The following is a 57,433-nucleotide window of genomic DNA, read 5'->3' as shown; positions in this document are numbered from 1 at the left end:
CTGCTCTTCCCACTTGGCGTGGTTCGGCTCGGCGTGCTGTGCGAGAAACTTGCGGTACGACTCCCGGAACAGTTCGTGCTCCGGTTCGAACAGGGTGCGCTCCACGCCGACTCCTCGTATCAACTGTCTGTTACGTCTCGTTCGAGATACGTCTCGTTCGACGGTAGAGGCGGGGAACTACGGGGTGAATGACCCAGGTGATCGGGATTCGTGACCCGTCCGGTCACGGTGTCAGGGCTTGCGGAACCCCGCGAGCCGGCGCATCACCGGGTAGGCGACGAGGATGCCCACCGAACCCCACGCGATGCCACCGAGTTCCACCGATCCGATCGTCAGAGTCAGGTCGCCGATGCCGGCGACGAGCGCCGCGGCGACCACGGTGAGGTTCACGGGGTCGGTGAAGTCGACCCCGGCGTCCATCCAGATCCGCACACCGAGGACGCCGATCAGTCCGTACAGCACGAGGGTGGCGCCGCCGATGACACCGTTCGGCACCGTGAACACGAGGGCGCCGAACTTCGGTGAGAACGCGAGAACCACGGCCGTGGCGGCCGCGACCCAGTAAGCAGCGGTGGAGTACACCCGCGTCGCGGCCATGACGCCGATGTTCTCGGCGTAGGTGGTGGTTCCGGAACCGCCGCCGAACCCGGCGAGGGTGGTGGCCAGCCCGTCCGCGACCAGGGCGTCGCCCGCGACGTCGTCGAGGGAACGACCCGTCATCGCCGACACCGCCTTGACGTGGCCGACGTTCTCGGCGATCAGGACGATCACCACCGGCAGGGTCAGAGCGATCACGGACCATTCGAACGTCGGTCCGCGCAGTTCGGGCACACCGAACCAGGCCGCGTCCCGCAACGCCGTCACCCGCTCCTCCGCGAGACCGCCGATCACGGCGGCGAGCACCCAGCCGACGACGACGCCGACGAGGATGCCGAGGCGGCCCAGCAAACCTGGGCCGAGGACGGTCACGAGCAGGATCGCGAGCAGGGTGACCCCGGCGATCAGTGGTTGCGACTCGAACGAATCCACCGCGGTGGGTGCGAGATTGAGCCCGATCAGCGCTACCACGGCGCCGGTGACGACCGGCGGCATCACCGCGTCGATGACCTGCGACCCGGCCAGTTTCACGGCGATCCCGATGACGAGCAGCAGCAGACCCGCGGCCGCGACACCGCCGAGTTGCGCTGCGGGACCGGAACTCTGCGCTGCTGTCAGCGGCGCGATGAATGCAAACGACGACCCCAGGTAGCTGGGGATGCGACCGCGGGTGACGATCAGGAACAGGGCGGTCCCGATCCCCGAGAACAGCAGCGTCGTGGTGACCGGGAACCCGGTGATCGTCGGCACCAGGAGGGTGGCGCCGAACATCGCGATGACGTGCTGCATCCCGATTCCGACCGTGCGCGGCCAGGTGAGGCGCTCGCCGGGAGCGACCACCTCGCCCTCGCCGATCCGCCTGCCGTCGCCGTGCAGCGTCCACCCGAAGGCCCGTGTGGGAGCGGACGCACCCGCAGAGCCGACCGGACCGTCGGGGGTGTCGGATGCGCCGGTTTCTCGTTTCGTCACAGTTGGCCAATCGTATGCACGATCTGCGAATTGCGCGCCCTCGCGACCGAATCCCGTGGAAAACCGGTGCAGGAATCCGGGACTAGGCGCCGAGTACCCGCACCGCCGCGGCCCGCGCCTCCGCGGGATCGCTCGTGGCCAGCACGTCCTCGGCGGCCCGGCGGCAGTCGTCCAGGGTGACCGATCCCACCTTCGCCCCCACGCCGGACACGGCGGCACCCGCACAGGACAGCGACGTGACACCGAGTCCGATCAGGACGCAGGCGAGCAGTGGGTCGGCGGCGGCCTCGCCGCAGACGCCGACCGGTTTGCCTGCCGCGACGCCGGCCTCGGCCGTGCGCGCGACGAGCGCGAGAACGGCCGGCTGCCAGGGGTCGGTGAGCGAGGCCAGGTCGGACGACATCCGGTCGGCGGCCATCGTGTACTGCGCGAGGTCGTTCGTGCCGATGGACAGGAAGTCGACGTGACGCAGGAGACGGTCGGCCAGCAGCGCTGCGGCCGGCACCTCGACCATCACCCCGGGCACCAGGCCGCGGGCACGGACCTCGGCCGCGAAGGATTCGGCCTCGGCGGGAGTCGAAATCATCGGCGCCATCACCCACGGCTGCGACTGCGTCTGCTTCGCTGCGGCGGCGACGGCATCGAGTTGCCTGCTGAGGATCCCCGGGTTCTGTTCGGCGATGCGGATGCCACGGACCCCGAGCGCGGGGTTCGCCTCTTCGGCGTGGTTGGCGAAGCGCAGCGGCTTGTCCGATCCCGCGTCGAGGGTCCGGATCACCACTTTCCGGCCCGCGAACGCGTCGAGCACCTCACCGTAGATCTCGGCCTGCTCGTCGACGCCGGGCTCGGAATCGCGGTCCAGGAAGCACAACTCGGTGCGGAACAGTCCGACGCCCTCGGCGGCGGTCCCGGACGCCGACCGCGCTCCGGCCCCGTCCTGCACGTTGGCGAGGATCGAGACGGCGTGGCCGTCGCTCGTGCGGCCGGGCCCTTCCCACGACTGGATGCGGAGCCGCTCGGCGCGGCCGTGTTCGACCGCTGCGCGGGCCTCGACGGGGTCCGGTTCCATCACGAGTTCGCCCGCCGAGCCGTCGAGGAGGACCGGGGTCCCCGAGACCACGGATTCGAGATCCCGCACCGCGACGACGCACGGGATGCCCAGCTGCCGCGCGATGATCGCGGTGTGGCTCGTCGGGCCGCCGAGCACGGTCACGAGTCCGACGATCAGCTCGGGATCGAGACCGGCGGTGTCGGCGGGCGCGAGGTCCTGGGCGCAGAGAATCGACGGGGTCGTGGGCACGGGGATGCCGGGCTCGGGCAGACCGAGGAGTTCGGAAACGACCCGGTCGCGGATGTCGCGCAGGTCGGTCACGCGTTCGGCCATCAGCCCACCCATCTTGGTGAACAGGGTGGCGAACTGCTCGGTGGCCTCGGCTGCCGCCTCCCCGGCCGGGGTACCGCCGGCGATCAGCTTCTGCGCCGCGCCGAGCCAGCCGCGGTCGGCGGCCATCGCCGCGTTCGCCTGCAGCACCTCGGCCGCTGCGCCGGAGACGCTCGCCGCACGGTCGCGGAGTCGCTGCGACACGACGGCGGCCGCTTCCTCGAAGCGGACCTTCTCCGCATCGCGCGACGCCTCCTCGATCCGGGCCGATCCCGGTGCGACCTCCGGTCGCGGGGCCGGCCAGATCACCGGCGCGTAGGCAATGCCCGGTACCACCGGCGTACCTCGCACGATTTCACGGTCTTCGGTCATCGGGTCCTCCTGGCCGGCTCGTTCTGTCGTCACGCAGTCGGAAATGCGAATCGACTATGTGACGGAGATTACTCTCAACTCTTGACATGTCAACACACTCGGGCGTAAAACAACATGACACAACATTTCGTGTGATGCAGACCATAACGGATCGCGTCACCGGACACTTCATCGACGAGAACAGGAACGGGGTCACGGTGTATCCGGAAGAACGCCAGCAAGCGGTCACCACGCTGATCTCGCAGCGGGGGCGCATGTCGGTCGCCGACCTCTCCGACACATTCGGCGTCACCACCGAGACCGTGCGCCGCGACCTCGCGCTGCTCGAACGCCTCGGCCACGTCCGCCGCGTGCACGGCGGCGCCGTGCCCGCGGCCTCCCTCACCGTCACCGAGCCCGGCATGACGGAGCGCGATCACACCCGTGCCGAGCAGAAGGACCGGATCGCCAAGCGCGCCGCCGCGTACCTGCCGCCGTCCGGTGGCAGCGTGCTGTTCGACGCGGGTACCACCACCGGGCGCATCATCCCGGAACTCCCGTCCGATCTGGACCTCACCGTGATCACCAACTCGGTGCCGATCGCGGCCCGGCTCGCGGGACTCAACTCGGTCACCCTGCACCTGCTCGGCGGCCGGGTGCGCGGCATCACGCAGGCCGCCGTCGGCGAGGAGGCCCTGCGCATCCTCGACGTCCTTCGCGTCGACGTCGCGTTCATCGGCACCAACGCGCTCAGCGTCGGCCACGGACTGTCCACCCCGGACACCGAGGAGGCCGCGGTCAAGCGCGCGATGGTCCGGTGCGCCAACCACGTCGTCGTGGTCGCCGATTCGTCGAAGGTCGGCCGGGAGCACCTCGTCAGCTTCGCCCCCATCCACAGCGTCGACATCCTCGTCACCGACGCCGAGATCAGTTCCGCAGATCGAGCCCACTTCCACGACCAGGGAATCGAGGTGGTGATCGCATGATCGTCACGCTGACCGCCAATCCGAGCATCGACCGCACCGTCAACCTGCTCGGCCGCCTCGAGCGGGGAACCGTCCTGCGCGCAGCCGCGACCCACAGCGACCCCGGAGGCAAGGGCGTCAACGTCGCCCGCGCACTCACGTCCGCCGGAGTCGACGCTGTCGCCGTGCTGCCCGGCAACGCGGGCGACCCGCTGCTCGCCGCCCTGTCCGAGCACGGCATCGAGCACGTGACCGTGGCGACGCCCGGTGCGGCACGCACCAACATCACCATCACCGAACCCGACGGCACCACCACCAAGATCAACGAACCCGGTGTCACGATGACGGCCGGGTCCCTCGCCGATCTGCAGTCGGAGATCATCGAACGCGGGTCCCGGGCCGAATGGGTGGTGCTGTCCGGTTCCCTTCCCCCGGGCATTCCCACCGACTGGTACGCCACGCTCGTCGAGGCGCTGCGCTCGGCGCCGTGCCGGGTCGCCGTCGACACGTCGGACGCCCCGCTGCTCGCACTCGCGGACCGGTTCCCGGCAGCCTCCCCCGACCTCGTGAAACCGAACAGCGAGGAACTCGCGCAACTCACCGGCGCCGACGGGCACCTGCTCGAGGAGTCCGCGTTGCGGGGAGACCCGACGGCCACCGCCCACGCGGGCAGGCAACTCGTGGACCGTGGGGTTGAAGCCGTCCTCGCCACGCTGGGCGCCGCGGGCGCCGTTCTCGTGACGGAGGCCGGCGCCTGGTGGGCCACGCCACCACCGATCGTCGCCCGCAGCACCGTCGGCGCCGGCGACTCCTCGCTGGCCGGCTACCTGGCAGCGCACATGTCCGGCGCGTCGCCCGCGGACTGCCTCCGATCCGCCGTCGCCTACGGCAGCGCGGCGGCCGCCCTTCCGGGCACCACCCTGCCGACCCCCGAACACGTCGACATCGACGCCGTCACCGTCACCGCCCTCAGCTCCCCCGCCCCCGATCCGGCCTGAACCAGAAGGAAACACCATGTCTCACTCGACACCCGACCGCGATTCGGGGCCGCAGATCATCAGCGAAGATCTGATCTCCCTGGACACCGACCTCGGAGCCACCAAGGAGGACGTGATCACCGCGCTCTCCCAGCGCCTGGCGGACGCCGGTCGCGCCACCGAAGCGGACGCTCTCCGCGACGCCGCCCTGGCGCGTGAATCCCAATCGGCGACAGGACTTCCCGGCGGGATCGCCATCCCGCACTGCCGCTCGGAGGCCGTCGTGGCGGCATCTCTCGGATTCGCCCGGCTCGCCCCGAAGGTCGACTTCGGCGCCCCCGACGGACCCGCCGATCTGGTGTTCCTCATCGCCGCACCCGAGGGTGCCGGTGCGGAGCACATGAAGCTGCTCTCGTCGCTCGCCCGGGCGCTGGTGCGGCCGGCCTTCGTCGGCGCGCTGCGTGACGCGAAGACCCCCGGCGAGATCGTCACCCTGGTGAACGACGTCCTGGCACCCGCACCCGCACCCGCCGCCGCACCTGCTGCCGCGACGGCGGCTGCTGCTGCTGCACCCGCGGCGACTGCGGCGGCGGCTCCGGCAGCGAAACCCGAACCGGTCACCGTCGAGAAGGAACCCGAGCCCGAAGCGGGGCCGAAGCACATCGTCGCGGTCACGGCCTGCCCGACCGGCATCGCCCACACCTACATGGCCGCGGACTCCCTCGTCGCCGCCGGCGAACGCGCCGGCGTCGTCGTCCACGTGGAGACGCAGGGATCGAGTGGCAGCACACCGCTCGCGGCCGGCGTGATCGCGGGCGCATCCGCCGTCATCTTCGCCACCGACGTCGGGGTGAAGGGCAAGGAGCGTTTCGCAGGCAAGCCGGTGGTGGCATCAGGCGTCAAACGCGCGATCAACGAGCCCGACACCATGATCACCGAGGCGCTGCGTGCGGGCATGAACCCGTCCGCCGCGACCGTGGACGCGGGTAGCTCAGGCGGCGCCACGGACGAACCCGCCGGATCGGTCGGCTGGGGCACCCACCTGCGTCAGGTGCTGCTCACCGGCGTCAGCTACATGATCCCGTTCGTTGCCGCGGGTGGTCTGCTGATCGCCCTCGGATTCCTGCTCGGCGGGTACGAGATCTCCGGTCCCGCGGAGGACATCGTCCTCAACAACTCTCTCGGCCAACTCCCCGACGGCGGCCTGACGACGTACCTGGGCGCGGTGCTGTTCCAGCTGGGTTCGCTGGCGTTCAGCTTCCTCGTCCCTGCGCTGGCCGGTTACATCGCCTTCGCGATCGCCGACCGGCCCGGCCTGGCGCCGGGCTTCACCGCCGGTGCGGTGGCGGTCTTCGTCGGCGGCGGATTCATCGGAGGCCTCGTCGGCGGTCTGATCGCCGGTGTGGTCGCGCTGTGGATCAGCCGGATCCCGGTGCCCCAGTGGTTGCGCGGCCTGATGCCCGTGGTGATCATCCCGCTGTTCGCGACGCTGATCGTCGGCGCCCTCATGTTCCTGGTCCTCGGCCGTCCACTCGCCGCGATCACGACGGGCCTGACGGACTGGCTCAACGGATTGTCCGGCAGTTCCGTCATCTTCCTCGGCATCATCCTCGGCCTGATGATGTGCTTCGACCTCGGAGGCCCGGTCAACAAGGCGGCATACGCGTTCGCGGTGGCCGGCCTCAACGTCAACGACCCTGCCTCGCTGCGGATCATGGCGGCCGTGATGGCTGCGGGCATGGTCCCGCCGCTGGCCATGGCGCTGGCGTCGACGGTCCTGCGGCCCAGCCTGTTCAGCGAGGCGGAACGGGAGAACGGCAAGGCGGCGTGGCTGCTCGGCTCGGCGTTCATCTCCGAAGGCGCCATCCCGTTCGCGGCCGCCGACCCGCTGCGCGTCATCCCCTCGATGATGGCCGGCGGCGCCGTCACCGGCGCCCTGATCATGGCGTTCGACGTCACCCTCAGCGCACCGCACGGCGGAATCTTCGTCTTCTTCGCCATCGGCAACCTGCTGTGGTTCCTGGTAGCGCTCGCCGCCGGTGTCGTCGTCGCCGCACTCTGCGTCGTCGGCGCCAAGGAATTCATCAAGCCCGGCGCGTCCGACGCCGAACTCGACCCCGACGTTGCGACAGTCGCAGCGTAAGAAAAAACAGATCGACCCGCATCAACCCCACCGACAGAGGAGAGAGTCCATGCCCAGCACCACAGTCGCCGTCGGTTCGTCCATCGGCCTGCACGCCCGTCCCGCCGCCGTCATCGCCGAAGCGGTTGCCGCCGCCGGTGTGCCCGTCACCCTGGCGGTGGCGGACAGCGAACCGGTGGACGCCGGTTCAGCGCTGCTCATCATGACGCTCGGCGCCACCAAGGGCACCGACGTCACCGTCACCAGCGACGACGCCGACGCCGTCGAGAAGGTGGCCCAGCTGGTGGCGGCCGACCTCGACGCCTGACCGGCAACCGGCCGTCAGCTGGTGAGCCCGAGCCGACGGCCGGTCCAGTCCATCTCCCGTTCGAGTGCCGCACTCCAGGTCGCGCCCTCGTGGCCCCCGGGAAGCTCGTAGTACCGCACGTTCAGACCGGCCGCCCGCGCGGCAGCGAACATCCGCTGCTGTTGCGGGCGGTATTCGTCGTCCGCGGCCCCGGCGACGAACACCCCGGTCAACTCCGGGAATCGCCGGGTCTTCAGAACGTCGGCCGGATTGACCGCCGCGAATGCCCGCTCGTCGCCGCCGAACGTCGCCGCGACCGTCGCCGCGTGATCACCGAGCGAGGGCTCGTCCTGACCGAGGAAATCGAGAAAGGTCGGGAATATCCCCGGATAGTTCACCGCCAGCTGGATCGAACACGTCCCCCCGTAGGAGAATCCGCCGATCGCCCACTGCGCCGGATCGTGCGACACCTGCAGGGACGTCTCGATCCAGGCGGGAACGTCGTGAGCCACGTAGGTGGCGGCGTTGCCGAGCGCCGAATCGAGGCACAGCGGATTCGCGTCCTGCGACCCCAGCGCGTCGACCACCACGACGACCGGCGCGAGTCCGTCATGCCGTGCGGCGTACCCGTCCACCGTGGACGCCAGGCGCCCGCTGCTGAACCAATCCTGCGGCCGCCCCGGCTGTCCTGCGATCATCACCAGGACGGGGAGCACCGCCCGGGGCGACGTCAGGTACGCCGGCGGCAAATACAGCACGGCCGGCCGGGCCGCGAATCCGGATTCGGTGCCCGGGATCTCCACTTCGGTCACCACACCGGAGCCGGGTGTGCGCACCGGACGTGTCCACACCGAGTCCATCGGGATCCCCGACTGCACCGCGTCCTCGAACCCGGAGACGTCGCCGAACGACACCGGCCGGACACTGGCCTGTGGGCGGTGCCCCACCAGCGAGCCGACGGTCGGGAAGACGCCGACCTCCGCGTCGACCCGGCCCACCGCCGCGGCCGCGACCACGGCAGCCGCCACAGCGATCACCACGGACCGCCGGACTCCGGGTTTCCGGAGCACGAGCACCCCGGCGAGGACGAGCACGCCGACGGCGAGCCAGATCCAGGCGTACCCGGCGAGGGGTATCTGGGTGGGCAGCGGACGGTACGCCGCCCACACGGCGCCCCCGATGCCGGCGGTCACGGGCACCGCGACCGCCGCGGCGCCGACGACCGGGGGTCTGGCGCAGCGAGTCACCGCGAGCATCACGACGAGACCCGTCACCACGGCCGCCGTCGACGCGGCCCGGGCGCGACCGTGCACGAGCGACAGGTGGGCGATACGCGACAACAACTCGTGGACGTGCACAGCGCCCAGTATTCACACCCCGCCACGCACCGAAAGAATCAGGCTCGCAACATTTCTCGCAAATCAGACCTATCGGGCACGACGGCGGACGAAGTAGCCGGCGGCCACGACGAGCACGACCACGCCGCCGCCGATCCCCCACACCGTTCCCGGCGACTGCGCCGACGTCTCGTCCGCGACGGTCTGCGCGCGGGCCTGCTCCTGCACCCTCGACACCGCCCCGGGCAGCATCTGAATCGGCGGAACGGGTCCCTCCCGGGCCTCGGAGGCGATCAACAGGTCACCGTTCTCCGTGAACGCGACCGACTCCCCCTGGGGCTGCTCCGGCACGTGTGCACGCACGGCGGGTCCGGCCGCGAACGCCGCAGCCAGGTCGCCGTCCGGGGCGGAGAACAGGAACACGTCGGAGTAGCTGCGCACGGCGGCGACGGTCCCGTCGGCGGACACGGCCCCGCCGGTGAACATCGTCGAATGCACGGCCGGGGCCGTGGTGCCGCTGCCGGTCGTCGCATTCTCGGCGCCGTTCGTCTCCGACACGTCCAACGTTCCCACCTTCTCCAGCGGGGTCGGACCGGGACTCGCGAGGTCGCCCACGGCGACACCCCCGACGGGCCGGTACACGTTGCCCGCCCCGAACACTTCCTTCGTGACGATCAGCGGAATGCCGTCGCGCTGGACGAGGACGGTTTCGGCGTCGTGGGGGCCGTCCGGATACGTCAGCCGATGCAGTTCGCCCGCGCCCGTGTCCCGGTCCATCGCGATCAGCGCCACCGTCTCGCGCCTGCGTCCGTTGTCGCCGGTGTCGGCCAGCCACAGCCGGCCGTCGGGGCCGGATGCCATGTCCTCGACGTCGTACGGATCGACCGGCAGCGGAAGCCAGCGCTGCACGGCGCACGTCCCGTCCATCACCGCGACCGCGCGGTCGGACCCGCTGTCGCCGACCGCGTAGAGCAGTCCGCCCGCCGACACGAGTCCCGACAGTTCTTCGAGCGAGGCCTCCTCCGGGGTGCCGACGGAAGCGTCGGGAGTGCACAGCGGACCGAATTCCGACGCGTCGACGGCGGTCTGATCGCGGAAGAACGGCTCGGCCGAGCCCACCCCTGCCGCGGCGAGCGGTGCGCACGCCGCGAGCGCGGCGACCGCCACGCGGGCGGACCACCGCGAGCGGTCAGGCACTGCCGCTGTACTCGACCAGTGCCGACGCCAGTGCTTCGGGCACCCGAGCGTGGACGCGCGTGCCGTCCTCCTCGTGGGAGGAGTCGAGAATCTGACCGTCCGAATGGATTCTCGCCATCAGGTCTCCGCGGTTGTACGGGAGGAGCACACTGACCTCGATCTCCGGGCGGACCAGGACGTCACTCAGATGTGCCCGCAGCTCGGCGACGCCCTCCCCGGTCCGGGCGGAGACGAACGACGCACCGGGCAGCAGGCCACGCAGCTGGGTCAGCGTCACGGGGTCGGCGGCGTCGATCTTGTTCACCACGATGAGCTCGGGCGGTGCCGCGGCGTCGTTCTCCCGGATCACCTCGGTGATCACCTCGTGAACGGCCTTGATCTGATCGGTGGGCAGCGGATCGGAGCCGTCGACCACGTGCAGCAGCAGATCCGCGTCCGTGACTTCCTCGAGCGTCGAACGGAACGCCTCGATCAGCTGCGTCGGCAGATGCCGCACGAAGCCGACGGTGTCGGTGAGGACGTATTCGCGGCCGTCGTCGAGCGCTGCCCGCCGGGTGGTGGGATCGAGGGTGGCGAACAACGCGTTCTGCACCAGCACCCCGGACCCGGTCAGCGCGTTGAGCAGGCTCGACTTGCCGGCGTTCGTGTACCCGACGATCGCGATGGACGGGGTTTCGCTGCGCAGACGCCGGGTGCGTTTGGTATCGCGGGCGGCCTTCATGCCCTTGATCTCGCGACGCAGCTTCGCCATCCGCTCACGGATACGACGGCGGTCCGTCTCGATCTTGGTCTCACCGGGACCACGCAGACCCACGCCGCCGTTGCTGCCGGCGCGACCACCCGCCTGCCGGGACATCGATTCACCCCAGCCGCGCAGTCGGGGCAGCATGTATTCCATCTGGGCCAGCGCCACCTGCGCCTTGCCCTCCCGGGACGTGGCGTGCTGGGCGAAGATGTCGAGGATGAGGGCGGTCCGGTCGATGACCTTGACCTTGACGACCTTCTCCAGCGCGGTCAGCTGCGCCGGGGTGAGTTCACCGTCGCAGATGACGGTGTCGGCGCCGGTGGAGAGGACGACCTCGCGCAGTTCCTCGGCCTTGCCGGAACCGATGTAGGTGGCCGCGTCGGGTTTGTCCCGCCGCTGGACGAGGCCCTCGAGGACCTCGGATCCGGCGGTCTCGGCCAGCGCGGCGAGCTCGGCCATGCTGGATTCGGCCTGCGCCGCGGTTCCCTGGGTCCAGACACCGACGAGCACCACGCGTTCGAGGCGCAGCTGCCGGTATTCGACCTCGGTGACGTCGGTGAGCTCGGTGGAGAGCCCGGCAACCCGGCGCAGCGCGCTGCGGTCCTCGAGTTGCATCTCGCCGACCGAAGGGCGCCCGTCGTCGTAGGCGAACTCGGTGGAGTCGGAGATCGGCGATTCTTCTGTGCGATGTGTTTTCGTCATACACCCTCATGATCCCACGGAATGCCGAGGTCATGCACGCGCATTTCGCGCAGGGCGATCAGGAGAGGCCGTTCCACCAGCTGTCGTCGAGGTTCCCGGACGCCACCAGGACGGACGGCCCTCGCAACGTGGCCCGGCCGCCGGACAGTGCGACCGTGACCTGACCACCGGGAATACGGACCTTCACCTCACCGGAATCGGCGCCGTCGAAGCGGAGCGCGGCGGTGGCCGCGGCCACCGTGCCGGTGCCGCACGACCGGGTCTCGCCGACCCCGCGCTCGTGCACCCGCATGTCCACGGCGCCGGAATCGATGCGGGTGAGGATCTCCACGTTGACCCCGTGCGGGAAGAAACCGGGATCGAAGCCGGGTGCGGCCGTCAAGTCGAGGGCCGACAGCGACGCCGCCGTGAGGTGCGCATCGACACACGCCAGGTGCGGATTGCCGACGTCGATGCCGATACCGTTGAACACCTTGCCGTCGATGGTCGCGGCGCTCGTTCCCAGATCCCGCACCACACCCATGTCGACGGTGACCTCGCCGGCGGAGCCGTCGGCCGAGTGCACGATCACCGGTTTGCCGCCGGCCCGGCTGCCGACCACGAACTCGTCGCGCGTCTCGAGGCCGGTCGAGCGGAGGTAGTGGGCGAAGACGCGGACGCCGTTGCCGCACATTTCGGCGATCGACCCGTCGGCGTTGCGGTAGTCCATGAACCAGTCGTCCTCGGACGTGCCGTCCGGGAGTTCGGCGAGCACACCCGCAGCGGCCAGCGCACCGGCCTTGGCGACGCGCAGGATTCCGTCGGCACCGAGTCCGCGCCTGCGATCGCACAACGCCGCCACACGCGGGGCGGACAGATCGATGCGGACGTCGGGATCCGGGAGGACCACGAAGTCGTTCTCGGTGCCGTGTCCCTTGCTGAAATCCATGCGCACCACTCTAACCAACGGCCGAGAGGGTGCCGTTCATCTGCGCCACCGCGGTGCGGTTCATCTTCGCTGCCGGGCGATTTCGTAGAGGGCGACGGCGCCGGCGGAGGGGGCGCCGAGGGAACTGGCCGCGCCCCCGATCGGGATGTTGACGACCGTGTCGCAGGCGTTGCGCCACGCGGCGCTCATTCCGCGGGTCTCGTTGCCGATCACGAGTACGGTGCCGCCGCCGAAGTCGTGGGCGTCGATGGTGACGGACCCGGTCTCGTCCGTACCGACGATGTGCAGTTCGGTTCCGGACGCGCGCCGGGCGTCCCGGAAGGCGAGGATCTCGTCGACGGACGACACGGTGACGACCGGCATCGCGAAGAGCGATCCGGTGGACGCACGGACGCTCCGGGGGTCGAACGGGTCGGCGCCGTGGCCCACCACGACGACCGCGTCGGCGCCGAACGCGTTGGCGGAGCGGACGAGGGTGCCCAGGTTTCCGGGTGAGGCAGGCCGGTCGAACACGACGACCAGTGGGGCGGACTGCAGCCGCAGCTCCTTCAGCCGGGGTACGCGAGTCTTCGCTACCGCGATCAGTTCCGGCGCGGTGTCGGTTTTCTCACCCAGCTCGGCCATCAGTTCGGCGCTGACACCGATCTGCTCGACGGATCGGCTCGCGAGCAGTTCCCGCGCCCAGTCGGACAACGGCGGGCCGTCGATGCGGTGCAGCAGCGATTCGATCGGCCAGTCGTGGTCGAGGGCGAGGTTGAGGGGGCGCACACCCTGGATCAGGAAGCGGCCGGCCTTCGTCCGTTTGGCGCGGTTGGTGAGATAGGACTGCCATTGCTGGAAGCGGGCGTTGCGGGTGGTCACCAGCACGGACGAGGCCGGACGGTGCCGCCCGGACGGTGTTCGGCTCATCGTTCTCCCAGTGTTCGCGTCTCGTCGAGGGTGCGGATCGTGGAGTCCGCGAGGTCGGCGGTGTTTCCGTCGACCCAGTGGATGCGGGGGTCGCGGCGGAACCAGGACCGTTGCCTGCGCACGTAGCGCCGGGTGCCGATGAAGGTGCGTTCCTCGGCCTCGGCCAGGTCGTATTCGCCGTCGAGCCAGGCGAGGACCTGCGCGTAGCCGATGGCCCGGGGTGCGGTGACGCCGTCGCACAGTCCCACGTCGATCAGCCCGCGCACCTCGTCGACGAGTCCCTGTTCGAACATCAGCCGGGTGCGGAGCCGGATCCGGTCGTCGAGTTCGGCGGTGTCGCGGTCGACGCCGACGATGTGTGTGCCCCAGCGCGGTTCACCGATGCGCGGGGCGGACGCCGCGAACGGCCTGCCGGTGATCTCGACGACTTCGAGGGCCCGGACCAGACGCCTGCCGTCGGTGGGGAGGATCGACGCGGCGGCGTCGGGATCCACCCGGCTCAGCTCGGCGTGGACGGCCGCGACGCCCCTGTCGGCGAGGAAGGCTTCCCACCGCGCCCGCACCGACGCATCCGTGGCGGGGAAGCTCCACTCGTCGAGCAGCGACTGCACGTACATCATCGATCCGCCGACGATGACCGGCACGGCGCCGCGGGCGGCGATCGCCTCCACGTCGCGGACCGCGGCCTGCTGATAGTTCGCGACGGTGGCCGTCTGTGTCACGTCGAGCACGTCGAGCTGGTGATGCGGGATTCCACGGCGTTCGGCCGGGGCGAGTTTGGCGGTGCCGATGTCCATTCCCCGGTACAGCTGCATGGCGTCGATGTTGACGATCTCGCCGCCGAGGCGTTCGGCCAGATCCAGCGCGAGATCCGACTTTCCGGTGGCGGTCGGCCCGACGACGGCGATCGGCACGGGTGAGGTCACGGACGCCACTCCCCGACGTGGTAGCCCACTCCGTAGGGCGCGGCGCTGTACAGCGTCCGGCAGGAGGCGGGCGGAGCGTCGAACACGCCGGCGAGCACCTGCCAGGGGACGCGCCCGCCGATGCCGAGGACTGCGCACTCGGCGGGGTCGAGGGCGAGCAGCGCATCCCGGTCGCCGGTGTCGAGGGCCGCGTCGACTCGGGCCTGGACGCCTTCCGCACGGGGGTCGAACGCGCCCGGCGCCTTCGCCGTGAGGGTGTTCGCCCCGTCCGCGACGATCAGCAGTCCCCGCGGCTCGGGGTCCCGGTCGAGGAACGCGCGCAATTCCGCGCCGTACGCGGCGCACTGCCGCGGCGGCAGATCGGCGGCGAGGATCCGCGCGTCGACGACGGCGTCCGGCGCACACGTTCCCCGGATCCACCCGGCCGTCAGCGCCGCGAGCGGCAGGTCCGGATCCGGCTCGCCGGCGGGACCGGGCCGCAGCGTCACCCGGACGTCGACGCCGTAGCCGCGGTAGGTGCCCTGCGCGTCGTCCCGCACGTCCACCGCGGTGGGCGCCGCGCCGACCGCCACCCATTCGGTGGCGATCGCGGACAACGCCTTCGCGGCCGACTGGACCGCGTCCCGCAGCGGAGCCGTCTCCGCAGCGGCCGCCCCGGTCAGTTCGGGTACCAGCAACGGTGGGGACGGAACGAGGATGGCAGCGGTGAACACACAGTCACGCTAGTCGACCGCGGGCACGGACCCGACATCCGATTCGGGCACTGCCGTCAATCGGTACCAACACGGACCGTCCGACCTGATTCAATAGTCCACAGGGCCCGTACCGGGTTGAATGGAGCCAGCACCCGTCCCGGGTCGTATGGAGCCAGTATTGCGTTCAGGCAGCCGTGACGCGCGGCAGAGATGAGGAACCGATGACCGACAGCAGCGACGCGAAGCCCGCCGTGGAGCCTGCCGCTCAGCAGCACGACACACCGAAGCCCAGCGTCCCGAAGCCGGGTGCCGCCGCGAAACCGGGTGCACCCAAGCCCCACCCCACACCGACGCACGCCCTCTCCGCCCCCGCCGTCGCCGCCCCCGCCCACAGTGATCCGAGCGAGTTCGGCCGCGTCGACGACGACGGCACCGCCTGGGTGAAGACCGCGGACGGTGAACGGCAGATCGGGTCGTGGCAGGCCGGAGACGCGGCGGAGGGCTTGGCGCACTTCGGTCGGCGCTTCGACGATCTCGCCACCGAGGTGGCCCTCCTCGAGGCCCGGCTCAATTCCGGTGCGGGCGACGCGAAGAAGACGAAGGCGGCCGCGATCGCGCTCGCCGAATCCCTCCCGACCGCCGCGGTGATCGGTGACGTCGACTCGCTCTCGGCGCGACTCGACGTCATCATCGCCGGATCCGACGAGGCGGCCGCACACGCCAAGCACGAGAAGGAACTGTCGCGGCAGGCGCACACCGAACGCAAGGAAGAACTGGCCGCCGAGGCGGAACAGATCGGTGCCGAGTCCACGCAGTGGAAGGCCGCCGGCGACCGGTTACGCGAGATCCTGGACGAATGGAAGACGATCCGCGGGATCGACCGGAAGGTCGACGACGCCCTGTGGAAGCGGTATTCCAAGGCGCGGGAGGCGTTCAATCGGCGTCGCGGCGCGCATTTCGCCGAACTCGACCGTGAGCGCGCCGCCGCCAAGACCAAGAAGGAAGAACTCGTCGAGCGGGCGGAGGCACTGTCCGATTCCACCGACTGGGGTCCCACGGCCGGAGCCTTCCGCGATCTGCTCGCCGAGTGGAAGGCGGCCGGACGCGCACCCCGGGAGGCCGACGACAACCTGTGGAAGCGGTTCAAGGGCGCTCAGGACGTGTTCTTCGCCGCCCGCAACGCCGCGTCCTCCGAACGCGACGCCGAGTTCGAGGAGAACGCGGTCGCCAAGGAGGAGTTGCTGAAGAACGCCGGCCACATCGATCCGTCCAAGGACATCGATGCGGCGCGGGCCGCACTCCGCGACCTGCAGGAGAAGTGGGACGCCATCGGGAAGGTGCCCCGCGAGCGGATGCACGACCTCGAGGGCAAGCTGCGGGCCATCGAGAAGCGTGTCCGCGACGCCGCCGACGAGGAATGGCGCCGCACCGACCCGGAGGCGCTCGCGCGGGCCGCTCAGTTCCGTGAGCGGGTCACGCAGTTCGAGGAGCAGGCCGCCAAAGCCACCGCGGCGGGCAAGACGAAGGACGCCGAGAGCGCTCTCGCGCAGGCCAAGCAGTGGCGCGAATGGGCCGAGGCGGCCGAGGGCGCGGTCAGCGGCCAGTAGGCGCGATCAGCTAACGTTCCAGTCGCCGCGTCGCTCCGCTTCGGCGGCAGCGGCGCGGCGTTCCTCTTCCGCGGCCAGCTGCAGCGCGGTCCGGCTCCAGACCACCTTCAGCCAGTGGAACGTGAGCACGATGACGGTGAGCCAGCCGATGATCAGCCCGATGCCCGGTCCGGCCGCCTCGACGCCGGGCGCCGGGGTCTGCCGCGACCAGATGGCGAGCATCCCGAACACGATGGACACCGCGGTCCCGGCGAGGGCCACCCACGCGAGCGCCCAGCGGCGGGTGACGAGCGCCAGCATCGACACGACGACGCCGAACACCACCTCGAACCACACGAACAGCCGCGACGGCAGCGCAATCGTCTCCGCACGGGCGTCGTCCCCGTACACCAGCACCTCCCAGCCGTTCGCGATGCCGGAATGCGGCAACGACAGCGAGCCGAGGAGCACGACCACCGCGACGGCGACGACGAGCGCACGCGCCCCGGGGTCGATCTCACCGGCCACCTTCTTCTCGGCGGCGTCGAAATCCTTCAGGTAGCTCTCGATCGGCTCGTTCGCGTCACTCGGGTCGTCGTGGCGCTGGTCGTCGAACTGCGAGGTCATGCGTTGCATCCCATCTGAGCGGGTAGTGGTGCGGGGGCACCGATCTGCGGCAGTCCGAGTCCCACGCCGATCGGCGGGGTCTTCGGGGTGACGCCCTTCTCGAAGGAGTCACCTGCGCGGGTGCGGCGGTGTGTCAGGACGGGGGTGTCCGCGACGAGGTGGTGCGGGGCGGCAGCGCTGATCACGATGGTGACGACGTCGCCGGGCCGGACGTTGCCGTCGAGGTTTCCCTCCGGCCGGAAGTGGACGAGCCGGCCGTCGCGGGCGCGCCCGCTCATCCGCGCGGTCTCCGCGTTCTTGCGGCCCTCCCCGGTGGCGACGAGCAGTTCCACCTCGGCGCCGACGAGCTTCTGGTTCTCCTCGAGCGTGATCTGTTCCTGCAACGCGATGAGACGTTCGTACCGTTCCTGCACGACGGCCTTGGGCAGCTGATCGTCCATGTCCGCCGCCGGGGTGCCGGGCCGTTTGGAGTACTGGAAGGTGAACGCGCTCGTGAAGCGCGCCTGCCGGACGACGTCGAGCGTGTCCTGGAAGTCTTCCTCGGTCTCCCCGGGGAAGCCCACGATGATGTCGGTGGTGATCGCCGCGTGCGGCATCGCGGAGCGGACCTTCTCGATGATCCCCAGGAACCGCGACTTCCGGTAGGAGCGGCGCATCGCCTTGAGCACACGGTCCGAACCGGATTGCAGCGGCATGTGCAGCTGGGGGCACACGTTCGGGGTCTCGGCCATCGCCTCGATGACGTCGTCGGTGAACTCGGCCGGGTGCGGGGACGTGAAACGGACGCGTTCGAGCCCGTCGATCTCGCCGCACGCGCGCAGCAGCGCGGCGAACGCGCCGCGGTCGCGAGGCTGGTCGGGGTCGGCGAAGGAGACGCCGTACGCGTTGACGTTCTGCCCGAGCAGCGTGACCTCCACGACGCCCTCGTTCACCAGGGCCTGCACCTCGGCCAGGATGTCGCCGGGCCGCCGGTCGACCTCCTTGCCGCGCAGCGCGGGCACGATGCAGAACGTGCACGTGTTGTTGCATCCCACCGAGATGGACACCCAGCCGGCGTACGCCGACTCCCGCTTGGCGGGCAGCGTCGACGGAAACGCCTCGAGCGCGTCGAGGATCTCGACCTCGGCCCGCTGGTTGTGGCGGGCCCGGTCCAGCAGCGCCGGAAGCGAACCGATGTTGTGGGTGCCGAACACGACGTCGACCCACGGCGCCTTCTTCACGACGACGTCGCGGTCCTTCTGCGCCAGGCACCCGCCGACCGCGATCTGCATGTCGGGGTTCTGTTCCTTGGCCGGCGCCAGATGGCTGAGGTTTCCGTACAGCTTGTTGTCGGCGTTCTCCCGCACCGCGCAGGTGTTGAAGACGACGAGGTCGGGCGACTGGCCGGCGGCCGCCTTCGTGTAGCCGGCGTCTTCGAGGAGCCCCGACAACCGCTCGGAGTCGTGCACGTTCATCTGGCAGCCGTACGTGCGCACCTCGTAGCTGCGGTGAGGGGTCTGGTCGATCGTGTCCACGTATGCCAGGGTACGGCCCGCGCCAAATCGCCTCGTCGCGGCCGGTGTGCGCCAGGACACACGACCGAAGCCGGACAGTAAAGTTTCCGTGACATCCCGAGGATTCTCGGAGCAAATGACAGGTGCTCCCGCCCCCAGGACATAGGGTCATCGACTATGACGCAAGCCGACGACGCGACGCCGACGCCCTCCACGGGTGCGGCCCCGTCCATGATCTCGATGAAATCGGTGAACAAACACTTCGGCGCCCTCCACGTCCTCCAGGAGATCAACCTCGAAGTTCCTCGGGGACAGGTCGTGATCGTCCTGGGACCGTCCGGATCCGGGAAGTCGACGCTGTGCCGGACCATCAACCGCCTCGAGCCCATCGATTCCGGTGAGATCGCCGTGGACGGCAAGGTGCTGCCGGCCGAGGGCAAGGCCCTGGCCGCGCTGCGCGCCGACGTGGGAATGGTGTTCCAGTCGTTCAACCTGTTCGCCCACAAGACGATCCTCGAAAACGTGATGCTCGCACCGGTCAAGGTGCGGAAGAAGAGCAGCGCCGACGCGAAGACGAAGGCCTACGAACTGCTCGAGCGGGTCGGCATCGCCAACCAGGCGGACAAGTACCCGGCGCAGTTGTCGGGCGGTCAGCAGCAGCGCGTCGCGATTGCCCGCGCACTCGCCATGAACCCCAAGGTCATGCTGTTCGACGAGCCGACGTCCGCGCTCGACCCGGAAATGGTCAACGAAGTCCTCGACGTCATGACCTCGCTCGCCAAGGAAGGCATGACCATGCTCGTGGTGACCCACGAGATGGGCTTCGCCCGCAAGGCCGGCGACCGTGTCCTTTTCATGGCCGACGGCCAGATCGTCGAGGACGACGACCCCGCCACGTTCTTCACCGCTCCCAAGTCCGAGCGTGCGAAGGACTTTCTCGGCAAAATTCTCAGCCACTGACCGGAGAGGGCGCCGCGGCGGTGCCCTCGCGGTCGATCATGCTCCACCGGCAACACCCGTCATTTCAATTGGAGGAACTCGATGAGGATCAATCGCTCGATTCGTGTGGGAATCGGCGTCATGGCGCTCGCCGTCGTCGCATCGGCCTGTGGCGGAGGTGAAGAGAAGAGCGCATCCCAGAGCGCGTCGGAGGGCAAGCTCACCGTCGGAATCAAGTACGACCAGCCCGGCCTCGGGCTGCGCAACCCCGATGGTTCCTTCAGCGGTTTCGACGTCGAGGTGGCCGAGTACATCGCGGGCAAGCTGGGGGTCGCGCCCGAGAACATCGAGTTCAAGGAGTCCCCGTCGGCTCAGCGCGAGACGCTGATCCAGAACGGTGAGGTCGACTACATCGTCGCCACCTACTCGATCACCGACGCCCGCAAGGAGAAGGTCGACTTCGCCGGGCCGTACTTCATCGCCGGGCAGTCGCTCCTGGTGAAGTCCGACAACACCGACATCACCGGCCCCGAGTCGCTCAACGGCGGCAAGAAGCTGTGCTCCGTCACCGGGTCCACCCCGGCGCAGAAGGTCAAGGACCAGTACGCGCAGGACGTGCAACTGCAGGAGTTCGACACCTACTCCGCCTGCGTCGAGGCGCTGCGGAACGGGGCGGTCGACGCCGTCACCACCGACGACATCATCCTCGCCGGTTACGCGGCGCAGTACCCGGGCGAGCTGAAGGTGGTCGGCGCGCCGTTCACCCAGGAGCGCTACGGCGTCGGCCTGGCCAAGGGTGACGACGAGACCCGGGCCAAGATCAACGATGCCATCGAGGCGATGATCGCGGACGGCTCGTGGGCGCGCGCGTTCAACGAGACCGTCGGCGCGTCGGGCTACCCGATCCCCGCACCGCCGACCGTCGATCGGTACTGAGCAACTCACTCACCCGGGTCGGGCGAGTCTCCTTTCGTGGAGTCTCGTCCGGCCCGGTTCGACACCAACCACCGGTGACCTGGGGAGACGGTAAGTGGACCTACTGAGCAAATACAGCGATCAGCTGATCGACGCGTTCTGGACGACGGTGCAGCTGACCGCGTTCTCGGCTGTCGGTGCTCTGATACTCGGCACCATCCTCGCGGCGATGCGGGTGTCACCGATCCCGGTCGCGCGCGGTGTCGGCGCGGCGTACGTGACGATCTTCCGCAACACTCCCCTGACGCTCATCATCATCTTCTGCTCGTTCGGGCTGTTCCAGACGATGGGCGTCAAGCTCGCCCCCGAGCAGTCACCGACGTTCTTCGAGGAGAACAACTTCCGGCTCGCCGTGCTCGGCCTCAGCATCTACACCGCGGCCTTCGTCTGCGAGTCGCTGCGGTCCGGGATCAACACCGTGCACGTCGGCCAGGCGGAGGCGGGCCGGTCGCTCGGCCTCACGTTCTCCCAGAATCTACGGCTCATCGTGCTGCCGCAGGCATTCCGCGCGGTCACCGCACCCCTCGGCAGCGTGCTGATCGCCCTGACGAAGAACACGACGATCGCCTCGGTGATCGGCGTGGCGGAGGCTTCGCTCCTGATGAAGGAAATGATCGAGAACGAGGCCGCCATCTTCGTCGTCGGTGGCATCTTCGCCCTCGGATTCGTGATCCTGACCCTGCCGATGGGGCTTCTCTTCGGATACCTGAGCAAGCGATTCGAGGTTGCACGATGAGCAATTCCGCCACCGTCCTCTACGACGCGCCGGGCCCGAAGGCGAAGAACGTCTACCGCCTGATCTCGGTCGCCGTCGCCCTCGCGCTGCTGGGAATCGGCTACCTCGTCTACGCCGCACTCGACGACAAAGGCCAGCTGACCGCGGCGAAGTGGGAGCCGTTCACCGAATCGACCTCGTGGACCACGTATCTCATCCCCGGCATCCGCGGCACCCTCGTCGCGGCCGCCGTATCGATCGTGTTCGCGTTGATCCTCGGCGCGATCCTCGGCATCGGACGCTTGTCGGACCACCGCCCGGTGCGATGGGTGGCGGGCGGCATCGTCGAACTGTTCCGCGCCATCCCGGTGCTGATCCTGATGATCTTCTCGTACCAGCTGTTCGCCGAGTACGAGGTGTTCAAATCGAAATACCTGGCACTTGCCGCGGTCATCGTGGGCCTCACGCTGTACAACGGCTCGGTGATCGCCGAGATCGTCAGGGCCGGCATCAACTCGCTCCCCAAGGGCCAGAGCGAGGCCGCCATGGCGTTGGGCATGCGCAAGAGTCAGGTCATGCGCACGATCCTGCTGCCGCAGGCCGTCACGGCGATGCTTCCCGCGATCATCTCGCAGATGGTGGTCGCCCTGAAGGACTCCGCGCTCGGTTACCTCATCGGCTATGTCGAAGTGGTGCGGTCCGGTCAGCAGCTCGGTGCGTTCTACGGCAACTACCTGCCCGCCCTGATCGTGGTGGCGATCATCATGATCATCCTCAACTACACGCTCACCGTGGTGGCGACCAGGGTGGAGAAGCGGCTGCGGGCCGCCCGGAAGGGCGCAGGTCCCGGTGGGGCCGTTCCCGAGCTTCCCGCGGTGTCGGTTCCGGGGATGGACATCACCGACAAGCGGTTGTGACCCGGCCCTGTATCTGAGGCGGTACTGCTGCTCAGGCGGCAACTGCCCCTGAGACGACAACTGCGGTCGGATGGAAACTCGGTTTCCGTCCGACCGCAGTGTTGTTCGTCGTGGCAGTGTTGTTCGTCGTGTCTGAGTCAGGTCTCGTCGAACAGGCCGTCCGTTTCCGCACCGGCACGATCGAGTTGTTCCTTGACCACCTCGAACGCCATGCCCTGGGGGAACCCGCGGCGTGCCAGCATGGACACCAGCCGGCGGACCGCCCGGTCACGGTCGTCCGCCGACACGGTGCGCAGTTTCTTCGCGACCAGTTCGGTGGCTCGCGCTCGTTCGTCGTCGCTGTCGATCTGAGCGAGCGCCTCGGTGGCGTCTTCCTGCCCGATGCCCTTGCGGCGCAGTTCCATTGCGAGCGCACGTTTCCCCTTGCCGGAGTGCGTGTGCCGCGAATGCACCCATTGCTGGGCGAAGTCGGCGTCGTTGACGAGCCCCACCTCGGTGAGCCGATCGAGTACGCGCTCGGCGATGTCGGCCGAGTATCCCTTCTTCGCCAGACGGTCGGCCAACTCCGCTCGACTCCGGGCACGGTCGGTCAGGAGACGCAGACACAAATCCTTGGCCTGCGTCTCCGTTCCACCTTCACCCGTGGGACGCACGGCGGCGCCTAGAATTCGACCGGGGCGGCGTCGTCCGTAGCAGCAGCAGTGACGTCGGCGCCGATTCCGAGCTTTTCCTTGATCTTCTTCTCGATCTCGTCCCGGATGTCGGTGTTCTCCAACAGGAACTTGCGGGCGTTCTCCTTGCCCTGCCCCAGCTGGTCGCCTTCGTAGGTGTACCAGGAACCCGACTTGCGGATGAACCCGTGCTCGACACCCATGTCGATCAGCGAGCCTTCCTTGCTGATTCCCTGGCCGTAGAGAATGTCGAACTCGGCCTGCTTGAACGGCGGCGCCACCTTGTTCTTGACCACCTTGACGCGGGTACGGTTGCCGACCGCGTCGGTGCCGTCCTTCAGGGTCTCGATCCGCCGCACGTCGAGGCGCACGGACGAGTAGAACTTCAACGCCTTACCACCGGTGGTGGTCTCGGGGGAACCGAACATCACGCCGATCTTCTCGCGGAGCTGGTTGATGAAGATCGCGGTGGTGCCGGAATTGCTGAGCGCGCCGGTCATCTTACGGAGTGCCTGGCTCATCAGACGAGCCTGCAGACCCACGTGGCTGTCGCCCATCTCACCCTCGATCTCGGCGCGCGGGACCAGAGCAGCCACGGAGTCGACCACGAGGATGTCGAGGGCGCCGGAGCGGATCAGCATGTCCGCGATCTCGAGCGCCTGCTCACCGGTGTCGGGCTGCGACACCAGCAGTGCGTCGGTGTCGACGCCGAGCTTCTGAGCGTAGTCGGGGTCGAGCGCGTGCTCGGCGTCGATGAATGCCGCGATTCCGCCTGCCGCCTGAGCATTGGCGACCGCGTGCAGAGCCACGGTGGTCTTACCCGAGGACTCCGGACCGTAGATCTCGACGACACGGCCGCGGGGCAGCCCGCCGATGCCGAGGGCGACGTCCAGCGAGATGGAGCCGGTCGGGATGACGGCGATGGGCTGACGGACACCTTCGCCCAGACGCATCACCGAGCCCTTGCCGAAGTTCTTGTCGATCTGCGCCAGCGCGAGGTCGAGCGCCTTGTCTCGATCGTGTGCCTGTGGTGCCATCGTCGTCCCCATTCTCGAGTCTCATCAGTGATCTGCGGTCAGGTTAGATCCAGGTACCGACAAGAACCGTGACCACCGAACATCCCCAGCATAGGGGAACGTGTGTTCGATTGGTGCGACCGGCCCGTTCGACACGCCGTATTTCTACCGGCGCTGCGGTGGGACGTCGAACTCGGCGCAGAGTTCACGCCACACCTCGCGGGGCTCCCGGCCGTCCTCGATGGCCTCGGCGGCGGTCTTACCCCCGAGACTGAGCAGCACGTGGTCGACGAGTAGTGCGTCGCCGCGCATCTGCCCGAACTCTTCGCGGACGAGTTCGTGAAATTCAGTCAGTCGCACGCTTCCACGCTAGCCGAACCCTGGGCGGGACTCTCACCGTAGCGCGTCGCGGCACACCTCCACCGGATCCACCACATCCGCGATGCTCCGCGCGGCCCGCTGCGCGGCGTCCGCGTGGGCGCCGTTCGAGAGCACCTGTTCCACCGCCGCGCGGAGCGCCTCGGCGCTCGGGGGACGCACCACGACGGCACTCCCCTGTCGCGCGGCGCGATTCGCCAGTTCCCACTGATCACCGCCGCCGGGGACCACCACCGCCGGGACACCTGCGAGCAGAGCCTTCGCCAGCATTCCGTGCCCGCCACCGCAGACGACGGCGGAGGCCTCGCGGAGCATCGCGTCCTGACGGCCGAGACCCGCGCGGACCCAGGACGGAACCGCGGCCGGCGATCCGTCGAGTATCGACGCGATCACTCGGACGCCGGCCCCGTCGAGCCCGGCGAGCGTCGTCTCGAGCATGCCCTCGGCGCCGGTGAACGCGGTCGACGGAGCCACCATCACCAGCGGATCGGTGCCGCGCGGTGGCTCGAGCACCTCGGTCGTCGGTTCCCACAGCAGTGGCCCGACCAGGTGCGCCTCGGCGGGCCAGTCCGGTCTCGGCACCTCGAGCGCGGGGAGCGTCGCGATCAGCCGGCGCGCCGGTCCCGGGTCGTCCGCCGGAAGCCCGACACCGACCCGGGCCTCGGAACGCTGCCGCTCGCCCTGCCGGATCGACCGCGCCGTCGCCGCCCGCATGAGTGTGTCGCGGACCCGGCCCCGGATTCCCACGCCCGGAGCCAACCCGCTGCCGATGGGCGGCAACCCGCGGGACGCCACGTACAGCGGGTGCGGGGACAACTCGGCCCACGGGATCCCCAGACGCTCCGCTGCCATGCCGCCGCCTGCAGTGAGGATGTCCGAGACCACGAGGTCGGGTCCCATCGCGCGCAGATCGGGGAGCAACTCGGTGGAGATGTGCGCGGCGCGGGAATGAATACGCGCGCCCGCATCGAGGTCGTCATCCGTCGGGCGGGGCGCGAGCCCCTTCAGCAACTCGGCAGGCACGCCGGCCGACCGCGCGGGCTCGACCCACCGGGCGCCGGTGAACAGGACCGGCTCGTCCCCGGCCTCGATGAGGGCGAGGCACAACGCAAGGGCGGGAAAGGCATGTCCGGGATCAGGCCCGGCGACCACGGCGACTCGCACGAAGCACAGAGTGTCACACGGTCGGCGTCACCGTTTCTCGAACACGGCTTCGGCGGCGGCGAGGGACCGCGCACGGTCGGCGGGGACGAGGCCGATCCGGGTGCGCCGGTCGAGGAGGTCGTCGACGTCGAGTGCACCCTCGTGGGTCACCGCGAACTCCAACTCGGCGCGGCTCACATCCACCCCCTCGGCGATCGGCGCCAGCAGTGCGGGGTCGGCCGCGGCGATCAGCGCCGCCTCCGTTCCGTAGCGGGCGAGCAGCGCCTGCGGGGCCGAAACGTTCCGCAGCGCTTCGGGAGTCGCGGCGCCGACGAGCGGGAGGGCACGCGTCCGGCACGGGCGCGCGTCCAGTCCCGCCGCCGCCACCGCGGCGTCGACGGCGTCCTCCGCCATCTTCCGGTAGGTGGTCAGCTTGCCGCCCACCACACTGACCGGACCGGTGTCCGAGCGCAGGACGGCGTGGTTGCGGGAGAGGTCGGCGGTCGACCCGTCACCGGTGTCGAGCAGCGGTCGCAGTCCGGCGAACGTGCCGAGCACGTCCGAACGCCGCAATGGGACCTCGAGTGCGGTGTTGACCGTGTCGAGCAGGAAGTCGATCTCCTGCTCCGACGCTTCCGGGACGTCGGGGACGGGTCCCGGCGCCGCCTCGTCGGTCAGGCCGAGGTACACGCGGCCGAGCTGTGCGGGCAGCGCGAAGACGAAGCGATTGGTCTCACCCGGGATCGGGACGGTGAGCGCCGCGGCCGGGTTCCCGAGCCGTTCGGCCGGCAGGACCAGGTGGGTGCCGCGACTGGGACGCAGCGTGATCGACGGATCGATCTCACCCGCCCACACACCTGCCGCGTTGACCACGGCGCGCGCCCGGATCGACAGTTCCGACCCGGTCAGCTCGTCGCGCAGGGTCGCGGATGTCGCGGTCACGTCGTAGGCGCCCGTCCGGGTGAGCACCTTCGCGCCGTGGAGCGCGGCCGTGCGCGCGAGGGACACGACGAGCCTGGCGTCGTCGACGAGCTGGCCGTCGAAGGCCATCAGTCCGCCCCGAAGACCGTCCCGGCGCACCGCGGGGGCCAGTTCGACCACCCGGTCCGCCCGGACCGTCCGCGAGCGCGGCAGGACCGCCGACGGAGTGCGAGCACTCGCACGCAGCAGGTCACCGGCCAGGAATCCCGTGCGGACGAGGGACTTACCGAGCAGGGTCGTGGAATCGAGGACGGGAACGAGCTGTGGCAGTGCCCGGACGAGGTGGGGCGCGGTGCGGGTCATGAGGATTCCGCGTTCGACCGCACTCTCGCGGGCGATGCCGACGTTGCCCGACGCCAGGTACCGCAATCCGCCGTGGGCGAGTTTCGAACTCCACCGGCTGGTTCCGAACGCGAGGTCCCGCTTCTCCACGAGCACGACGTCGAGACCGCGGGACGCTGCGTCGAGCGCGACACCGACGCCGGTCACGCCGCCGCCGATCACCAGGACGTCGACGCGTGCGCCATCCGACAGCTGGTCGAGCTCACGTGTCCGTCGTGCGGAGTTCAGCGCCGACGAGCGGCTCACGGACGGCGTGCTGGGGTGGGTCACCGGTCTCCTCGATCTGTCGGGTGGGGGTCGCCGTCCGGTGCCAGATAGGCGCCGACGGCGAGCCGGAGTTGTTCGGTCAGGGCGTCGCCGGGAAGTTCCTCGGCGACCATGACGGCCGACTGGACAGCGGACTGTGCGATCAGCAGCACCATGGTGGCGATCCGGCGGCTGTCCCCCGCCCGGATCGAGCCCTGGTCCTGCCCCGCCGACACCGCGACCGCGACCTGGTCGATGATCACCCGCTGGCTGGTACCCAGCCGCTCGAGGATGTAGGTGGTGAACAGTTCCTGATCCGAGCGCAGGATCTTCACGAACAGCGGGTGGTCGCGCACCTCGGTGGACACGTGGACCACGGCGTCGACCAGTTGGCGGTGAACCGATTCCCCGGTGGAGAATTCGGGCATCACAGCAGCGATCTCGCGGGTCATGAGGTCGGCGACCACCGCCCTGGTGTCGGACCAGCGCCGGTAGACGGTCGGCCTGCTGACGCCGGCCCTTCGCGCGACCTCCGCCAGGGTGGTGCGGCGCAGTCCGAAATCGAGGATGCACGAGCGCGCGGCGTCGAGAATGGCGTCTTCGACGCTCGCTGAGGTGTCGTCGCGCGAGGGTGGATTACGAATAGACATTGTATGTAACACCGTAACGCATGAATCCCCCGCCGGCACCTCGCCGGCATTCGAATCCCCGTGTGCGCACATCTGACAACGGACAACCCACGCCACGAATCGTGATCGCTTCGCGAACTCAGCCGAAATAGTAGAGCTCGAACCCCACCGCTCGTTCGGCGTCGAATCCCGGTTTCGGCCCGGTCACCATCTCGACCTGAGCCCGTGCCTGCTGCCCCACCGGCACGTCGCTGAGCGCTGCCAGATAGTGGACGTGCTCGGCCAGGGAGAGCACCGCCCGATCCACCGTGTGGGTGACATCCACGGCGTGGGTGGGGGTCATCGTGTTGACCGCCACCCAGCGGACTCCGCGCCACGGCGGCAACCCCGACTCCCCCAGTTCGGGAAAGATCCATTCGTTCGCGGCGTCTGCGGTGGCGTCGAGGACGGCTCGCCCGAGAGCGCGGTGGTCCGCGCTGTTCAGCTGGCCCGGTCCCCAGGTGTCCGCGAAGTTCGCCGTCACCACGAGATCCGGGCGATGACGACGGATCGCCGTGGCGAGGTCGCGGCGGAGTGCGAGACTCTCGACGAGAGTGCCGTCGGGATAACCGAGGAATTCGACGTCAGTCACCCCCACCACGGCCGCGGAGCGCCGTTCCTCCGCCTCCCGCAGCGGGCCCGACTCCGCCGGGTTCAGGCCCGCGATCCCGGCCTCTCCGCTGGTGGCCAGCACGTAGCGGATGTCCTTGCCCTGCTCGGTCCAGCGCGCCACGGCCGCCGCTGCGCCGTATTCGATGTCGTCGGGGTGCGCGACCACGACGAGCCCACGATGCCAGTCCTCCGGTACCGGTTCCATGGGTAGAGCATGCCTGTCAGCTACGCGTGATGTCCGATTTCTCGCCCGATCCCGACATCGCCTTGATCAACAGGTACACGCCGAAGACGACGGCGCTGACGACGAGAATCCAGAACAGGCCCTTGACGAGGGCGCCGACCACTGCGAGGGCGATCCAGATCGCCGCGACAGCCAGAACAATCTTCCAGAACATGGTTTCCTCCATCACGTCTCCCCGATCGATTTCTGCGCCCGACGTCCGGTCGACCCCACTTATCGGGTACGCCCACCAGCCTGGCACGCCGGCACGGGTAAATCACCAGGTCAACGTAAAGATCAGGGAAAGATCAGGGTTGTCCCCCACACGATGTCCTCAGCGCGTCCCGTGTCGATCGACGAAGTCAGCGGTAGCGGCGAACGATGTCGTCGATCTCGCCGAGAGCCGCCGCGAGGCCGGCGAGCTTCTCGGTCGCCGACACGAGTTCGGCGCGCTCGTAGGCGAGTTCGCCGACGGCACTCGCCGTTCCGGGCACGGCGACCTCGGCGGCGGCGGCCACCAGTTCTTCGAACTGCTCGACACCGTCGCCGAGTTGCGCAGCAGCCGAGGTGATCGCCCGGTGGAGCGGCGCTGCCGCGGCCCGGCTCCCCCGGGCGGCGTCCTCCATGGATGTGATGTCGAGCGCCACCGCCTGCAACGCGGCTGCCGCGGAGCGGGCCGTGGCGTGGGTGTCCTCGATGTCCTCGCCGCTGATGGTGCCGGACCGGGACAGCACGCCGAGGATGCCGTGAAGTGCCCGCTCGCTGTGCACGAGTCGCTCCATCGACTCCCGGGCGACCGAAGTCGGCGCCGGAAGCACCCGGCGGGCAGGCAGGCCCGGCGGCAAGGTCACGGCGTCGAGCTTGCGGTACCGGCTGACGGCCAGCACCGCGGGAACCGCGAACACCACGGCGCCCCCACCAGCCATCAGCATCGACCACTCCGGCGCAGCCATCAGCGCGAGACCGGCGGCACCGGTGGCCGAGGATCCGGACACGATGCCGTAGCGCTTCGCGCGACGCCGGGCCCGCCGCTTCTTTCGCAGGAGCCGTTCCCGGGGGTCGCGCCACCGCTGCGCCGCATCCGCAACGGATTCACCGGCCTCGCGCAGTGCGCCCTGGATCCCGGCGAGCCCGGACACGACAGTGGCCGACCGGACTGCACGTCCAGGTCGGCCACGTCGGGTGGAACTCATGCTCACAGGCGTTTCGGTTACTGCGCCGAACCGGCCTGGCCCGCTGCCGGCGGCTGCTTGTCGAGGTTCGGGTTGGCGGCGGGGGTCGCCGGCGCGTTGGCGGCACCGCCGGAGGGCAGGGCGTCGCCCTTCATGGACGCCCGGATCTGCTCGAGCCGGCTGTGACCGGCCATCTGGATGCTCGCCTGCTGCACTTCCATCATGCGGCCGGACACGGAGTTCTGTGCCAGCTCCGCAGAACCGAGGGCATCGGCGTAGCGGCGCTCGATCTTGTCGCGCACAGCATCGAGGCTGGGCGTGTTGCCGGGAGCGGAGAGGGTGCTGTCCATCGAGCGCAGCGACTCGCTGACCCGTTCCTGCATCTTGGCCTGCTCCAGCTGGCTGAGCAGCTTGGTGCGTTCCGCGACCTTGGCCTGCAGGGCCATCGCGTTCTGCTCCACGGCCTTCTTAGCCTGCGCAGCTGCCTGCAGCGACTGGTCGTGCAGTGCCTTGAGGTCCTCGACGCCCTGCTCGGCGGTGACGAGCTGCGCGGCGAACGCCTCGGCGGCGTTGGTGTACTGGATGGCCTTCTCGGTGTCGCCTGCGGCCTGCGCCTGGTCGGCCAGGTTGACGGCCTGACGGGCGTTGGCGTTGAGCTTCTCCACCTCGTCGAGCTGTCGGCTGAGCTTCATCTCGAGCTGGCGCTGGTTGCCGATGACAGACGCGGCCTGCTGCGACAGGGCCTGGTGCTGACGCTGCGCATCCTCGATCGCCTGCTGAATCTGAACCTTGGGGTCAGCCTTCTCATCGATCTTGGAATTGAAGAGCGCCATCAGGTACTTCCATCCCTTGACGAAAGGATTAGCCATGGGTTTGATCCTGCCTCCATCTGTTGCGCCGCGCGATGCGCGACCCGATACGCGACCGTCACGCACCGGAACAAGGGCTGCGCCCCGACTACCTGGCTCACCGCCGACGAGATCGGCGGCTGACTGAAATCTATCGGTTCGGCACGGGTGTTGCTATGCGGCAGCCAGGGCCTGCGCGGGTGCGGGGATGACCACCCGGGTGTCGCGGGCGATGGTCGTCGAACCCGGTCGTGCGCTCGCGGCGGGGGCCTCGGCGGGCGCCGATTCGACCGCGTGCCGTTCGGTGTCCGCACGCTTGGCCGTCGACCCGTCCGACAGCGATTCGCTGACGTCGACGAGCACGTCGGACAGTGGGACGTCCAGCGCGTCGCAGATCGCCGCCAGGAGCTCACTCGAAGCTTCCTTGCGCCCTCGCTCGACCTCGGACAGGTACCCGAGGCTCACACGAGCACTGTTGGAGACCTCACGCAGGGTCCGGCTCTGCGAAACGCGCGTACGCCGAAGACTGTCACCGATTGCCTCACGCAATAGCAGCGCCATCTCGCTCCTCCTTCATCCGTCACCTGTCTCGCCTATCTCAACGCGCGAACAGGACCGATTGGTTCCCGACCTTAGCCTGCGGATGTTTCCTGCACACGATCGAGGAGTCCCGACACGGCGGCGGAAACCGCAGATTTCCGGATCTGCCACCGGTCGCCGGACAATCCGAGCTCGAGGACCGACGTTCCGGCCGCACCGGAAATGCTCAGGAACACCGTGCCCACGGGATGTCCGTCCTGCGTGTCGGGGCCGGCGACGCCGGTCAGTCCGACGCCCCAGTCGGCGCCGCAGCGGGCGCGCGCACCGTCCGCGAGCGCGCGTGCCGTGGACGCCGCCACCGGCCCGTCCTCCGCCAGCCGGGCGGGATCCACCCCGGCGAGGGTTGCCTTCAGGTCGGTGGCGTAGACGACGAGTCCGCCGCGGAGCACGTTGCTCGCGCCGGGCACACCGGCGATGGTGGCGGTGAACAGTCCCGCGGTGAGCGATTCCGCGGTGGCGACGGTCTCGCCGCGGGCGGTGAGCACGGCGACGAGGTCACCGGCGCGCGTGCCGTCCACCAACGGGTCGGTCACGCCCCGGTGCTCGCGTTCGCCTCGACCTTGTGCACCCCGGCCCGCAGGCGGACGGCCTGCACGACGTAGTCCAGTCCGGTCACCACGGTCAGCAGCACGGCCGCACCCATCAGGACCCATCCGAGGATGTCGAATCCGTCCGGCAGCGGCAGCAGGTAGAACCCGATCGCGATCGTCTGGACGAGAGTCTTGAGCTTGCCGCCCCGGCCCGCGGGAATGACGGCGTGTCGCAGGACCGCGAACCGGAGCAGGGTGATGCCCAGTTCCCGCGCCGCGATCACCGCGGTCACCCACCAGGGCAGGTCGCCGAGAATCGACAGACCCACGAGGGCGGCACCGATCAGCGCCTTGTCGGCGATGGGGTCGGCGAGCTTGCCGAAATCGGTGACGAGGCCGTACTTGCGGGCGAGTTGACCGTCGATGCGGTCGGTGATGGCGGCGACGGCGAACACGCCGGTGGCGATCAGGCGCCAGGTCGTCGAGTGTCCGTCGCCGACGAACAGCACGACGAGGAAGACGGGGACCAGCAGGATCCGGAGGATCGTCAGGATGTTCGCGATGTTCAGCAGTGGTACGGCCGTCTCACTCGCCGGCTCGACCGACGGATCCGGGGCCGCCGGGTTGTCGGCCGCCGTCCAATCCTCGCGCTGCGCGCTCATCGGAGCACCGCAGCGTCGAACTGCACCCCGGGACGCGGTGGGGAGTGGGAGGGAATCGTAGGTCGTACCGGCACGTGCCTAAGAATATCGGTACGGCCGTTGGCTAATGTTCACGACATGACTTCTCGGACGCCGGACACCGCCGACAATCAGCTGATCGTGCGGCGAGCACGAACCTCCGACGTTCCCGAGATCAAGCGCCTGATCGACATCTACTCCGGCAAGATCCTGCTCGAGAAGAACCTCGTGACCCTGTACGAATCCGTCCAGGAGTTCTGGGTGGCCGAACGCGACGGCAACGTGATCGGTTGTGGCGCAATGCACGTGCTGTGGGCGGACCTGGGCGAGGTGCGCACGATCGCGGTCGACCCGTCGGCCAAGGGCCAGGGTGCGGGCCATCACGTGGTGGCCAAGTTGATCGAGGTCGCGCGGGAACTCGAACTCGAGCGCCTGTTCGTCCTCACGTTCGAGGTCGACTTCTTCGGCAAGCACGGTTTCGTCGAGATCGACGGCACACCCGTGACCGCCGAGGTGTATGCGGAGATGTGCCGTTCGTACGACACCGGTGTCGCCGAATTCCTCGACCTGAGCTACGTCAAGCCGAACACCCTCGGCAACACCCGAATGCTTCTCACCCTCTGAAAATCCCAGTGCGTGAGACTGATGGGCCCTGATCCCGTCTTTGTTCGATGAACCCGTCCCGAGAGAGCGAGAAAATGCCCCTGTTCGTAGTGGAGTACACGTATTCGGCCGATACCGTCGCCGGACGCGACGAGCATCGCCCCGCCCACCGGGCGTGGCTCGGTGAACTGGCCGAGCAGAAGACCGTCGTCTCGTCCGGCCCGTTCGCGGACGGAAGCGGCGCGTTCATCCTCGTCGACGCCGCCGACGCGGAGACCGTGGAACAGCTCTTCACCCACGACCCGTTCGCCCGCAACGGCCTGGTGACGGCCACCCGGATCGTCGAATGGGTTCCGGTACTCGGCGAATTCAGCTCCTGAACCGCCGAGTACCGGACCCTGGGGCACGACGCCCGGCGGAGTTACTGCGCCGGCGTCGTGTTCCGCGTCTTGAGGAGGCTGGCGACGGTCGTCACTGCCAGCACACCGATGATGACGGCCAGCGAGAACACCGTCGACACCTCCGGCACGGCCACGTGCTCCCCGCCGTTGACGAAGCCCAGCGTGTTCTCGTGCAGAGCGTGCAGAACCAGCTTGACGCCGATGAACGCCAGGATGATCGACAGGCCGTACGACAGGTACACCAGGCGATCCAGCAGCCCGCCGATCAGGAAGTACAGCTGACGCAGCCCCATCAGCGCGAACGCGTTGGCCGTGAACACCAGGTACGGCTCCTGGGTGAGCCCGTAGATCGCGGGGATCGAGTCGAGCGCGAACAGCACGTCGGTGAACCCGATGGCGACCAGCGCAAGCAGCAGCGGCGTCACGACGCGCTTGCCGTTGATCCGCGTGACGAGCTTGTCGCCGTCGTAGGTGTCCGTGGTGGGGAGGATCTTCTTCGCGATGGCGACGATCTTGCTGTCGCGTTCCTCCTCCACCTCCTTCTCGTGCCCGTGATCACGCACCAGCGTGTACGCGGTGTAGATGAGGAACGCGCCGAACAGGTAGAACACCCAGCTGTACGCGTTGATCGCCGCGGCGCCGACGCCGATGAAGATTCCGCGCATCACCAGCGCCATCACGATGCCGATCAGCAGCACCTTCTGCTGGTACTCCCGTGGCACCGCGAACGTACCCATGATGATGACGAACACGAAGAGGTTGTCGACCGACAACGCCTTCTCGGTGACGTAACCGGCGAAATACTCGCCGCCGTACTGACTTCCCCACAGCCACATGACGATCAGGCCGAAGAGGATGGCGAGGCCGATATAGACCGACGACCAGAACGCCGACTCACGGAACGTGGGGGCGTGCGGGGTGCGCACGTGGGCGAAGAAGTCGAACACGAACAGTCCGAGAATCACCACACAGGTGATGACCCAGACCAGCGGTGACACATGCATTTACACAGACCTCCGGTAGACCTAGCGGGTACCGGAGGTCTCTCCCGCCGCACCGGAACCACTGTCCGAGCGACTGACAGCCCCGGATCGGCAATGGTGCCGATCGTGTTGACGATGCTGTCACAGAGGTGGGGATACTCCCCTCCAATTCGGTGACCATTCAACCACAGTGCGCGGGAACCGTACATTTCGGACACGCGCACCGGGTGTCACTCCTGGTCGGGCGGCGCCTCACTCGGGTCGCCGCCGCGGATCGACCACAGCAGACCGTCGAGTTCCTCGGGCTTGATGAGGACCTCACGGGCCTTCGAGCCCTCGCTGGGTCCCACCACTCCCCTGGTCTCCATCAGGTCCATCAGGCGGCCCGCCTTCGCGAATCCGACCCGCAGCTTCCGCTGCAGCATCGACGTCGACCCGAACTGGCTGGAGACGACGAGTTCCACCGCCTGCAGCAGCACGTCCATGTCGTCGCCGATATCGGGATCGACGTCCTTCTTCTCCCCGACCTTCGCGGCGGTGACGCCGTCGGTGTACTCCGGTTCCGCCTGGTTCTTGGTGAAATCGACGACCGCGGAGATCTCCTCGTCGGTGATGAACGCGCCCTGCAGGCGGGTCGGCTTGCCCGCGCCCATCGGCAGGAACAGCCCGTCGCCCATACCGATCAGCTTCTCGGCGCCGGGCTGGTCCAGGATGACCCGGGAGTCGGTCAGCGACGACGTCGCGAAGGCCAGCCGGGACGGCACGTTGGTCTTGATCAGACCCGTCACGACGTCCACCGAGGGCCTCTGCGTGGCCAGGACGAGGTGGATGCCGGCGGCGCGCGCCTTCTGGGTGATGCGGACGATCGCGTCCTCGACGTCGCGCGGCGCGGTCATCATGAGGTCCGCGAGCTCGTCGACGATGGCGAGGATGTACGGATACGGCCGGTAGACCCGTTCGCTGCCGAGCGGCGCCGTGATCTCACCGGACTTCACCTTGGCGTTGAAGTCGTCGATGTGGCGCACGCGGTTGGCCTGCATGTCCTGGTAGCGCTGCTCCATCTCCTCCACCAGCCAGGCCAGCGCGGCCGCCGCCTTCTTCGGCTGGGTGATGATGGGCGTGATGAGATGCGGAATGCCCTCGTAGGGTGTCAACTCCACCATCTTGGGGTCGATGAGGATCATCCGCACTTCGTCGGGTGTCGCGCGGGACAGCAGCGACACCAGCATCGAGTTCACGAAGCTCGACTTACCGGAGCCGGTGGAACCGGCCACGAGCAGGTGGGGCATCTTCGCGAGGTTCGCGCTGACGAAGTTGCCCTCGATGTCCTTGCCGAGACCGATCACGAGCGGGTGGTGGTCCTTGCGGGTGCTCGGGGCGGTGAGCACGTCGGCGAGGCGCACCATCTCGCGGTCGGAGTTGGGGACCTCGATACCGACGGCGGACTTGCCCGGGATCGGCGCGAGCAGGCGCACGTTGTCGGTGGCGACGGCGTACGCGATGTTGCGGGCGAGCGCGGTGATCTTCTCGACCTTCACACCCGGGCCGAGTTCCACCTCGTAGCGGGTGACGGTGGGGCCGCGGGTGAAACCGGTGACGGCGGCATCGATCTTGAATTGTTCGAGGACCTCGGTGATGGCCTCGATCATCGCGTCGTTGGCGGAACTGCGCGTCTTCGGCGGGTCGCCTTCGAAGAGCAGGGACGTGGGCGGCAGCGTGTAGTCGCCCTCGACCACCCGGTCGGTGACGAACTTGTCGACGTCGGGCAGCGGTTCCGGTTCGGGTGCCGGCTTCGGGGCGACGACGGGCTTGGCCTTGGCACGCGCCGGTTTCGGCGCCGGCACGGGTTCCGGGGCAGGCTCGGGCTCCCACAGCCCGAGGACTTCCGTCTTCGCGGTGTCGCCGACGTCGTACTCGTCGGTGGGGTAGTTGTCGGCCGGGGCGCCCCGGACCCCGGTCTTGTAGTCGTCGACGGGATAGCCGTCGGCGTCGAACAGGGTGGGGTCGTATTCGCCTTCCTCGTAGTACTCGCTGTCGTAGTCGGCGTAGTGGTCGCGGCCGAACGACGTTCCGAAGTACGACTGCAGCTTGCCGGGCACCTCGCGGATCGTGGTCCCGGTGAGGAGCAGGATTCCGAACAGTGCCGCCATCAGCAGCAGCGGCGCGGCCAGCCACACGGTGAGGCCGTCGGTCAACGGACCGCCTGCCGCGTACCCGACGAAACCGGCGCCGTGGGCCCTGCCGTCGGCGTCGGTGGGCGAGCCGGTCGCGAGGTGCCACAGTCCCAGAGTCGGCAGACCGACGAGCAGCGACCCCAGCACCAGCCTGGGCCGGATCTCGGGTTTCGGTTCGGTCCGCATCAGGATCACCGCGACGGCGACACCGATCAGGGGCAGGACGGCGGACGCCCCGCCGAACACGGCGCGGACGCCGGTCTCGATCCACTCGCCCACCGGACCGCCCGCGGAGAACCAGATTCGGCTGGCGACGACGACGCTGATCGCGATCAGCCCGAGGGCGATGCCGTCGCGACGGTGGCCCTGTTCGATCTCGGCTGCCTTGCCGACGGTGCGGGTGGTGGCCCCGACGCCCTTCGCCGCGAGCGACCAGCCGGCGCCGATGCCCCGGCCCACCGACTTCAGGGGACTGGACGCGGACGCCTTCTTCGCGGCGGGACGCCGCGCGCCGCCGCCACGCGGCGAGGTGGACTTACGCGGAGTGCTCTCGGTCCGGGTGGTGCGGGACCTGGGCTTGGACGAGCTCGCGCCGCCTCGCACGCCCGTTCTCGCCGTGGACGTCGTGCTCGAACCGCGGGCGCTCGCCTTACCTGCCATGGCTCTCAGATTAGTCGCTACGGCACCTTCCGGACCATCCGCAACACCCGTAACAGCGGCCGAGCTACGTCGAAACGGCGTCAGAACCCTCGGTCGAGGGAGGTCACCGCCTCGATGTCGGCGGCGTCACCCTCGGTCTCGATCCGCACCTGATTCCGGCCGAACGCGTGCAGGGCGAGTTCCGACGGTTCTCCCCGCAGGATCACCGGGCCGGCACCGGCCGTGCGGACGGTGGCCTGCTCGCCGGACGGCCGCTCGAGTACCACCGTCACCGGGGCGTGCCGGTAGCCGAGCTTGCCGACCTTGCGCGCCAGACCCCACAGCGCGTCCTGACGATCGCCCGGCAGGACGCGCGGCTCCCACCCGTCGTGGGCTCGGCGCACGTCCTCGTGGTGGACGAACATCTCCCCCAGGTTCACCTGCGCGTCCACCCAGTACATCGGCGACCACATCGGCGGACCCGACCGGACCTCGTCCAGCAGTCGGCTCCACGGACGCGTCGCCGTCTCGCTCTGGACGCGTTCGGTGTACCCGGCGAGCAGACCCACGACGATGCCCGGGGCAGCGTCGAGGCGCCGTTCGCGCACGATCAGGTGGGCGGCCAGGTCCCGGTTGGTCCACGTCCCGCAGAGGGTCGGGGCGTCGGGACCGAATTCGGCCATCGAGTCGACGAGGGCGAGGCGTTCATCTCTGGCGAAGGTCACCCGGTCGAATCTACCTGTCGGAGAACTACTTGCCCTCCGCCGACGGCACCGCGATGACGGTCGGGACGATCATCGGCCGGCGACGGTACTTGTCGGCCACCCATCTGCCGACGACGCGCCGGATCGCCTGGGCGATGCGGTGAGCGTCGTTGATGCCCTCGGTGGCCAGTCGCAGCAGCTCCGCCTCGACCAGCTGCGCCGCGTCCTTGAGGGCCGTCGGGTCGTCGGAGAATCCGCGTCCGGACACCTCGGGGGTGCTGACCGCGCGTCCCGTGTGGTCGTCGATGACGACGTTGATGGCGATGAACCCGCCCTCGCCGAGGACCAGCCGGTCCGACAGCGTGGAGTCACCGACGTCGCCGACGGACAATCCGTCGACGTAGACGTGCCCGACGGGAACCTGCCCGACGATCTCGGCGAGACCGTCGACCATGTCGACCACCACTCCGTCCTCGGCGAGCACGATCCGCTCCTCCGGCACGCCGGTGGCCTTCGCGAGGGCGGCGTTGGCGCGCAGGTGGCGCCACTCGCCGTGGACGGGCATCGCATTGGTGGGCCGGACCGCGTTGTACAGGTACAGGAGCTCGCCCGCCGACGCGTGACCCGAGACGTGCACCTTCGCGCTCTGCTGCGTGACGACCGTGGCGCCGCGCTTGGCGAGGCCGTTGACGACGGCGAACACGGAGTTCTCGTTGCCGGGAATCAGCGACGAGGCCAGCACGACGAGGTCGTTGGCCCGGATGTTGATCTGCCGGTGCTCGCCGCGGGCCATCCGCGACAACGCCGACAGCGGTTCTCCCTGCGAGCCGGTGGAGATGAGCACGAGCCGGTCGTCGGGCAGGTTGGCCGCGGTGTCGATGTCGACGACCAGACCGTCCGGCACGCTCAGGTAGCCGAGATCCTGCGCGATCTGCATGTTGCGGACCATCGACCGGCCCACGAACGCGACCCGCCGGTTGTACCGGTGCGCGACGTCGACGACCTGCTGGATGCGGTGCACGTGGCTGGCGAAGGAGGCCACGATCACGCGCTGGCGGGCCTTGCCGATGACGTTGTCGAGCACTCCCCCGATCTCACGCTCGGGGGTGACGAATCCCGGCACCTCGGCGTTCGTGGAGTCGACGAGGAACAGGTCGACACCCTCGTCGCCGAGACGGGAGAAGCCGGCGAGGTCGGTGAGCCTGCCGTCGAGCGGCAGCTGGTCGAGCTTGATGTCGCCGGTGTGCAGCACGACTCCGGCGTCGGTCCGGATCGCGACGGCGATGGCGTCGGGGATCGAGTGGTTGACGGCGAAGTACTCGCACTCGAACGGGCCGTGTTCGGTGCGCTGCCCCTCGACGACCTCGACGAGGTTGGGGCGCTGGCGGTGCTCACGGCACTTGGCCGCGACGAGCGCGAGCGTGAACCGCGAACCCACGACCGGAAGATCCGGACGCAGCCGCAGCAGGAACGGGATGGCGCCGATGTGGTCCTCGTGGCCGTGCGTGAGGACGACGGCCTCGACGTCGTCCATGCGGTCCTCGATGTGCCGGAAGTCCGGGAGGATCAGGTCGACACCCGGCTGCTGGTCTTCCGGGAACAGCACACCGCAGTCGACGATGAGCAGCTTGCCCTGGTGCTCGAAGACGGTCATGTTGCGGCCGATCTCGCCGATGCCGCCGAGAGCCACCACGCGCAGACCCTTGAACGGGGCCTTCGGCGGGGCGCCGAGCCGCGCCGTCGGATCGACCGCGGCCGGCCGCGTGTCCTGACGCTTGTTGCCGCCACGCCGTCCGGAGCGCGACGACGACTTGTTGGTGGCGCCCCCCTTCGTGGAGGAGGCCTTCACGGGCGCCGACTTGGCCTGCTCCGACTTCGGGGCACTCGGCTCGTCGGCCACGACGGGCGCGGACTTCGGCGGCTCGGCGGCGACGGGCGCCGGGGTCGTCGGCTCGCTCGCTGTGGGGGAAGGGGGACCTGCCTGGCGGCTGGCGCTGCGACGACGAGGCGGTCGGGTCACGCGAGCACCCCCGCAGCGTGCAGATCGGCGGCCAGGAGATCGATCTGATCGTGCGTGGGCGCCACCTGCGGCAACCGGGGTTCACCGACGTCGAGGCCGATCAGGCGCAGTCCCGCCTTCGACGCGCTCACGCCGCCGAGACGCGCCACGGAGCGGATGACCGGGATGAGGCTGAGGTTGATGGCGCGGGCGCGGGCGATGTCCCCGGCCGCGAAGGCGGTGTGCAGTTCACGCAGCCGGCCGGGCACGAGGTGCCCGATGACGCTGACGAATCCCGTCGCGCCGACCGACAGCCACGGCAGGTTGAGCGGATCGTCACCCGAATAGAACTGCAGATCGGTGGTGCCGATCAGCTCGGCGCCCGCGTTGAGGTCGCCCTTGGCGTCCTTGACCGCGACGATGCGCGGGTGCTCGGCGAGGCGCCGGATGGTCTCCGTCTCGATGGGGACCACGGAGCGGGGTGGAATGTCGTAGAGCATGACCGGAAGGTCGGTGGCATTGGCGACAGCGGTGAAGTGCGCGAACAGCCCGGCCTGCGGCGGACGCGAGTAGTAGGGGGTGACGACGAGGAGGCCCTGCGCGCCCGCGCGGGCGGCGTCACGGGCGAGTTCGACGCTGTGCGCGGTGTCGTTGCTGCCCGCGCCGGCGATGATCTTCGCGCGGTTGCCCACCGCGTCGATGACCGCCCGGAGCAGCTCGAGCTTCTCGTTTTCGGTGGTCGTCGGCGACTCACCGGTCGTGCCGGCGAGGACGAGGGAGTCGCACCCGTTGTCGACGAGGTACGCCGCGAGGCGGACACCGGCGTCGACGTCCAGCTTTCCGTCCGAGGTGAACGGCGTCACCATCGCTGTGGACACGGTGCCGAACGGACGCTCGACGGGAGAAGCGGAATCACCGTAGGTCATGGTCAGAAGGCTACCCGGTGACCCAGGTACTTTTGCACACCCGTCACGCGTCGGCGGAAAACGTGCTCCGCGCCACCTCTGTGCCGTCGCCCCAGTCCACTACCTCGAAGTCGCCGAAGACATTCGGTGCGGACGCTTGCAGCTGCCTCAGACACTCGACCGCGACACGGCGAATCTCCACGTCGGCGTGCTCGGTGGCCCGCATCGAGACGAAGTGCCGCCAGGCCCGGTAGTTGCCGGTGACCACCACGCGGGTCTCGGTCGCGTTGGGCAGGACAGCCCTCGCCGCCTGCCTCGCCTGCTTGTTGCGCAGCGGCACGTTGGAGGTGTCGGCCAGCTTCGATTCGAGGGCCTCGAGGAGTTCGCCGTACGCCGTCCTGCTGGCGTCGGTGGCCTTCGCGAACAGCTCCTCGAGTTCCGGGTCGCCGGCGATCGCGGGCGGGACGACGACGTTCCCCTCGTTCTCCCGCACGAAACGCTGCGACAGCTGCGAGTAGGAGAAGTGGCGGTGCCGGATCAGCTCGTGGGTGCAGGACCGGGAGATGCCGGTGATGTAGAAGCTGACGGTGCCGTGTTCGAGGACCGACTCGTGCCCGACCTCGAGCAGATGGCGCAGGTAGCCGGCGTTGGTCGCGGTGCGGGGGTTCGGTTTGGACCAGCTCTGATAGCACGCCCGGCCCGCGAACTCCGCCAGCGCCTCGCCGCCGTCGGCGTCGGTCTCCCACGGGATGTCCGCCGGCGGAAAGAACTCCGTCTTCGCGACGAGTTGCACCCTGAGCGGCACGGTCTGCGGCACTGCGCTGATCCTCCTACCGAACTCCCTGGTCGGGAGTCCCTCCTGAATGCATCGACCCTAGTCGCAGCGTCGCCGGTTGGCGCGGCGTGCCCCGGCCCGGCCCCCGGGCGATGAAGTCACGACTGCTTGACTGACGTCACGGTTGACGCCATGATGGCGTCATGGACCTCGGCATCTACGTCTCCCGGCTGCGAGACGACCTGAACGCGGCAGCCGCACTCGGCGACGAGCAGACCCGCGCGACCGCTGCGGCCCTCGCCGCCGCGGTCGAACCCGCCGCCCGCCTGCTCCTGCTGTCGGCGCTCACCGACTTTGCCGGAGAGGTGTCTTCCGCACTCGGCGATCGCACCGTCGGCGTGCGCCTCGACGGCAGCGAGGCGGCGGTCGACGTGCGCCGCACTCCCGCCTCGGCCGGGCCGGAGGGGGAACGTGCCGCCACCGCCGAGGACCTCGGCGCCGCCTTCGATGACGTCACCGGTGACATCAGCCGCGTCACCCTCCGCCTGATGGATCAGATCAAGTCGAAGGCCGAGGAGGCCGCCTCCCAGAATGGGGTGTCGCTCAATTCCTGGGTGTCGCAAGCGGTCCAGGGCGCGCTCAAGGATCAGATGCGCCGGAACGGGAGAGGTGATTTCTGAGCGCCGGTGCACTCACTCCACGCGCCCGTCGGCGGCGGTGATGTAATTACGTCGCATCAGCCACACGGTGAGAGTCGCCACGGGCTCGAAGGAGCGAAGAACATGGCCGTTTCCGGCGTCAAGGAATTCGAGATCAAGGCCGATCCGGCCACGGTGATGGCCGCGATCGCTGCGGTGGATCGCCTGCCCGAGTGGTCCTCGGCCCACAAGTCGGTCACCATCGAGAGCACGCACGACGACGGCCGCCCCCACCGAGTCCGGATGAGCGTCTCCATCCTCGGGATCAGCGACGAGCAGGTCGTCGACTACACGTTCGAGGGTGACAACACGGTGTCCTGGCACCTCGTCGAGAGCGGCCAGCAGAACGCTCAGGACGGGTCGTACGTCCTCACCGAGTCCGGCGCCGGCACCAAGGTGACCTTCGAGTTGACGGTCGACCCGAAGATTCCGCTGCCGGGGTTCCTCGTGAAGAAGGCGCAGAAGACGGCACTCGAGACCGCGAGCAAGGGCCTGACGAAGTTCGTCGAGAGCCTGTAGGCAGCCGGCAGCCCGGCGCTTCTCACTCTCCTCGCGGCCGCGACGCCTCGGCCGCGAGGAGGGCACCGAGGTTGCCGCGATCGTCCACCCGGACGTCGTCCAGGCCCAACCACGTTGCCATTCTTCGCAGTTCCGGAACCAGCGCCTCCACCACGTGCCCCGGACTCCGGTCGGGTTCCACGAAGGCGGATCGCACTTCGAGCGTTCCCGACGCGCGGTCGGCCTTGAGGTCGACCCTCGCGACCAGTTCACCGTTCAGCAGGAACGGGAAGACGTAGTACCCGTGGACACGCTTGTGCGCGGGGGTGTAGATCTCGAGGCGGTACCGGAAGTCGAATACCCGCTCGGTACGGGGGCGGCAGAAGACCAGCGGATCGAACGGGCACAGCAGCGCCGCCCCGTCCACCCTGCGCGGAACCCGGACGTCGCGGTGGACGAATGCCGGTGCCTCCCAGCCCCGGACGTCGACCCGTTCGAGCACGCCGTCCTCGACGAGGTCCTCGACGGCCGACGCGCTCTGCGCCGGCGACAGCCGGTAGTAGTCGCGCAGATCGGGTTCGGTGGCCACACCGAGGGCCCGCGCGGACCGCTGCACCAGCCCCCGGACGGCATCCTCCTCCGAAACCTCCTCGGCGAGGACCGCTTTCGGCAGCACCCGTTCCGTGAGATCGTAGTGACGGGTGAAGGCGACCCGCTTGTCGACCGCCAGCGCGCCCGACGCGAACAGTTGCTCGCACACCACTTTGGTGTCGCTGCGATCCCACCACGGACCCTTGCGGTCGGGCCGGTCGACCTCCAGGTGTTTCTCCACCTCGCCCGCGCTGCACGCACCGACGGCGCCGATCACGTCGAGCACGTCGGCGGCGAGAGTGGGATTGCGGTCGAGTACCCGGGATTCGCCGGACCATCGCCCGTGCCGGTACCGGTGCATCCGCCAGCGCAGCAGGGGCCAGTCCTCGACCGGGATGAACGCCGCCTCATGCGCCCAGTACTCCGCCAGCAGGCGGGGTGCGCGGGCGGAGTGCGACCACGCCGCCGAGTCGACCAGCCCGCGGTCGTACACCCCGAGACGGCTGAACAGCGGGACGTAGTGGGCCCGCACGGCCACCGACACCGAGTCGATCTGGAACAACCGCACGCGATCCAGGACCGAGCGGACGTGCCTGCGCGTCGGTGTACCGGCAGGCTTCCGGTCGGCGAAACCCTGTGCCCAGAGCGCCGATCTCCGGGCCGCGGCGGCGGTCATCTCACGCATGCCCGAAGCTTGCCATCGCCCACCGACACAGTCGACGGAGACGTGGTCAGGCGTCCTCGGCCAGCGTGACCGCCACCGTCGCACCGAGTTCGTACAACCGCTCCCGCGCACTCGCGTCGAGGGATCCGGTCAGTTCCAGGATCTCGGCGACCTGGGTGAGCGCCAGCCCGGTCACGATCTTCTGCACCGACTTCACGGCCCCGGCGGTGTCGTTGTTGCCGTGCACCCACAGACCGTAGGGGCGCCCGGCGACCGCGTCGAGGCATGGGTAGTAGACGGTGTCGAAGAAGTGCTTCAGCGCTCCGGACATGTAGCCGAAGTTGGCGGAGGTCCCGAACAGGAACCCGTCGGCCTCGAGGACGTCGGGAACGGTCGCGCCGAGTGCGGGGATCGACTTCACCTCGACACCGTCGATGTCGGGGTCCCGGGCGCCTGTCAGTACTGCTTCGAGGCACTCACGGGTCACCGGCGACGGCGTGTGGTGGACGACGAGTAGCGACTTCACAGTCGCCAGAGTACGACCGGCTCCGCGCCCTATCGGCCGGACCCGGCCTCCCGTTCGACGCGTTCGAGTTCCACGGCTCGTTTCATCGTTTCCCGGGCCCGGCCGCGGTCGCCGGCGTAGTCGTAGGCGCGCGCGAGCCGATACGAGTTCCGCCAGTTGTCCGGGTCTGCCTCCCACTCGGACTTGACCTGCTGGAACAGTGCGTCGGCCGCGTCCCGGTCGATGCGGCCCGACGGACGCTTCGGCAGATCGGTGACGTCCAGTTCGAGTCGCTCGTCCGCGATGCGGCGGGACAGATGCTGGTGCTGGAATCCGGCGCGGAGCGTGGCGTAGACGATCCAGGCGCCCAGGAACGGAAGGATCAGGACGCCGACGCCCAGGCCGATCGCCGCGGCCCCGCCGTCCTGGATCAGCGCGATGCCGCGCTGCCCGAGCAGGACGAAGTAGAACGCCAGCGCCGCGACCAGCAGTCCGATCGTGACGACGGTCTTGGTCGAGCCGTCTTTCACAGGTCGAGAAGGGGGTCGATACCGACGGTGAGACCGGGGCGGGAGCCGATCTCCCGCACACCGAGCAGGACGCCGGGGGCGAAGGAGTTGCGGTCGATCGAATCGTGGCGGATGGTCAGCGTCTCGCCCTGCGTGCCGAGGATGACCTCCTGATGCGCGACCAGACCTGCCAGCCGCACGGAATGCACCCGCACGCCGTCCACGTCGGCGCCGCGCGCACCGTCCAGTTCGGTGGTCGTGGCGTCGGGGCTCGGTCCGACGCCGGCCTTGCGGCGGGCCTCCGAGATGAGGGCCGCGGTCCGGTAGGCGGTGCCGGACGGCGCATCCGCCTTGTTGGGGTGATGCAACTCGATGACCTCGACGGAATCGAAGAATCGTGCTGCGGCTTCGGCGAAACGCATGGAGAGGACGGCGCCGATCGCGAAGTTGGGGGCGATCAGGACCCCGACCTCGGGGCGCTCCGTCACCCACGACCGCACGGCGTCGAGCCGGGTGTCGTCGAACCCGGTGGTGCCCACCACGGCGTGAATGCCGTTGGAGACGAGGAACTTCAGGTTGTCCATCACCACGTCGGGGTGGGTGAAGTCGACGACGACCTGGGTGCCGGCCTCGACGAACGACTCGAGCCGGTCGCCGTGATCGACCTCCGCGACCAGTTCGAGGTCCGGTGCCTGTTCCACCGCCTCGCAGATCGCCCGGCCGACCTTGCCCTTGGCCCCGAGAACCCCGACCCTGATGGGTGCTGCTGCGCTCACTTCTCCACGCTCCGTCCAGTTCCAACGATTCGCCCGAAAGCCTACGCAATCGCCGTGCGCCGGCCGCTGCGCAGGGGCGGGACGGGAGATCTGCGTCTCGTCCTCACGCGCGGCGAGTCTCGTATTCCGGGTGCCACTGCGGTGACCGGCCGAGCAGCGACAGGACGGTGTCGAAATCGGCGGTGCCGGCGCCGCCAGTCAGGCCGGGCGCGAACGCGGCGCCCGCGCGCAGCCGGTCCGCGCCGTCCGGCACGCGGCGGGCGATGGGGAGAACCACGCCCACCATGGCGGATTCGGGCGCGAAGTCCAGCCCGAGCGACCGCGCGACGTCCCACGAATGGACCACGTAGTCGAGGAAGTGAAACCCGACGGCGGTGGCCGCGGGGACCGGGAACTCGGTGCTGATCTCCGGCAACCAGAACTGCCGTTTTCCGACGCCGTCGCGGGCGAAGGCCTCTACGACGGTGTCCGCCGCCGCGCGATAGTCGGAGACTGGGTCCGCCGCCGCATGCGGCCGCCAACGCGACAGGTCGGGCCCGCTGCCCGCGGCCGCCGCGGCGAACCCCAGGTGCTGCACGGTCATGTGGGCCAGCAAGTCGCCGAGGGTCCACTGCGCGCACGGCGTCGCGCGCTGCAGGTCGCGGCTCGTCACGTGCGACACGATCGCCACACTCGTCTGCACGGCGCGGGCATCCCAGCGCCGGATCTCGTCCGCATCCACCGTCGGCACCTCCGGATCGAATTAATACGCTCCTGCTTATCATCTACTCGGTTAGATGATCGGTCAAGGTGTATTTTCTGCGGTATGCCGAGCCGCGACCCGACGAACGGACAGCCCGAGCGCACCCGCCCCGACCTCGCCGCGATGACGACCGCCCTGAACCGGTCGCTGGTGGCGGCGGAACTTCCCGTGCTCGCCGAGCACGGGCTGACCATGTGGGGCTACGTCGTGCTCCTCGCACTCGACGAGCACCCGGTGCGCACCCAGGCCGCCCTCGCGGAGGCGATCGGCGCCGACAAGACCCGGATCATCGGAGTGCTCGACGAACTGCAGGAGCGTGGTCTGATCGACCGGCAGCGCGATCCCGCGGACCGCCGGGCCCGGCTGCTGTCGCTGACCCCCGACGGGCATCGGGTGCGTGATTCCGCGCAGGCGGCGATCCGGCGTGGCGAGGAGCGACTCCTCGCCAGATTGCCGGAGCGCGAGCGCGCGGGCTTTCTGGCCGGACTGATCGCGTTGTCGGCACTGTCCGTCGAGGACGTCGCGGGACGCCCGGGCGACTCCCCCTGACGCAGACCCGCCTCATCCCCCGCGCAGCGTGTCCATGGCTTTGCCGATCCGGCGCTGCCGGTCAGTCGAACACGATGATCTGACGGATCGCCTTGCCGTCGGCGAGTTCGTCCATGCCGCGGTTGATGTCGTCGAGCGTGATGCGGGAGGAGATGAGTTTCTCCACGGGCAGCTTCCCGGAGCGCCACAGGGCTTCGTAGATGGGGATGTCCCGGGACGGCACCGCCGAGCCGAGGTAGCTGCCGATGATCGTGCGGGCCTCGGCCACCAGGGTGAGCGGGGAGATCGACGACTGCGCGTTCGGGGACGGCAGTCCTACGGTGATCGTCTTGCCGCCGGGAGCGGTTGCGCGAACGGCTGATTCGAAAGCGCGGGCGTTCCCCGCGGCCTCGATGACGATGGGCGCCCGGATGCCGGCTTCCTCGAGTTCCGCGGGGGTGTAGACCGCCGTCGCTCCGAGTTCGCGGGCAGTCTGCAGTTTCGCGGGCACGGCGTCGACACCGATGACCTCACCGGCGCCCCGGGACACGGCCGTCAGGATCGCGGCCATTCCCACGCCGCCGAGCCCGACGACCATCACGGCCTGGCCGGGACGCGGATCGCCGGCGTTGAGGACCGCGCCGCCGCCGGTGAGGACGGCGCATCCGAGCACGGCCGCCACGTCGGCGGGAACGTCGTCGCCGACCGGAACGACCGAGCGCCGGTTGACGACCGCGTGCGTCGCGAATCCGGACACCCCGAGGTGGTGGTGCACGCGGTCGTCGCCGCGGTGCAGTCGCGCTCCCCCGTCGAGCAGGGTTCCGTCGTTGTTGGCGCTGGTGCCGGGCACGCACGGCATGCGGCCGTCCGTGGCGCAGCCCTCACATTCCCCGCAGCGCGGGAGGAACGTCATCACCACGCGCTGCCCGACCGCAACGTCGTCGACACCCGCCCCGAGTTGCGTGATCCGTCCGGCCGCTTCGTGTCCGAGGAGCATCGGGACCGGGCGCACCCGGTTGCCGTCGACGACGGACAGATCGGAGTGGCACAGACCCGCGGCCTCGATCCGGACGAGAATCTCGCCCGCCCCGGGTTCGTCGAGGTCGAGTTCGGAAATCGAGATCGGCGCCGACTCGGCGAACGGGCGCGCTCTGCCGATCTCCTCGAGTACCGCTCCACGGATCTTCATCTCGGGCTGCTCCTGTCGGGGTGTTCGGCGAATCCTCGTTACCTGACGATGCCGCGCACCGAGGCCGGCAGGTCGCGTTTGCGGCGATACGGCCCGACGACGGCGGCGGCAAACGGACGCTGCAGCAGGACCCTCGCGACGTCGCGGACCTCGTCGGTGGTGACCGCGTCGATCTTGCCGAGGGTTTCGGTGATGCTGCGGTGATTGCCGTAGTTGAGCTCGCTCCGACCGATGCGGTGCATCCGGGAACCCGAATCCTCCAGTCCCAGAACCAGTCCGCCCCGCAGCGAGCCCTTGGCGCGGGCGCATTCGGCGTCGGTGATGCCCTCGGCGGCCACGTTCGACAGCACTTCGCGGATCACCGTGGTGACCTCGCCGAGGTTCTCGGGCTGGCACCCGGCGTAGATCGAGAACGCGCCCGTGTCGGAGAACGTGTCGATGCCCGAGTACACCGAATATGCCAGGCCGCGGATCTCCCGCACTTCCTGGAAGAGCCGGGAGCTGAGCCCGCCGCCGACGGCGGCGTTGAGCACCGACAGCGCCCAGCGGTGGGACTCGTGCCGCCCGAACGCGCGCACCCCGAGCGAGAGGTGGACCTGTTCGCTGTCCCGGTTGGTCAGGCTGAGTGCCGGCTCGGTGCGCAGGCGCAAGGTGCCGCCGCGGCGGGGAGCGGGTTCGGATGCCGATTCGAGGTGCCCGGCGAACGCGCGCCGCACCAACTCGACCGTGTGTTCGTGCTCCACGTTGCCGGCGACGGCGACCACCATGCGCTGCGGCGTGTAGCGCCGCACGTGGAACGAGTGGAGTTGGGTGCGGGTCATCGATTCGATGGATTCGACGCTGCCGATCACGGGCCTGCCGACGGGATGGTCGCCGTACAGTGCGGTGAGGAACGCGTCGCCGAGGAGGTCTTCCGGGTCGTCGTCGCGCATCGAGATCTCTTCGAGGACCACCTGGCGTTCGACGTCCACGTCGGAGGACCGGCAGCGGCCGCGTAGGACGACGTCACTGACGAGGTCGATGGCGAGCGGCAGGTCGTCGTCGAGCACGTGTGCGTAGAAGCAGGTGTGCTCCTTGGACGTGAAGGCGTTGAGCTCACCACCGACGCCGTCCATCACCTGCGCGATGTCGAGGGCGCTGCGCGACGGCGTGGCCTTGAACAGCAGATGTTCGAGGAAGTGCGCGGCCCCGGCGACGGTCGGTTGCTCGTCGCGTGATCCGACACCCACCCAGACGCCCACGGACGCGGATCGCACACCGGGAACGTATTCGGTGACCACCCGGAGCCCGCCGGGAAGCATGGTGCGCCGGACGCCGGCATCCGGCTCGTGCAGGGTCGGCGCTTGGGTGAGTGCGGCAGTGCGGCTGCGATCGATCTTGGCCATGTAGTGGTTCAGCGGTCCTCGAAAGCTGGGCGTCGTCGAACGGCAAACATTACACGCGGCCACCGACAGCCGTTCACCAGCCTCGACGAGGAGCGTGCGAGCCGAGGAGCTCTCCGTTTCGGGCGACGTCGCGGCTGCGGTACACGATGTAGGGGCGGAACAGATAGGCCACGGGAGCGCTGAAGGCGTGCACGAGCCGGGTGAACGGCCACAGCGCGAACAACACCAGAGCGATCGCGACGTGGACGTGGTAGGCGAGCGATGCCTGCGCCATGAGGTCGCCGCGGGGCTGCAGAATCCAGATCGACCGGAACCACGGCGATACCGTCTCGCGGTAGTTGCTCTCCTCGCCGGTGACACCGGATCCGAGCAGCGTGGTCGCCAGTCCGGCGACGATCGCGGCGAGCAGGACGGCGTACATCAGCTTGTCGTTCCAGGTGGTCGCCGTGAACACCGGACCGCGGGTGCGCCGCCGGTACACCAGGATCAGGGCGCCGGCCATGGTCGCCACCCCCGCGATCGCGCCGAGCACGAGGGCCTGGAGGTGATAGACGTGCTCGTTCATCCCGATCGCGTCGGTCCACGACTGGGGAATGACCAACCCGATGACGTGGCCCACGATCACGACGAGGATGCCGAAGTGGAACAGCGGGCTGCCGATCCGCAGCAACCGGCTCTCGTAGAGCTGCGAGGAGCGGGTGGTCCACCCGAACTTGTCGTACCGGTACCGCCACCACGTGCCGACCACGAAGATCGCCAGCGTGACGTACGGCACGATGTCCCAGAAGAGTTCACCGGCAGACATGTCAGGTCGCTCCTTCGCGGCGGGGTGGAACGGTCAGGGTGAAGGGCCCCAGCCCGACCGCCTCGGCGGGCGGCCCGGCCGCGGCGAGTTGCCGCGCCCGTGCCACGTCCCGGTCGGAGGCGGGCGGCAGGGTGCCGCACACCGCTGCGACGACGGCGGCGTACGGCGAACCCGTGTCGCCGAGCGCCGCCTGCAGCAGGTCGAGCGGAACGCGGTGCACCGACAGGAGTGCCGCACCCGCGGCGGCGTCGACGAGCGCGGCGAACTCGAGCACCACGATCAGGTGGTCGGCCGACTCGTCTTTCGGCGGTTCGACCCCGGCGCGGCGGTAGGTGTCGGCGAAGGCCAGGATCTCGCGGCCGCGGTTGCGGGTGTCGCCCGCCGTCCAGTACGTCAGATACGGCGTCGTGCGGCGGCGGAGGTCGAACGTCTCGACGTACTGCGCCGCGGCGACGTACGGGTCCGTCTCGTACAGGTAGCGGTGTGCCTGCGCGAGGAGCCTCCCGGAATCGGGCGTCAGGTGCCCGAGGATGTCGGCGACGACGCGGAGCCGCTCCTGCAGGCCGTCGTCCGGATACGAAAGCAGCAGTGCCGCCGCGTGCCACACCAGGCGATCGCGGGTGGCCCCGCGCCGACGGCGGAACAGTCCGGTCACGACCGATCGCTCCGTTCGGGGAACATGCCGGCGGGGGCGCCTTTGCCGTCCCAGTTCAGCAGGTTCACGCGGGACGGATGGCGTGCGCCCGCAGACATCTCGCCGGTGGTCTGCCGCTCGCGCAGCGCGTGGAACGTCTCGACCGCGACGGGGACCGGGCCGCCGCTGGCCTCACCGAAGGGACCGGACTCGTGCATGCCGGGGCCGCCCTCGAAGTCGAGTGCGCATTCCGTCGCCGTCTCCTCGAGACGGTGCCCGTCGGTGGCGTAGGCGGTGGGGATCACGTACCGCTCTTCGTATTTCGCAAGGGCCAGGAGCCGGTACATCTGGTAGATCTCTTCCTCCGTCATCCCGACCGCGGCGGGGATGTGGGCCTGGGGTTCGCGACCCAGGTTGATGTCGCGCATGTACGACCGCATGGCCGCGAGGCGGCACAGGACGCCGTCCACTACCTCGGTGTCGCCCGCGGTGAACAGTCCCGCCAGGTACTCGACCGGGATCCGCAACGATTCGAGCGCACCGAACAGGTTGCCGACGTCCTCGCCGTCGTGACCGTCGCGGCTGACCGCGTCGACGACGGGCGACAGCGGGGGCACGTACCAGACCATCGGCATCGTCCGGAATTCCGGATGCAGCGGAAGCGCGACCCGGCAGTCCTTGATCAGGGCGTGGACGGGTGAGTTCTGGGCCGCCTCGATCCATTCGTCCGAGATCCCTTCCGCCCGGGCGCCCTCCACGACGGCGGGGTCGCGGGGGTCGAGCAGCAGGTCGAGGTGCGCCTCGTACAGGTCCGTGTCGTGCTCCGCGGACGCCGCGGCCAGGACCTTGTCGACGTCGTAGAAGAGAAGCCCGATGTAGCGCAGCCGGCCGACGCACGTCTCCGCGCAGACGGTCGGCATTCCCACCTCGACGCGCGGATAGCAGAAGGTGCACTTCTCGGCCTTGCCGGTCTTGTGGTTGAAATACACCTTCTTGTAGGGGCATCCGGACACGCACATCCGCCAGCCCCGGCACTTGTCCTGATCGACGAGCACGATGCCGTCCTCGGACCGCTTGTACATCGCCCCCGACGGGCAGGAGGCGACGCAGGACGGGTTGAGGCAGTGCTCGCAGATGCGCGGCAGGTAGAACATGAACGTCTCTTCGAGCTCGAGCTTGACGGTGTCGCTCACCTTCTTCAGCACCGGATCGTCCGGAAGGATCTCGGGCGAACCCGCGAGGTCGTCGTCCCAGTTCGCCGACCACTCCACCTTCATCGGCCTGCCGCTGATCAGGCTGCGCGGGGCCGCGACGGGCATGTGCTCGCCGAGCGGGGCCCGGGTGAGATTCTCGTAGTCGTACGTCCAGGGTTCGTAGTAGTCGTCGATGGACGGCATCTTCGGGTTCGAGAAGATCCGCGAGAGCTTCTTCCACCGGCCGCCGTCACGCAGGCGCAGCCGTCCCCTGCCGTCCCGCACCCACCCGCCGCGCCACTTCTCCTGGTCCTCGTAGGTGCGCGGGTAGCCCTGGCCGGGACGGGTTTCGACGTTGTTGAACCACACGTACTCGGTGCCCGAGCGGTTGGTCCACGCCTGCTTGCACGTCACCGAACAGGTGTGGCAGCCGATGCACTTGTCGAGATTCATCACCATCGCGAGCTGAGCCATGACACGCATCAGTACGTCACCTCCTGCGAGCGACGGCGCACCACCGTCACCTCGTCGCGCTGGTTTCCGGTGGGACCGAGATAGTTGAACGCGAACGACGTCTGCGCGTAGCCGCCGGCCAGGTGGGACGGTTTGATCAGCAGCCGGGTCAGCGAATTGTGGATGCCCCCACGCTGTCCGGTGGTTTCGGTCAGTGGCACGTCGATGGTGCGTTCCTGCGCGTGGTAGACGTAGACGACGCCGTCCGGCATCCGGTGCGAGACGATCGCCCGGCACACCACCACCCCGTTGCGGTTGACCGCCTCGACCCAGTCGTTGTCGCGCACCTCGATCTTCGCGGCATCGTTCGGGCTCATCCACATGGTCGGCCCACCCCGCGACAGCGACAGCATGAACAGGTTGTCCTGGTACTCGGAGTGGATCGACCACTTCGAGTGCGGCGTCAGATAGCGCACGCTCAGCCCGATCCCGCCCTGTCGATCACCCACGGCGGGTTCGCCGAACAACCGGGCCATGTCGAGGGGCGGGCGGAAGATGGGGAGCTGCTCCCCCAGTTCCTCGATCCAATCGTGGTCGAGGAAGAAGTGCATGCGCCCGGTCAGCGTGTGGAACGGTTTCAGTTCCTCGATGTTCACCGTGAACGGCGCGTACCGGCGACCGCCGGTCTCACTCCCCGACCACTCGGGGCTGGTGATCACGGGAACGGGCCGGGCCTGCGTGTCCGCGAACGAGATCCGGCGCTCCTCGCTGCCCTCGGCCAGGTGCGCCAGCGGCCTGCCGGTGCGTTTCTCCAGTTCGCGGAATCCCTGGACGGCGAGTCTGCCGTTCGACGTCCCCGACAACGCGAGGATGGTCTCGGCCATTTTCTCGGCGGTGTCGAGCGCCGGACGGCCGGCGGCGACCCCCGAGTCGAGGACGCCGTGCCGGGCCGCGAGCTCACCGACCTCGCGGTCCGGATGCGTGGTGACGCCTTTCGTGGTGAGCCCCGCCTGCTCGACGAGGGGGCCCAGGGCAGCCCACTTCTCGGCGACGGCGGGGTAGTCCCGCTCGACCACCACCAGCGGTCCCATCGTCGCGCCCGGGACGGGTGTCTCGCCTCGTGCGCGCCAATCCTGTTCGCTCCCTCCGCGATACGCCATCGCACCCGGGGTGTCGTGCTGCAACGTGCCCATCACGACGTCGCGGCGCACACCGAGGTGCCGCCGCGCCAGCACACTGAACGTCCTCGCCACCGCTCCGAAAGCGTCGAAATCCGAACGCGTTTCCCACGGCGGGTCGATCGCCGCGGTGAAGGCGTGCAGATACGGGTGCATGTCGGTGCTCGACAGATCGGACTTCTCGTACCAGGTCGCGGCGGGCAGGACGACGTCCGAGAGCAGCGTGGTGGACGTCATCCGGAAGTCGATCGACATCAGCAGGTCGAGTTTGCCCTCGGGGATGTCGTCGCGCCACGTCACCTCGTTCGGACGCAGGTCCTCGGGTGCCGGCTGCGCCTGCAGATTCGACGACGTGCCGAGGAGATGCCGGAGAAAGTACTCGTTTCCCTTGCTCGACGAACCGAGCAGGTTCGCGCGCCACACGCTCAGCACCCGCGGCCAGTTCCGCGGGTCGTCGGGGTCGGTGACCGCGAATTTCAACTCCCCCGAGGCCAATCGGCTCGTGACGTGTTCCACGACGTCGCGGCCCTGCGCCGCCGCCTCGTCCGCGAGGTCGAGGCTGGAGCGGTCGAATTGGGGGTAGAACGGCGTCCATCCCATCGAGACGGCCGAGGTCATCACGTCCATCGTGTGCCGGTCGCGGAAGTTGCCGCGGCCCGTCGGGCTCGCGAGGGCGTCGGCGCGGTATCCGTCGTACCGCCACTGGTCGGTGTGGACGTACCAATATGACGTGCCCGCCATCTGACGCGGCGGGCGACTCCAGTCGGTGCCCATCGCGACCGTCGCCCATCCCGTGACGGGCCTGCACTTCTCCTGGCCGACGTAGTGCGCCCACCCGCCGCCGTTGCGGCCCATCGAACCGGTGAGCAGCAGCAAGCTCAGCACCGCCCGGTAAATCGCGTCGCCGTGGAACCACTGGCAGATCCCGGCGCCCATGATGATCATCGAACGCCCGCCCGAGTCGACGGCGTTGGTCGCGAACTCGCGGGCGATCCGGATCACCTGCGCCGCCGAGACACCGGTGATCGGTTCCTGCCAGGCCGGTGTGTACGGGGTGCTCGCATCGTCGAAGCCGCCGGGCCATTCACCGGGAAGCCCCGATCGGGGAACGCCGTACTGGGCGAGCAGGAGGTCGAAGACGGTGCACACCCGGTGGTCGCCGACCCGCCGGACCGGCACACCGCGCACCAGCGTCTCGCCGTGGCCGTCCGGGGTGTCGAACCGCGGCAGGTGCACGGCGGCGGTCTCGCCCTCTCCGCCGGGCGCGCCGACCGTCAGCGCGGGAACGACGTCACCGAGGTCCAGATTCCATTTCCCCACCCCCTCGTCGCCGTAACGGAATCCGAGGGAACCGTGCGGCACCACGACCTCGCCCGTCGCACCGTTCACCAGTACCGGTTTGAATGCGGCGTTCTCGCTCGACTCACCGAGATCGGCGGCGGTGAGGTTCTTTCCCGGGACGAGGCGGCCACCGCGTTCCTCGAGCGCGACGAGGAACGGCAGATCCGTGAACTGCCGCACGTAGTCGACGAAGAACGGTTCCCGCCTGGTCACGAAGAACTCCGACAGGATCACGTGACCCATCGCCATCGCCATCGCACCGTCGGTGCCGGCCGCGCAGGGCATCCACTCGTCGGCGAATTTCGTGTTGTCGGCGTAATCGGGGCTGACCGACACGACTTTCGCTCCGCGGTACCGCACCTCCGCCATCCAGTGGGCGTCGGGAGTACGGGTGACCGGGACGTTGGAACCCCACATCATCAGGTACGACGCGTCCCACCAGTCGCCGGATTCGGGAACGTCGGTCTGGTCCCCGAACACCTGCGGCGACGCGACCGGAAGGTCGGCGTACCAGTCGTAGAACGAGGTCATGACGCCGCCGAGAAGTTCGACGAACCGCGATCCCGCGGCGAACGACACCATCGACATCGCGGGGATCGGCGAGAACCCGGCGATCCGGTCCGGCCCGTATGTCTTGATCGCGTGCACGTGCGCCGCGGCAATCATCTCGGTGGCCTCGGCCCAGGTGACCCGAACGAGCCCGCCCTTGCCCCGGGCCTGCTGATACTTCCGGCGACGCGCGGGGTCGGCCTGGATGTCGGCCCACGCGTCCACCGGGTCACCGAGCCGCTCACGCGCCTCCCGGTACATCTCGACGAGCACCCCGGCGCGCGTAGGGATACCGCACCCGTGTCGGCGAATACGTGTACCAGGAGAACGCCGCACCGCGGGGGCAGCCGCGGGGTTCGTACTCGGGGCGGTCCGGGCCCACCGACGGATAATCGGTTTCCTGGGTCTCCCACGTGATGATCCCGTCCTTGACGTAGATCTTCCACGAACACGATCCGGTGCAGTTCACGCCGTGGGTGGAGCGCACCACCTTGTCGTGACTCCACCGGTCCCGGTAGAAGACGTCGCCCGCACGCCCGCCTTCCCGGGTGACGGTCCGCAGGTCGTCCGAGAACGCTCCCGGAGTGAAGAAGCGCCCTCCCCGGAGCAGCGCTTCCTCGGCGGGACCACCGGTGTGCGGAACGACCACGTCTACTCTCCTTCAGGCCGAGGGGGCCGGCGCCTGGAAGGTGATCACGGACCCCAGGTTCCCGACGCCGGATTCGGACACCTCGGGAAGTCCTGAACGCCCCCATCCATGGAACCGCAGTTGCCGCGGGATCGTGGCGAATCGGACAAACACCGGAATCGGGTGGATGCGCTCACCGGGTCAGCGCCGGGTGTCGCGTGAGCGCAGGTCCGTCGCCGCCACCACCGCGATGCGCTCGGTGCGCTGGCCCGTGCGGATCATCTCCCGCGCCTCCAGCATCCGCGTGCGGGATGCGAGCGCGGGACCGAACGGCACGTCCTCCGACGCCACCACGTCCACCCGCAGTCCCCGCTCCTCGAGCATCGCCCGCGTCTTCTCCACTCCGTTGAGCGTCGACTGGACGAGGAGCAGGGTGCCGCCGGGAGCGAGGAGCTCCGGGGTTTCGCTGCAGATCCGGTCGAGCACGGCCCGCCCGTCGACGCCGCCGTCCCAAGCTCGCGCGAGTACCCGCCCCGGCCTGCCGTCGTCGGTCGCGGGCGCGTAGGGCGGGTTGGCCACCACCACGTCGAAGCGAAGGGTCCGGACGGCGTCCACCAGGTCGCCCCGCACCACACGGATCGTCCGGCGGTTCAGTGTGGCGTTGAGCCACGTACTGATCGCCGCGCGGCGCGACACGTCGACCGCGGTCACCCAGCCGGCACCCGCCGCACACGCCTCGACACTCAACGCGCCTGTGCCACAGCAGAGATCGAGCACCCGGGTCCCCGGTCCGAGATCCCGGGCGGCCAGCACCTCGGCGAGCAGCCACGTGTCGCGCTGGGGCCGATACACCCCGGGTAGACGAACGAGCATGATCGGCTCCCTCCCTGGCCGTTCACTACAAGCGTGGCCAG

The 57,433-nt window shown here is 69.1% G+C and carries 56 protein-coding genes and 1 pseudogene (1 of these 57 only partly in view); 14 read left to right on the top strand and 43 right to left on the bottom strand.

What is annotated here, in order from left to right:
- The 3 genes from ROP_RS33625 to ptsP all read right to left on the bottom strand — a co-directional run.
- Nucleotides 1–105: the 5' portion of an acyl-CoA dehydrogenase family protein gene (locus tag ROP_RS33625; protein WP_043825891.1), read on the bottom strand. 1,038 nt of this gene lie to the left of the window's left edge; the window shows 105 of its 1,143 coding nt (coding positions 1–105); its start codon is at nt 103–105; its stop codon lies off the left edge, out of view.
- Nucleotides 106–231: 126 nt separating this feature from the next.
- Nucleotides 232–1,566, bottom strand: a complete 1,335-nt coding sequence (locus ROP_RS33620) for a uracil-xanthine permease family protein (RefSeq protein WP_015890454.1) — start codon at nt 1,564–1,566, stop codon at nt 232–234.
- Nucleotides 1,567–1,648: 82 nt separating this feature from the next.
- Complete coding sequence (ptsP, locus tag ROP_RS33615) at nt 1,649–3,319, bottom strand: phosphoenolpyruvate--protein phosphotransferase (RefSeq protein WP_015890453.1); 1,671 nt, start codon at nt 3,317–3,319, stop codon at nt 1,649–1,651.
- A 197-nt stretch (nt 3,320–3,516) separates the two neighbouring features.
- On the opposite strand from ptsP, the gene ROP_RS33610 reads away from it, so the two are divergent.
- The 4 genes from ROP_RS33610 to ROP_RS33595 are packed head-to-tail and all read left to right on the top strand — an operon-like array spanning nt 3,517 to nt 7,690.
- Complete coding sequence (locus ROP_RS33610; RefSeq protein ID WP_015890452.1) at nt 3,517–4,284, top strand: DeoR/GlpR family DNA-binding transcription regulator; 768 nt, start codon at nt 3,517–3,519, stop codon at nt 4,282–4,284.
- Entirely contained in the window at nt 4,281–5,261 is a 981-nt protein-coding gene (pfkB, locus tag ROP_RS33605) for a 1-phosphofructokinase (RefSeq protein WP_015890451.1), read from the top strand. Before ROP_RS33610 ends, pfkB begins: the two co-directional genes overlap by 4 nt.
- Nucleotides 5,262–5,277: 16 nt before the next feature.
- A complete protein-coding gene (locus ROP_RS33600) occupies nt 5,278–7,383 on the top strand; it encodes a PTS fructose transporter subunit IIABC (RefSeq protein WP_015890450.1) in 2,106 nt (701 codons plus the stop codon).
- Nucleotides 7,384–7,432: 49 nt separating this feature from the next.
- Nucleotides 7,433–7,690: an HPr family phosphocarrier protein gene (locus ROP_RS33595; protein WP_005240765.1), complete on the top strand. Its 258-nt coding sequence runs from the start codon at nt 7,433–7,435 to the stop codon at nt 7,688–7,690.
- A 14-nt stretch (nt 7,691–7,704) separates the two neighbouring features.
- Here the strand turns inward: ROP_RS33595 and ROP_RS33590 are convergent, their stop codons facing one another.
- The 7 genes from ROP_RS33590 to ROP_RS33560 all read right to left on the bottom strand — a co-directional run bounded on the left by ROP_RS33590 (nt 7,705) and on the right by ROP_RS33560 (nt 15,126).
- Nucleotides 7,705–9,027, bottom strand: coding sequence for an alpha/beta hydrolase (locus tag ROP_RS33590; protein WP_015890449.1), 1,323 nt, complete (start codon nt 9,025–9,027; stop codon nt 7,705–7,707).
- 69 nt (nt 9,028–9,096) lie between these two features.
- The gene (locus tag ROP_RS33585; RefSeq protein WP_015890448.1) at nt 9,097–10,203 is read right to left on the bottom strand and encodes a hypothetical protein; all 1,107 of its coding nucleotides are present in this window, start codon (nt 10,201–10,203) and stop codon (nt 9,097–9,099) included.
- A complete protein-coding gene (hflX, locus tag ROP_RS33580) occupies nt 10,196–11,650 on the bottom strand; it encodes a GTPase HflX (RefSeq protein WP_015890447.1) in 1,455 nt (484 codons plus the stop codon). Before hflX ends, ROP_RS33585 begins: the two co-directional genes overlap by 8 nt.
- Nucleotides 11,651–11,708: 58 nt before the next feature.
- Nucleotides 11,709–12,578 (bottom strand): diaminopimelate epimerase, encoded by an 870-nt coding sequence (dapF, locus tag ROP_RS33575; protein WP_015890446.1) that lies wholly within the window; start codon nt 12,576–12,578, stop codon nt 11,709–11,711.
- A 60-nt stretch (nt 12,579–12,638) separates the two neighbouring features.
- Nucleotides 12,639–13,487, bottom strand: a complete 849-nt coding sequence (locus ROP_RS33570) for a TrmH family RNA methyltransferase (protein ID WP_015890445.1) — start codon at nt 13,485–13,487, stop codon at nt 12,639–12,641.
- Nucleotides 13,484–14,413, bottom strand: a complete 930-nt coding sequence (miaA, locus tag ROP_RS33565) for a tRNA (adenosine(37)-N6)-dimethylallyltransferase MiaA (RefSeq protein WP_015890444.1) — start codon at nt 14,411–14,413, stop codon at nt 13,484–13,486. Before miaA ends, ROP_RS33570 begins: the two co-directional genes overlap by 4 nt.
- On the bottom strand, nt 14,410–15,126 hold the full coding sequence (locus ROP_RS33560) for a class III extradiol dioxygenase subunit B-like domain-containing protein (RefSeq protein ID WP_015890443.1): 717 nt from the start codon (nt 15,124–15,126) through the stop codon (nt 14,410–14,412). Before ROP_RS33560 ends, miaA begins: the two co-directional genes overlap by 4 nt.
- Before the next feature lie 203 nt (nt 15,127–15,329).
- On the opposite strand from ROP_RS33560, the gene ROP_RS33555 reads away from it, so the two are divergent.
- A complete protein-coding gene (locus ROP_RS33555; protein ID WP_015890442.1) occupies nt 15,330–16,715 on the top strand; it encodes a DUF349 domain-containing protein in 1,386 nt (461 codons plus the stop codon).
- A gap of 6 nt (nt 16,716–16,721) precedes the next feature.
- Here ROP_RS33555 and ROP_RS33550 read toward each other — a convergent pair whose 3' ends face one another.
- Both ROP_RS33550 and miaB read right to left on the bottom strand, forming a co-directional pair.
- Nucleotides 16,722–17,321: an Rv2732c family membrane protein gene (locus ROP_RS33550; RefSeq protein ID WP_015890441.1), complete on the bottom strand. Its 600-nt coding sequence runs from the start codon at nt 17,319–17,321 to the stop codon at nt 16,722–16,724.
- Nucleotides 17,318–18,835, bottom strand: a complete 1,518-nt coding sequence (gene miaB / locus ROP_RS33545; RefSeq protein WP_043825885.1) for a tRNA (N6-isopentenyl adenosine(37)-C2)-methylthiotransferase MiaB — start codon at nt 18,833–18,835, stop codon at nt 17,318–17,320. Before miaB ends, ROP_RS33550 begins: the two co-directional genes overlap by 4 nt.
- A 210-nt stretch (nt 18,836–19,045) precedes the next feature.
- Between miaB and ROP_RS33540 the strand changes: the two genes are divergently transcribed.
- From ROP_RS33540 to ROP_RS33525, 4 genes are all read left to right on the top strand, one after another.
- Nucleotides 19,046–19,774, top strand: a complete 729-nt coding sequence (locus ROP_RS33540; protein WP_015890439.1) for an amino acid ABC transporter ATP-binding protein — start codon at nt 19,046–19,048, stop codon at nt 19,772–19,774.
- A gap of 81 nt (nt 19,775–19,855) precedes the next feature.
- Nucleotides 19,856–20,689 (top strand): glutamate ABC transporter substrate-binding protein, encoded by an 834-nt coding sequence (locus ROP_RS33535; RefSeq protein ID WP_015890438.1) that lies wholly within the window; start codon nt 19,856–19,858, stop codon nt 20,687–20,689.
- A 94-nt stretch (nt 20,690–20,783) separates the two neighbouring features.
- Nucleotides 20,784–21,464: an amino acid ABC transporter permease gene (locus ROP_RS33530; protein ID WP_015890437.1), complete on the top strand. Its 681-nt coding sequence runs from the start codon at nt 20,784–20,786 to the stop codon at nt 21,462–21,464.
- Nucleotides 21,461–22,360 carry an amino acid ABC transporter permease gene (locus tag ROP_RS33525; RefSeq protein ID WP_015890436.1) on the top strand — a complete coding sequence of 300 codons (900 nt, stop codon included), beginning with the start codon at nt 21,461–21,463 and terminating at the stop codon, nt 22,358–22,360. Before ROP_RS33530 ends, ROP_RS33525 begins: the two co-directional genes overlap by 4 nt.
- A 137-nt stretch (nt 22,361–22,497) precedes the next feature.
- Here the strand turns inward: ROP_RS33525 and recX are convergent, their stop codons facing one another.
- The 13 genes from recX to pgsA all read right to left on the bottom strand — a co-directional run bounded on the left by recX (nt 22,498) and on the right by pgsA (nt 32,452).
- On the bottom strand, nt 22,498–23,013 hold the full coding sequence (gene recX / locus ROP_RS33520) for a recombination regulator RecX (RefSeq protein WP_015890435.1): 516 nt from the start codon (nt 23,011–23,013) through the stop codon (nt 22,498–22,500).
- Between the two features lie 8 nt (nt 23,014–23,021).
- On the bottom strand, nt 23,022–24,068 hold the full coding sequence (gene recA / locus ROP_RS33515; protein WP_015890434.1) for a recombinase RecA: 1,047 nt from the start codon (nt 24,066–24,068) through the stop codon (nt 23,022–23,024).
- A gap of 144 nt (nt 24,069–24,212) precedes the next feature.
- Complete coding sequence (locus ROP_RS33510) at nt 24,213–24,407, bottom strand: DUF3046 domain-containing protein (RefSeq protein WP_015890433.1); 195 nt, start codon at nt 24,405–24,407, stop codon at nt 24,213–24,215.
- A 33-nt stretch (nt 24,408–24,440) separates the two neighbouring features.
- Complete coding sequence (locus ROP_RS33505; RefSeq protein ID WP_015890432.1) at nt 24,441–25,589, bottom strand: glycosyltransferase; 1,149 nt, start codon at nt 25,587–25,589, stop codon at nt 24,441–24,443.
- A 27-nt stretch (nt 25,590–25,616) separates the two neighbouring features.
- Nucleotides 25,617–27,161 carry a glycerol-3-phosphate dehydrogenase/oxidase gene (locus tag ROP_RS33500; RefSeq protein ID WP_015890431.1) on the bottom strand — a complete coding sequence of 515 codons (1,545 nt, stop codon included), beginning with the start codon at nt 27,159–27,161 and terminating at the stop codon, nt 25,617–25,619.
- On the bottom strand, nt 27,158–27,787 hold the full coding sequence (locus ROP_RS33495; protein ID WP_043825881.1) for a TetR/AcrR family transcriptional regulator: 630 nt from the start codon (nt 27,785–27,787) through the stop codon (nt 27,158–27,160). Before ROP_RS33495 ends, ROP_RS33500 begins: the two co-directional genes overlap by 4 nt.
- Nucleotides 27,788–27,905: 118 nt before the next feature.
- Nucleotides 27,906–28,622, bottom strand: a complete 717-nt coding sequence (locus tag ROP_RS33490) for a PIG-L deacetylase family protein (protein WP_015890429.1) — start codon at nt 28,620–28,622, stop codon at nt 27,906–27,908.
- 16 nt (nt 28,623–28,638) lie between these two features.
- Nucleotides 28,639–28,815, bottom strand: a complete 177-nt coding sequence (locus ROP_RS33485; RefSeq protein WP_007296377.1) for a hypothetical protein — start codon at nt 28,813–28,815, stop codon at nt 28,639–28,641.
- Between the two features lie 187 nt (nt 28,816–29,002).
- Nucleotides 29,003–29,833, bottom strand: coding sequence for a phage shock envelope stress response protein PspM (gene pspM / locus ROP_RS33480; protein WP_419789309.1), 831 nt, complete (start codon nt 29,831–29,833; stop codon nt 29,003–29,005).
- A 17-nt stretch (nt 29,834–29,850) separates the two neighbouring features.
- Complete coding sequence (locus ROP_RS33475) at nt 29,851–30,681, bottom strand: PspA/IM30 family protein (RefSeq protein WP_015890426.1); 831 nt, start codon at nt 30,679–30,681, stop codon at nt 29,851–29,853.
- A gap of 153 nt (nt 30,682–30,834) precedes the next feature.
- A complete protein-coding gene (locus ROP_RS33470) occupies nt 30,835–31,221 on the bottom strand; it encodes a helix-turn-helix domain-containing protein (protein ID WP_015890425.1) in 387 nt (128 codons plus the stop codon).
- Nucleotides 31,222–31,292: 71 nt separating this feature from the next.
- Nucleotides 31,293–31,793 carry a CinA family protein gene (locus tag ROP_RS33465; protein WP_015890424.1) on the bottom strand — a complete coding sequence of 167 codons (501 nt, stop codon included), beginning with the start codon at nt 31,791–31,793 and terminating at the stop codon, nt 31,293–31,295.
- On the bottom strand, nt 31,790–32,452 hold the full coding sequence (pgsA, locus tag ROP_RS33460; protein ID WP_015890423.1) for a CDP-diacylglycerol--glycerol-3-phosphate 3-phosphatidyltransferase: 663 nt from the start codon (nt 32,450–32,452) through the stop codon (nt 31,790–31,792). The genes ROP_RS33465 and pgsA overlap by 4 nt, the downstream gene beginning before the upstream one ends.
- A 117-nt stretch (nt 32,453–32,569) precedes the next feature.
- On the opposite strand from pgsA, the gene ROP_RS33455 reads away from it, so the two are divergent.
- The gene (locus ROP_RS33455; protein ID WP_005240737.1) at nt 32,570–33,094 is read left to right on the top strand and encodes an amino-acid N-acetyltransferase; all 525 of its coding nucleotides are present in this window, start codon (nt 32,570–32,572) and stop codon (nt 33,092–33,094) included.
- Between the two features lie 74 nt (nt 33,095–33,168).
- Complete coding sequence (locus ROP_RS33450; RefSeq protein ID WP_015890422.1) at nt 33,169–33,453, top strand: YciI family protein; 285 nt, start codon at nt 33,169–33,171, stop codon at nt 33,451–33,453.
- Between the two features lie 41 nt (nt 33,454–33,494).
- On the opposite strand, the gene ROP_RS33445 is transcribed toward ROP_RS33450, so the two are convergent.
- From ROP_RS33445 to thyX, 6 genes are all read right to left on the bottom strand, one after another.
- Nucleotides 33,495–34,478, bottom strand: a complete 984-nt coding sequence (locus ROP_RS33445) for a TerC family protein (RefSeq protein ID WP_015890421.1) — start codon at nt 34,476–34,478, stop codon at nt 33,495–33,497.
- A gap of 209 nt (nt 34,479–34,687) precedes the next feature.
- Complete coding sequence (locus ROP_RS33440) at nt 34,688–37,291, bottom strand: DNA translocase FtsK (protein WP_015890420.1); 2,604 nt, start codon at nt 37,289–37,291, stop codon at nt 34,688–34,690.
- An 80-nt stretch (nt 37,292–37,371) separates the two neighbouring features.
- Nucleotides 37,372–37,995: a TIGR03085 family metal-binding protein gene (locus tag ROP_RS33435; protein ID WP_015890419.1), complete on the bottom strand. Its 624-nt coding sequence runs from the start codon at nt 37,993–37,995 to the stop codon at nt 37,372–37,374.
- A gap of 25 nt (nt 37,996–38,020) precedes the next feature.
- Nucleotides 38,021–39,994 carry a ribonuclease J gene (locus ROP_RS33430; RefSeq protein ID WP_043825873.1) on the bottom strand — a complete coding sequence of 658 codons (1,974 nt, stop codon included), beginning with the start codon at nt 39,992–39,994 and terminating at the stop codon, nt 38,021–38,023.
- Complete coding sequence (dapA, locus tag ROP_RS33425; RefSeq protein WP_015890417.1) at nt 39,991–40,899, bottom strand: 4-hydroxy-tetrahydrodipicolinate synthase; 909 nt, start codon at nt 40,897–40,899, stop codon at nt 39,991–39,993. Before dapA ends, ROP_RS33430 begins: the two co-directional genes overlap by 4 nt.
- Nucleotides 40,900–40,942: 43 nt before the next feature.
- Nucleotides 40,943–41,695 carry an FAD-dependent thymidylate synthase gene (gene thyX / locus ROP_RS33420; RefSeq protein WP_015890416.1) on the bottom strand — a complete coding sequence of 251 codons (753 nt, stop codon included), beginning with the start codon at nt 41,693–41,695 and terminating at the stop codon, nt 40,943–40,945.
- Between the two features lie 161 nt (nt 41,696–41,856).
- Here thyX and ROP_RS33415 point away from each other — a divergent pair, with 161 nt between their 5' ends.
- Both ROP_RS33415 and ROP_RS33410 read left to right on the top strand, forming a co-directional pair.
- Complete coding sequence (locus tag ROP_RS33415) at nt 41,857–42,333, top strand: toxin-antitoxin system HicB family antitoxin (protein ID WP_015890415.1); 477 nt, start codon at nt 41,857–41,859, stop codon at nt 42,331–42,333.
- 102 nt (nt 42,334–42,435) lie between these two features.
- Nucleotides 42,436–42,870, top strand: coding sequence for an SRPBCC family protein (locus ROP_RS33410; protein ID WP_015890414.1), 435 nt, complete (start codon nt 42,436–42,438; stop codon nt 42,868–42,870).
- A gap of 22 nt (nt 42,871–42,892) precedes the next feature.
- Here the strand turns inward: ROP_RS33410 and ROP_RS33405 are convergent, their stop codons facing one another.
- The 5 genes from ROP_RS33405 to ROP_RS33385 all read right to left on the bottom strand — a co-directional run bounded on the left by ROP_RS33405 (nt 42,893) and on the right by ROP_RS33385 (nt 46,615).
- Complete coding sequence (locus ROP_RS33405) at nt 42,893–44,125, bottom strand: winged helix-turn-helix domain-containing protein (protein WP_015890413.1); 1,233 nt, start codon at nt 44,123–44,125, stop codon at nt 42,893–42,895.
- Between the two features lie 46 nt (nt 44,126–44,171).
- Nucleotides 44,172–44,630, bottom strand: a complete 459-nt coding sequence (locus tag ROP_RS33400) for a flavodoxin family protein (protein WP_015890412.1) — start codon at nt 44,628–44,630, stop codon at nt 44,172–44,174.
- Nucleotides 44,631–44,659: 29 nt separating this feature from the next.
- The gene (locus tag ROP_RS33395) at nt 44,660–45,139 is read right to left on the bottom strand and encodes a hypothetical protein (RefSeq protein WP_015890411.1); all 480 of its coding nucleotides are present in this window, start codon (nt 45,137–45,139) and stop codon (nt 44,660–44,662) included.
- Nucleotides 45,136–45,894 carry a 4-hydroxy-tetrahydrodipicolinate reductase gene (gene dapB / locus ROP_RS33390; RefSeq protein ID WP_015890410.1) on the bottom strand — a complete coding sequence of 253 codons (759 nt, stop codon included), beginning with the start codon at nt 45,892–45,894 and terminating at the stop codon, nt 45,136–45,138. The genes ROP_RS33395 and dapB overlap by 4 nt, the downstream gene beginning before the upstream one ends.
- 103 nt (nt 45,895–45,997) lie before the next feature.
- Complete coding sequence (locus tag ROP_RS33385) at nt 45,998–46,615, bottom strand: TIGR03086 family metal-binding protein (protein ID WP_043826934.1); 618 nt, start codon at nt 46,613–46,615, stop codon at nt 45,998–46,000.
- 84 nt (nt 46,616–46,699) lie between these two features.
- Here ROP_RS33385 and ROP_RS33380 point away from each other — a divergent pair, with 84 nt between their 5' ends.
- Nucleotides 46,700–47,185, top strand: coding sequence for a MarR family winged helix-turn-helix transcriptional regulator (locus tag ROP_RS33380; RefSeq protein WP_015890408.1), 486 nt, complete (start codon nt 46,700–46,702; stop codon nt 47,183–47,185).
- Nucleotides 47,186–47,246: 61 nt separating this feature from the next.
- On the opposite strand, the gene ROP_RS33375 is transcribed toward ROP_RS33380, so the two are convergent.
- From ROP_RS33375 to ROP_RS33345, 7 genes and pseudogenes are all read right to left on the bottom strand, one after another.
- Complete coding sequence (locus tag ROP_RS33375) at nt 47,247–48,353, bottom strand: alcohol dehydrogenase catalytic domain-containing protein (protein ID WP_015890407.1); 1,107 nt, start codon at nt 48,351–48,353, stop codon at nt 47,247–47,249.
- Between the two features lie 38 nt (nt 48,354–48,391).
- Nucleotides 48,392–49,738, bottom strand: coding sequence for a M16 family metallopeptidase (locus tag ROP_RS33370; protein ID WP_015890406.1), 1,347 nt, complete (start codon nt 49,736–49,738; stop codon nt 48,392–48,394).
- 73 nt (nt 49,739–49,811) lie between these two features.
- Nucleotides 49,812–50,543 carry a respiratory nitrate reductase subunit gamma gene (narI, locus tag ROP_RS33365; RefSeq protein ID WP_015890405.1) on the bottom strand — a complete coding sequence of 244 codons (732 nt, stop codon included), beginning with the start codon at nt 50,541–50,543 and terminating at the stop codon, nt 49,812–49,814.
- A gap of 1 nt (nt 50,544) precedes the next feature.
- Nucleotides 50,545–51,198, bottom strand: a complete 654-nt coding sequence (narJ, locus tag ROP_RS33360) for a nitrate reductase molybdenum cofactor assembly chaperone (protein ID WP_015890404.1) — start codon at nt 51,196–51,198, stop codon at nt 50,545–50,547.
- Entirely contained in the window at nt 51,195–52,853 is a 1,659-nt protein-coding gene (narH, locus tag ROP_RS33355; RefSeq protein ID WP_015890403.1) for a nitrate reductase subunit beta, read from the bottom strand. The genes narJ and narH overlap by 4 nt, the downstream gene beginning before the upstream one ends.
- Nucleotides 52,853–56,540, bottom strand: a pseudogene (locus ROP_RS33350) (nitrate reductase subunit alpha). Before ROP_RS33350 ends, narH begins: the two are co-directional and overlap by 1 nt.
- Nucleotides 56,541–56,720: 180 nt before the next feature.
- The gene (locus ROP_RS33345; protein WP_015890400.1) at nt 56,721–57,392 is read right to left on the bottom strand and encodes a HemK2/MTQ2 family protein methyltransferase; all 672 of its coding nucleotides are present in this window, start codon (nt 57,390–57,392) and stop codon (nt 56,721–56,723) included.
- Nucleotides 57,393–57,433: the final 41 nt, after the last annotated feature.

This window comes from Rhodococcus opacus B4 (assembly GCF_000010805.1).
Taxonomy (GTDB): Bacteria; Actinomycetota; Actinomycetes; order Mycobacteriales; family Mycobacteriaceae; genus Rhodococcus_F; species Rhodococcus_F opacus_C.
The sequence above is the reverse complement of the archived record's forward strand: the minus strand, read 5'-3'. Positions and strand labels throughout refer to the sequence as shown.

Coding starts and splice junctions, on each gene's coding strand:
- ROP_RS33540 (WP_015890439.1), top strand. CDS start 19,046: ATGATCTCGATGAAATCGGTGAACAAACACTTCGGCGCCCTCCACGTC.
- recA (WP_015890434.1), bottom strand. CDS start 24,068: ATGGCACCACAGGCACACGATCGAGACAAGGCGCTCGACCTCGCGCTG.
- ROP_RS33555 (WP_015890442.1), top strand. CDS start 15,330: ATGACCGACAGCAGCGACGCGAAGCCCGCCGTGGAGCCTGCCGCTCAG.
- ROP_RS33475 (WP_015890426.1), bottom strand. CDS start 30,681: ATGGCTAATCCTTTCGTCAAGGGATGGAAGTACCTGATGGCGCTCTTC.
- ROP_RS33375 (WP_015890407.1), bottom strand. CDS start 48,353: ATGAAGATCCGTGGAGCGGTACTCGAGGAGATCGGCAGAGCGCGCCCG.
- ROP_RS33495 (WP_043825881.1), bottom strand. CDS start 27,787: ATGTCTATTCGTAATCCACCCTCGCGCGACGACACCTCAGCGAGCGTC.
- ROP_RS33535 (WP_015890438.1), top strand. CDS start 19,856: ATGAGGATCAATCGCTCGATTCGTGTGGGAATCGGCGTCATGGCGCTC.
- narI (WP_015890405.1), bottom strand. CDS start 50,543: ATGTCTGCCGGTGAACTCTTCTGGGACATCGTGCCGTACGTCACGCTG.
- ROP_RS33405 (WP_015890413.1), bottom strand. CDS start 44,125: ATGCGTGAGATGACCGCCGCCGCGGCCCGGAGATCGGCGCTCTGGGCA.
- ROP_RS33525 (WP_015890436.1), top strand. CDS start 21,461: ATGAGCAATTCCGCCACCGTCCTCTACGACGCGCCGGGCCCGAAGGCG.
- narH (WP_015890403.1), bottom strand. CDS start 52,853: ATGCGTGTCATGGCTCAGCTCGCGATGGTGATGAATCTCGACAAGTGC.
- hflX (WP_015890447.1), bottom strand. CDS start 11,650: ATGACGAAAACACATCGCACAGAAGAATCGCCGATCTCCGACTCCACC.
- ROP_RS33440 (WP_015890420.1), bottom strand. CDS start 37,291: ATGGCAGGTAAGGCGAGCGCCCGCGGTTCGAGCACGACGTCCACGGCG.
- ROP_RS33410 (WP_015890414.1), top strand. CDS start 42,436: ATGGCCGTTTCCGGCGTCAAGGAATTCGAGATCAAGGCCGATCCGGCC.
- dapA (WP_015890417.1), bottom strand. CDS start 40,899: ATGACCTACGGTGATTCCGCTTCTCCCGTCGAGCGTCCGTTCGGCACC.
- ROP_RS33470 (WP_015890425.1), bottom strand. CDS start 31,221: ATGGCGCTGCTATTGCGTGAGGCAATCGGTGACAGTCTTCGGCGTACG.
- dapF (WP_015890446.1), bottom strand. CDS start 12,578: ATGGATTTCAGCAAGGGACACGGCACCGAGAACGACTTCGTGGTCCTC.
- ROP_RS33445 (WP_015890421.1), bottom strand. CDS start 34,478: ATGCATGTGTCACCGCTGGTCTGGGTCATCACCTGTGTGGTGATTCTC.
- ROP_RS33345 (WP_015890400.1), bottom strand. CDS start 57,392: ATGCTCGTTCGTCTACCCGGGGTGTATCGGCCCCAGCGCGACACGTGG.
- ROP_RS33485 (WP_007296377.1), bottom strand. CDS start 28,815: ATGTTCTGGAAGATTGTTCTGGCTGTCGCGGCGATCTGGATCGCCCTC.
- ROP_RS33455 (WP_005240737.1), top strand. CDS start 32,570: ATGACTTCTCGGACGCCGGACACCGCCGACAATCAGCTGATCGTGCGG.
- ROP_RS33570 (WP_015890445.1), bottom strand. CDS start 13,487: ATGAGCCGAACACCGTCCGGGCGGCACCGTCCGGCCTCGTCCGTGCTG.
- pspM (WP_419789309.1), bottom strand. CDS start 29,833: ATGAGTTCCACCCGACGTGGCCGACCTGGACGTGCAGTCCGGTCGGCC.
- ptsP (WP_015890453.1), bottom strand. CDS start 3,319: ATGACCGAAGACCGTGAAATCGTGCGAGGTACGCCGGTGGTACCGGGC.
- pgsA (WP_015890423.1), bottom strand. CDS start 32,452: ATGAGCGCGCAGCGCGAGGATTGGACGGCGGCCGACAACCCGGCGGCC.
- ROP_RS33415 (WP_015890415.1), top strand. CDS start 41,857: ATGGACCTCGGCATCTACGTCTCCCGGCTGCGAGACGACCTGAACGCG.
- ROP_RS33370 (WP_015890406.1), bottom strand. CDS start 49,738: ATGGCCAAGATCGATCGCAGCCGCACTGCCGCACTCACCCAAGCGCCG.
- ROP_RS33450 (WP_015890422.1), top strand. CDS start 33,169: ATGCCCCTGTTCGTAGTGGAGTACACGTATTCGGCCGATACCGTCGCC.
- ROP_RS33550 (WP_015890441.1), bottom strand. CDS start 17,321: ATGACCTCGCAGTTCGACGACCAGCGCCACGACGACCCGAGTGACGCG.
- ROP_RS33490 (WP_015890429.1), bottom strand. CDS start 28,622: ATGGAACCGGTACCGGAGGACTGGCATCGTGGGCTCGTCGTGGTCGCG.
- ROP_RS33595 (WP_005240765.1), top strand. CDS start 7,433: ATGCCCAGCACCACAGTCGCCGTCGGTTCGTCCATCGGCCTGCACGCC.
- ROP_RS33600 (WP_015890450.1), top strand. CDS start 5,278: ATGTCTCACTCGACACCCGACCGCGATTCGGGGCCGCAGATCATCAGC.
- ROP_RS33380 (WP_015890408.1), top strand. CDS start 46,700: ATGCCGAGCCGCGACCCGACGAACGGACAGCCCGAGCGCACCCGCCCC.
- pfkB (WP_015890451.1), top strand. CDS start 4,281: ATGATCGTCACGCTGACCGCCAATCCGAGCATCGACCGCACCGTCAAC.